Origin of the sequence: Hymenobacter busanensis (assembly GCF_008727865.1) — a bacterium.
GTDB lineage: Bacteria > Bacteroidota > Bacteroidia > Cytophagales > Hymenobacteraceae > Solirubrum > Solirubrum busanense.
In genome coordinates, this window is the sequence record NZ_VTWU01000003.1 from 456,048 (window position 1) to 513,041 (window position 56,994).

Annotated in this window: 49 protein-coding genes, 1 tRNA gene and 1 pseudogene (2 of these 51 running past the window's edge); 29 read left to right on the plus strand and 22 right to left on the minus strand. The window is 63.4% G+C overall.

Features of this window, described 5'->3' with window-relative positions:
- Positions 1-618: the 5' portion of a sensor histidine kinase gene (locus F0P96_RS09905; RefSeq protein WP_151078701.1), read on the minus strand. Its footprint begins 1,362 nt before the window's first position; only the first 618 of its 1,980 coding nucleotides appear in the window; it begins with the start codon at positions 616-618; its stop codon lies off the left edge, out of view.
- Between the two features lie 605 nt (positions 619-1,223).
- On the opposite strand from F0P96_RS09905, the gene F0P96_RS09910 reads away from it, so the two are divergent.
- Entirely contained in the window at positions 1,224-1,682 is a 459-nt protein-coding gene (locus F0P96_RS09910) for a hypothetical protein (RefSeq protein ID WP_151078702.1), read from the plus strand.
- Between the two features lie 402 nt (positions 1,683-2,084).
- Here the strand turns inward: F0P96_RS09910 and F0P96_RS09915 are convergent.
- Positions 2,085-2,159, minus strand: a tRNA-Val gene (locus F0P96_RS09915).
- Positions 2,160-2,366: 207 nt separating this feature from the next.
- Here F0P96_RS09915 and F0P96_RS09920 point away from each other — a divergent pair.
- A complete protein-coding gene (locus tag F0P96_RS09920) occupies positions 2,367-3,044 on the plus strand; it encodes a porin family protein (protein ID WP_160620239.1) in 678 nt (225 codons plus the stop codon).
- 90 nt (positions 3,045-3,134) lie between these two features.
- Entirely contained in the window at positions 3,135-3,632 is a 498-nt protein-coding gene (locus F0P96_RS09925) for a DUF6992 family protein (RefSeq protein ID WP_151078704.1), read from the plus strand.
- Positions 3,633-3,701: 69 nt separating this feature from the next.
- Here the strand turns inward: F0P96_RS09925 and F0P96_RS09930 are convergent, their stop codons facing one another.
- From F0P96_RS09930 to F0P96_RS20950, 12 genes are all read right to left on the minus strand, one after another.
- Positions 3,702-4,274: a type 1 glutamine amidotransferase domain-containing protein gene (locus tag F0P96_RS09930; RefSeq protein WP_151078705.1), complete on the minus strand. Its 573-nt coding sequence runs from the start codon at positions 4,272-4,274 to the stop codon at positions 3,702-3,704.
- A 101-nt stretch (positions 4,275-4,375) separates the two neighbouring features.
- Positions 4,376-4,909: an acyl-CoA thioesterase gene (locus F0P96_RS09935; RefSeq protein ID WP_160620237.1), complete on the minus strand. Its 534-nt coding sequence runs from the start codon at positions 4,907-4,909 to the stop codon at positions 4,376-4,378.
- Positions 4,910-4,964: 55 nt separating this feature from the next.
- Positions 4,965-6,152 carry a DUF3616 domain-containing protein gene (locus F0P96_RS09940; protein ID WP_151078707.1) on the minus strand — a complete coding sequence of 396 codons (1,188 nt, stop codon included), beginning with the start codon at positions 6,150-6,152 and terminating at the stop codon, positions 4,965-4,967.
- A gap of 87 nt (positions 6,153-6,239) precedes the next feature.
- Positions 6,240-7,352: an efflux RND transporter periplasmic adaptor subunit gene (locus tag F0P96_RS09945; RefSeq protein ID WP_151078708.1), complete on the minus strand. Its 1,113-nt coding sequence runs from the start codon at positions 7,350-7,352 to the stop codon at positions 6,240-6,242.
- Positions 7,353-7,464: 112 nt separating this feature from the next.
- On the minus strand, positions 7,465-8,706 hold the full coding sequence (locus tag F0P96_RS09950) for an ABC transporter permease (RefSeq protein ID WP_151078709.1): 1,242 nt from the start codon (positions 8,704-8,706) through the stop codon (positions 7,465-7,467).
- Positions 8,707-8,735: 29 nt separating this feature from the next.
- On the minus strand, positions 8,736-9,980 hold the full coding sequence (locus tag F0P96_RS09955) for an ABC transporter permease (RefSeq protein WP_151078710.1): 1,245 nt from the start codon (positions 9,978-9,980) through the stop codon (positions 8,736-8,738).
- An 85-nt stretch (positions 9,981-10,065) separates the two neighbouring features.
- Positions 10,066-10,572: a hypothetical protein gene (locus F0P96_RS09960; RefSeq protein ID WP_151078711.1), complete on the minus strand. Its 507-nt coding sequence runs from the start codon at positions 10,570-10,572 to the stop codon at positions 10,066-10,068.
- Positions 10,569-11,294 carry an ABC transporter ATP-binding protein gene (locus F0P96_RS09965; protein WP_151078712.1) on the minus strand — a complete coding sequence of 242 codons (726 nt, stop codon included), beginning with the start codon at positions 11,292-11,294 and terminating at the stop codon, positions 10,569-10,571. Before F0P96_RS09965 ends, F0P96_RS09960 begins: the two co-directional genes overlap by 4 nt.
- Positions 11,295-11,418: 124 nt before the next feature.
- A complete protein-coding gene (locus tag F0P96_RS09970; RefSeq protein WP_151078713.1) occupies positions 11,419-11,835 on the minus strand; it encodes a hypothetical protein in 417 nt (138 codons plus the stop codon).
- Between the two features lie 132 nt (positions 11,836-11,967).
- Entirely contained in the window at positions 11,968-15,573 is a 3,606-nt protein-coding gene (locus F0P96_RS09975; RefSeq protein ID WP_151078714.1) for a PAS domain-containing hybrid sensor histidine kinase/response regulator, read from the minus strand.
- Between the two features lie 25 nt (positions 15,574-15,598).
- Positions 15,599-16,972 (minus strand): sigma-54-dependent transcriptional regulator, encoded by a 1,374-nt coding sequence (locus F0P96_RS09980; protein ID WP_151078715.1) that lies wholly within the window; start codon positions 16,970-16,972, stop codon positions 15,599-15,601.
- Complete coding sequence (locus F0P96_RS20950) at positions 16,926-17,252, minus strand: hypothetical protein (RefSeq protein WP_160620235.1); 327 nt, start codon at positions 17,250-17,252, stop codon at positions 16,926-16,928. The genes F0P96_RS09980 and F0P96_RS20950 overlap by 47 nt, the downstream gene beginning before the upstream one ends.
- A 35-nt stretch (positions 17,253-17,287) precedes the next feature.
- Between F0P96_RS20950 and F0P96_RS09985 the strand changes: the two genes are divergently transcribed.
- Positions 17,288-19,471, plus strand: a complete 2,184-nt coding sequence (locus F0P96_RS09985) for a T9SS type A sorting domain-containing protein (RefSeq protein ID WP_160620233.1) — start codon at positions 17,288-17,290, stop codon at positions 19,469-19,471.
- A 69-nt stretch (positions 19,472-19,540) separates the two neighbouring features.
- Here the strand turns inward: F0P96_RS09985 and F0P96_RS09990 are convergent, their stop codons facing one another.
- On the minus strand, positions 19,541-21,265 hold the full coding sequence (locus F0P96_RS09990; protein ID WP_151078717.1) for a T9SS type B sorting domain-containing protein: 1,725 nt from the start codon (positions 21,263-21,265) through the stop codon (positions 19,541-19,543).
- A 192-nt stretch (positions 21,266-21,457) separates the two neighbouring features.
- Between F0P96_RS09990 and F0P96_RS09995 the strand changes: the two genes are divergently transcribed.
- Entirely contained in the window at positions 21,458-22,339 is an 882-nt protein-coding gene (locus F0P96_RS09995; RefSeq protein WP_338074389.1) for a DNA/RNA non-specific endonuclease, read from the plus strand.
- Between the two features lie 190 nt (positions 22,340-22,529).
- Here the strand turns inward: F0P96_RS09995 and F0P96_RS10000 are convergent, their stop codons facing one another.
- Entirely contained in the window at positions 22,530-23,309 is a 780-nt protein-coding gene (locus F0P96_RS10000; RefSeq protein WP_151078718.1) for a porin family protein, read from the minus strand.
- Positions 23,310-23,605: 296 nt separating this feature from the next.
- Positions 23,606-24,175, minus strand: a complete 570-nt coding sequence (locus F0P96_RS10005) for a DUF4468 domain-containing protein (RefSeq protein ID WP_151078719.1) — start codon at positions 24,173-24,175, stop codon at positions 23,606-23,608.
- A gap of 670 nt (positions 24,176-24,845) precedes the next feature.
- Between F0P96_RS10005 and F0P96_RS20955 the strand changes: the two genes are divergently transcribed.
- The 15 genes and pseudogenes from F0P96_RS20955 (at position 24,846) to F0P96_RS10065 (ending at position 39,049) form a co-directional block, all read left to right on the plus strand.
- Entirely contained in the window at positions 24,846-24,983 is a 138-nt protein-coding gene (locus F0P96_RS20955; RefSeq protein WP_160620232.1) for a hypothetical protein, read from the plus strand.
- Positions 24,984-25,100: 117 nt separating this feature from the next.
- The gene (locus tag F0P96_RS10010) at positions 25,101-25,970 is read left to right on the plus strand and encodes a dihydroorotate dehydrogenase (protein WP_151078720.1); all 870 of its coding nucleotides are present in this window, start codon (positions 25,101-25,103) and stop codon (positions 25,968-25,970) included.
- The gene (gene pyrF, locus F0P96_RS10015) at positions 25,958-26,737 is read left to right on the plus strand and encodes an orotidine-5'-phosphate decarboxylase (RefSeq protein ID WP_160620230.1); all 780 of its coding nucleotides are present in this window, start codon (positions 25,958-25,960) and stop codon (positions 26,735-26,737) included. Before F0P96_RS10010 ends, pyrF begins: the two co-directional genes overlap by 13 nt.
- Positions 26,700-27,317 (plus strand): orotate phosphoribosyltransferase, encoded by a 618-nt coding sequence (gene pyrE / locus F0P96_RS10020; RefSeq protein ID WP_151078722.1) that lies wholly within the window; start codon positions 26,700-26,702, stop codon positions 27,315-27,317. The genes pyrF and pyrE overlap by 38 nt, the downstream gene beginning before the upstream one ends.
- Before the next feature lie 497 nt (positions 27,318-27,814).
- Positions 27,815-30,856, plus strand: a complete 3,042-nt coding sequence (locus F0P96_RS10025) for a phosphoribosylformylglycinamidine synthase subunit PurL (RefSeq protein ID WP_151078723.1) — start codon at positions 27,815-27,817, stop codon at positions 30,854-30,856.
- A 12-nt stretch (positions 30,857-30,868) separates the two neighbouring features.
- On the plus strand, positions 30,869-31,804 hold the full coding sequence (locus tag F0P96_RS10030) for a phosphoribosylformylglycinamidine synthase subunit PurQ (RefSeq protein ID WP_201743845.1): 936 nt from the start codon (positions 30,869-30,871) through the stop codon (positions 31,802-31,804).
- Between the two features lie 20 nt (positions 31,805-31,824).
- Complete coding sequence (locus tag F0P96_RS10035) at positions 31,825-32,772, plus strand: phosphoribosylaminoimidazolesuccinocarboxamide synthase (protein ID WP_151078724.1); 948 nt, start codon at positions 31,825-31,827, stop codon at positions 32,770-32,772.
- A 2-nt stretch (positions 32,773-32,774) separates the two neighbouring features.
- Entirely contained in the window at positions 32,775-32,909 is a 135-nt protein-coding gene (locus F0P96_RS21290; protein WP_262714365.1) for a hypothetical protein, read from the plus strand.
- A complete protein-coding gene (locus F0P96_RS10040; RefSeq protein WP_151078725.1) occupies positions 32,909-33,418 on the plus strand; it encodes a GNAT family N-acetyltransferase in 510 nt (169 codons plus the stop codon). Before F0P96_RS21290 ends, F0P96_RS10040 begins: the two co-directional genes overlap by 1 nt.
- Positions 33,405-34,703, plus strand: a complete 1,299-nt coding sequence (purD, locus tag F0P96_RS10045; protein ID WP_201743844.1) for a phosphoribosylamine--glycine ligase — start codon at positions 33,405-33,407, stop codon at positions 34,701-34,703. The genes F0P96_RS10040 and purD overlap by 14 nt, the downstream gene beginning before the upstream one ends.
- On the plus strand, positions 34,703-35,401 hold the full coding sequence (gene purN, locus F0P96_RS10050; protein WP_235917446.1) for a phosphoribosylglycinamide formyltransferase: 699 nt from the start codon (positions 34,703-34,705) through the stop codon (positions 35,399-35,401). Before purD ends, purN begins: the two co-directional genes overlap by 1 nt.
- Positions 35,402-35,481: 80 nt before the next feature.
- Positions 35,482-36,984: an amidophosphoribosyltransferase gene (gene purF, locus F0P96_RS10055; protein WP_151078726.1), complete on the plus strand. Its 1,503-nt coding sequence runs from the start codon at positions 35,482-35,484 to the stop codon at positions 36,982-36,984.
- 162 nt (positions 36,985-37,146) lie between these two features.
- Entirely contained in the window at positions 37,147-38,265 is a 1,119-nt protein-coding gene (locus tag F0P96_RS10060; protein ID WP_151078727.1) for an AIR synthase-related protein, read from the plus strand.
- A gap of 127 nt (positions 38,266-38,392) precedes the next feature.
- A pseudogene (locus tag F0P96_RS21295) lies at positions 38,393-38,548 on the plus strand (WGR domain-containing protein); the annotation flags it as partial.
- Between the two features lie 24 nt (positions 38,549-38,572).
- Entirely contained in the window at positions 38,573-39,049 is a 477-nt protein-coding gene (locus F0P96_RS10065; protein ID WP_338074390.1) for a DUF4240 domain-containing protein, read from the plus strand.
- A gap of 3 nt (positions 39,050-39,052) precedes the next feature.
- On the opposite strand, the gene F0P96_RS10070 is transcribed toward F0P96_RS10065, so the two are convergent.
- The gene (locus F0P96_RS10070) at positions 39,053-40,540 is read right to left on the minus strand and encodes a nicotinate phosphoribosyltransferase (RefSeq protein WP_151078729.1); all 1,488 of its coding nucleotides are present in this window, start codon (positions 40,538-40,540) and stop codon (positions 39,053-39,055) included.
- A gap of 141 nt (positions 40,541-40,681) precedes the next feature.
- On the opposite strand from F0P96_RS10070, the gene F0P96_RS10075 reads away from it, so the two are divergent.
- Positions 40,682-42,016, plus strand: a complete 1,335-nt coding sequence (locus F0P96_RS10075) for a M20/M25/M40 family metallo-hydrolase (protein ID WP_151078730.1) — start codon at positions 40,682-40,684, stop codon at positions 42,014-42,016.
- Between the two features lie 40 nt (positions 42,017-42,056).
- Here F0P96_RS10075 and F0P96_RS10080 read toward each other — a convergent pair whose 3' ends face one another.
- Positions 42,057-42,275: a hypothetical protein gene (locus tag F0P96_RS10080; RefSeq protein ID WP_151078731.1), complete on the minus strand. Its 219-nt coding sequence runs from the start codon at positions 42,273-42,275 to the stop codon at positions 42,057-42,059.
- A gap of 198 nt (positions 42,276-42,473) precedes the next feature.
- On the opposite strand from F0P96_RS10080, the gene F0P96_RS10085 reads away from it, so the two are divergent.
- Together F0P96_RS10085 and F0P96_RS10090 are read left to right on the plus strand one after the other, a co-directional pair.
- Positions 42,474-43,721, plus strand: a complete 1,248-nt coding sequence (locus F0P96_RS10085; RefSeq protein WP_151078732.1) for an efflux RND transporter periplasmic adaptor subunit — start codon at positions 42,474-42,476, stop codon at positions 43,719-43,721.
- Between the two features lie 36 nt (positions 43,722-43,757).
- A complete protein-coding gene (locus F0P96_RS10090; protein WP_151078733.1) occupies positions 43,758-45,272 on the plus strand; it encodes a TolC family protein in 1,515 nt (504 codons plus the stop codon).
- Between the two features lie 19 nt (positions 45,273-45,291).
- Here F0P96_RS10090 and F0P96_RS10095 read toward each other — a convergent pair whose 3' ends face one another.
- The 3 genes from F0P96_RS10095 to F0P96_RS10105 form a co-directional block, all read right to left on the minus strand.
- Positions 45,292-45,951, minus strand: a complete 660-nt coding sequence (locus F0P96_RS10095) for a hypothetical protein (RefSeq protein ID WP_151078734.1) — start codon at positions 45,949-45,951, stop codon at positions 45,292-45,294.
- Positions 45,952-46,056: 105 nt separating this feature from the next.
- A complete protein-coding gene (locus F0P96_RS10100) occupies positions 46,057-49,098 on the minus strand; it encodes a PAS domain-containing protein (protein WP_151078735.1) in 3,042 nt (1,013 codons plus the stop codon).
- A gap of 130 nt (positions 49,099-49,228) precedes the next feature.
- Complete coding sequence (locus F0P96_RS10105) at positions 49,229-49,654, minus strand: BLUF domain-containing protein (protein WP_160620228.1); 426 nt, start codon at positions 49,652-49,654, stop codon at positions 49,229-49,231.
- A 319-nt stretch (positions 49,655-49,973) separates the two neighbouring features.
- On the opposite strand from F0P96_RS10105, the gene F0P96_RS10110 reads away from it, so the two are divergent.
- The 6 genes from F0P96_RS10110 to F0P96_RS10135 all read left to right on the plus strand — a co-directional run.
- Positions 49,974-51,122, plus strand: a complete 1,149-nt coding sequence (locus F0P96_RS10110; protein ID WP_151078737.1) for a hypothetical protein — start codon at positions 49,974-49,976, stop codon at positions 51,120-51,122.
- Between the two features lie 366 nt (positions 51,123-51,488).
- A complete protein-coding gene (locus tag F0P96_RS10115; protein WP_151078943.1) occupies positions 51,489-52,157 on the plus strand; it encodes an ABC transporter ATP-binding protein in 669 nt (222 codons plus the stop codon).
- A gap of 130 nt (positions 52,158-52,287) precedes the next feature.
- Positions 52,288-53,715, plus strand: coding sequence for a serine hydrolase domain-containing protein (locus F0P96_RS10120; protein ID WP_151078738.1), 1,428 nt, complete (start codon positions 52,288-52,290; stop codon positions 53,713-53,715).
- A 40-nt stretch (positions 53,716-53,755) separates the two neighbouring features.
- Positions 53,756-55,009 (plus strand): ABC transporter permease, encoded by a 1,254-nt coding sequence (locus tag F0P96_RS10125; RefSeq protein WP_151078739.1) that lies wholly within the window; start codon positions 53,756-53,758, stop codon positions 55,007-55,009.
- Between the two features lie 48 nt (positions 55,010-55,057).
- Positions 55,058-56,251: an ABC transporter permease gene (locus F0P96_RS10130; RefSeq protein ID WP_151078740.1), complete on the plus strand. Its 1,194-nt coding sequence runs from the start codon at positions 55,058-55,060 to the stop codon at positions 56,249-56,251.
- A 105-nt stretch (positions 56,252-56,356) separates the two neighbouring features.
- A protein-coding gene (locus F0P96_RS10135) for a sigma-54-dependent transcriptional regulator (RefSeq protein WP_151078741.1) crosses the window boundary here: on the plus strand, positions 56,357-56,994 show its 5' end (the start). Its footprint extends 751 nt past the window's final position; 638 of the gene's 1,389 nt are visible here — the first part of the coding sequence; the start codon lies at positions 56,357-56,359; the stop codon falls past the right edge of the window.

A 56,994-nucleotide genomic window follows, 5' to 3' on the forward strand; every position in this document is an offset into this window, starting at 1 on the left:
GCGAATGGGCTGCCCCAGCAGCTCGCGCCCGTTCGCAATACGCTCGTAGTGGGGGTTGACGAAAGTAAACACCAACCCGGGACCCTCGTGCACTGCTACGTGGGCCGGCAGCTGCATGAGCACCTCGTAAAACCGCTGGCGCTGGGTTTCGGCGTCGGCGCGGGCTGCCTGCTCGCGGGCCTGGCTTTCGCGCAGGGCCACTTCCACGGGGGAGCGGGGCTGGTCGGCCGTGTCGGTGAAGCTGACCCAGAGCCCGTCGCCGGAGCGGCGGGCGGCCAGGCGGTAGTAGTTGTCGTAGCCGTCGGCCTGGTAGTTGATGTTGTACTCGCGGGGCTCCCCCGTCACGTAGGCCGCCACGTGGAAATCGAAGGTGCCGTGGGCCTTGCTGTGGGGCCACTGCTCGTTGTGGGTCACGGCGGGCACCTCCGGCATGCCCATCATGCGCTGGGCCGCGGGGTTGAGGTACTCGAAGCGGAAGTCCACAATCGCGCCCGAGCCGGCCGGGTCGTAGATGGGGGTATAAAAGATTACGCCGGTCATCGACACGGCCAGCAAATCGGCGAGCAACCCGTCGGCGGGCAGGGAGCGAAGCGGCTGAGGAACCGGCGTAGCGGGCATAACAGGAGTTTCGGGCCTTCTAAATACGCATTATTGTAGCAGTATTTGAGTGAAACCCAGTCCACGAGCAGCTGCCGAAGAGCAGGAGGCGCGCGGGCTACAACCACAAAAAACAGGGCGGGGCGCGGCCAAAAAAGCGCGCAACCCGCCCTGCGGTAGCAGAACGGGTTGTCGAGCACGAAGCATAATGCTCACAGTGTTTTTGTTATTGCTGCTATGCTGACGACGCGTAGAAAGCATGTTCCTAGAAACCTGCTTATACTTTGATGAGGAACTTTAACTCTCGCTGTAGGCAGCCGCGCTTACTACGCGTACTTATTCCCGTATTTCGCTTGTGTTGGTCGTTGACGAGCAAGACGCCTTCAAACCGAAACGTATGAGCGTCCTTTCACTTTACACTTCAACTACTAAAGCCTAAGCACGTTGGTGCGATGGGTGATGATCTACACGGCCTTGCTTCGGCTTAGCTTTCGGCTGATGTTGCTGAGGCGGTTGTTATAGCAAAACACCTGAGGCAACCTTCGAGTCCTACCAACGTTTGGACCGTTCTTTGCCTGTATCAACGTAGGTAAGCTTCTTGCCTAGTCCAATCCATCGACTTTCCCATGAAAACAGCCATCCAAAAATTCTCCGCCCTTCTCCTATTGATCGGCGCCACACTGAGTGGTAGCACCGTGCTGGCTCAGCAATCTGTACGTACCGCTGTGCAACAAGGCAACGGAGCCTTCGTGCACAAAACGGATAAAGTGTACTGCATCGGCAACACCGCACTGGGCATCCCGGGCTTGGCTCCCTCGGAATGCATCAACATGACCCAGACTAAGTTTGTCATTACTCCCTCGGGTAACTCCATATCTGTGTTAGAAGGCACCCTGCCGGCCAATGTGCCTCGCCCCGCCCAGCGTGTGGTGTTCAACTCCACCTACACAGAAACAGCTGAAGGGCCCACCAAAGGCCGTGTATACGACACGGTCGCCATTACCGAACCCGATGGTCGCGTTACTTATACCGGTACCCTGAAGGGGAACGATAAAGGCAACGGAAAGGGTAAGGGCAAGAAGTAATCCTTATTTGCCCGCAAAAGCGCCTGCTGACATCAGTCAGCAGGCGCTTTTTTCATTGGTCAATATTGTAGTACACCCGCGCTGACACTCACCTACCACTCCTTCTTTCGTTTCCTTTCGATGACCAACCTGCCCCTGGCAGGTCAAAAATCTTTTTCAAGTGACGCGCTAAAAGGAAGAATCTGCCGTCAATCTGTAGTACCAGATGCCCGGCAGCTTTTTGCCGAGAGGTAGTACAACCGGTTCGAAAACTGAGTTTGCCAGCTTCGATGGTATAGAGAACAACGCGCTCTATGTTTAACCGCCCCCTGTATATCGGAACGATAATTAAAATGGTGGGTGTATTAAAGAAACGTCGTGATAAATAAAAAAGCCCTTGCGCATTCCACAAGGGCTTTTTCGTGAAGCGTACTGGACTCGAACCAGTGACCTCCACCGTGTCAGGGTGGCGCTCTGAACCAACTGAGCTAACGCTCCGGCACGCGCCGCCGAGTGGCGGCCGGAAGCCGCAAAGATAGGCGGGGCCGTTGAGATGCCCTAAGCACCCCGTCAGGAAAATTTTGCATCCTGCCGCCTTCGGGCGCAACCCGCGCCGCCCCCGGCAAGTATAGTCGTTTGCGAATGACGCCGACGCCCGCTGCATTGCGCGGCGCACCCGCACCATCCTCAGACCTACCTACCACCATGAAAAAAATTGCACTCCTGTTTTCCCTGTGCGGACTCTTAAGCATTGGCGCACACGCCCAGCACGGCGTAGAAGGCATTCGTAAGTCCACCGACTACCAGACCACGCCCGAGTCGCGCAACAACGGCTTCGGCATCAAAGGCGGCTGGAGCTCCTCCGACTTCCGCGGCGACGACAAAGGCAACTATACCAACGACGCCAACCGCCAGAATTTCCACGCCGGCTTCTACTACCAGTTTGGCCTCTCGCCCAAAGCGTCCATCCAATCGGAGGCGCTGTACAGCCGCCAGGGCTTCAAAGCGGCCTCTACCTACCGCGCCAACACGGCTACCTACGAAACCCAGCTGGATTACCTGCAGGTGCCCGTCATGTTTGTCTACAACTTCGTCGACAACGTGAGCATTCACGTGGGGCCGCAGGTGTCGCTGCTCGTGAACGTGAAGGAGAATAAGAAGGCCGTGAACATTGCCGACAAGAACTACAACTCCTTGGACTACGGCGGGGTATTTGGCGTGGAAGGCCGCGTGGGCCCGGCCCGCGTGGGCGGCCGCTACGTGCTGGGCCTGGCCGACATCTACAACGACGCGAAAAGCGACTCGCCGGCCAACTTCGACAAGCTCGACAACATCAAGAACGGCGTCATTCAGGTGTACGTCGGCATCGGCTTCTCGCAGTAGACCACCCGATTTTGCTGGTAACGAAGAAGCCTGCGCCCCGCGCGGGCTTCTTTTTTGTGCCGAAGTTGCATTGCCGTAACCCGCTTCGCTATGCCTGCCGCCTCCGTGCTCGACGCCCTCAACTACCACCGCGAAACGCTGGCCCAGCAGGGCATGGGCGTGCTGGGCTTGTGGGCGCTGCTGAATTTGGTGGTGAGCGGCTGGCTGGTGGCCCGCGTGCCGCGCCGGCAGGAGCCCTACTATTTCCACCAAATGAACGTGGGCTGGGCCATGGTGAACGTAACGCTGGCCGTGCTGGGCATTTTGCGCGCCCGGCCGCTGCACGTAGCCGGCCTTTCGCTGGCCGACAGCCTGGCTGCGCAGTCGTCGTTCGAGAGCATTCTGCTGGTCAACGTGGGCCTGGATGTGGCCTATGTGGTAACGGGTGCGTGGCTGCGGGCCCGCGCCATACAAGCCGAGCACCCCAACCGGCTGCTGGGCTTCGGCCGCTCGCTGTGGGTGCAAGGCGGTTTTCTGTTCGTGTTCGATGCTGCGCTGTATTTCGTCTACCACCGCTATGCGGCCGAGCTGCTGGCCTTGGTGCCGTAATGCCGGCACGCAGAAACGCCCCGCCAGCCGAAGCCAGCGGGGCGTTTGCTACTTAGGGTTGGGCGGCTGCTACGAACGCGGCGCGTGCTTGCCTTCCAGAATTTCCTCGGTAATCTTCTTGTTGAAGGCCGGAATATCCTCGGGTTTGCGGCTGGTGATAAGCCCTTTGTCGACCACCACTTCCTGGTCGATCCAGTGGGCGCCGGCATTTTTCAGGTCGGTTTGCAGGCTGGGCCAGCTGGTCATTTGCTTGCCGCGCACGAGCCCGGTTTCGATGAGCGTCCAGGGGCCGTGGCAGATGGCGGCCACCACCTTGCCCGAGCGCATGAAGTCGCCCACGAAGCTCACGACTTTGGGCTCGATGCGCAGCTTGTCGGGGTTGATCTGGCCACCGGGCAATACCACGGCGTCGTAGTCGGCCGCCTGCACTTCGTCGATGGTTTTGTCGACGTCGACTTTGTCGCCCCAGTCGGTTTTGGCCCAGCCCTTAATCGAGCCGCTTTTCAGCGACACCACGTGGGTTTCGGCGCCTTGGTCTTCGAGGTATTTCTTGGGCTCTTCCAGCTCCGATTGCTCGAAGCCGTCGGTGGCCACAATGGCTATTTTCTTGCCTTTGAGTTTGTCGCTGCCAAAAATGCTCATGGTGTGGGTGGTTGTGGTGAAACGGGATAAAACAAACAGCCGGAACCACCCACGGCGGGGTTGGCTCCGGCTGTTTGCTAACGCAAAGCGCGGTGGCGGGGTTATTCTTCGGGCTGGCCGGCGCGCTTGCGCTGGGCTTTGAAATGCTGCCGCAGCGTGCGTATCCGTTCGTCGAAGCCGTCGGGCTCGTACTCAATTTCGTTCACATCGAGCCCTTCCAGCATGTCCATCAGGGCGTCGGAGTGGTCGGCGCGGCGGCCGGTGGTCAGGTCCAAAAACGCCATTTCCGACCACAGCAGGGCTTTCAACCGCAGCCCGTCGTGGTCGAGCATCTGCATTTCCACCACCAAGGAAGTGTTGTCGAAGTGAATGAGCTGGGTACGGATGAGCACCTCATCGGCGTGGTTGGCCGGTTTCAGGTAGCTGATCTGGTGCTTGGTGATGACCCAAGCGGCGCGCTGCTCCCGGGCCAGCTGGCCCAGGTTGAGGGCGTAGTGCTTGGTGGTGTGGTCTTCGCGGGCGTTGAGGAAGTAGTCGAGGTAGCGGGCGTTATTGAGGTGGCCCAGTTGGTCGCAATCCTGGAAATAGATGCGGTGGCGCGACTCGGGCGTCTTGACCAAAGGTGTGTCGGACATAAAGAAAGCAGCTGAAAAGTGCGGCAAAGTACGCGGTTCGCCTTTCCGCATTGCGCTACTGCCCGCCCGCAGCCGACGGCCGGGCGCGGCGCGTGGTAGCGGCCGGCCGGGCACTGCGCTTGGCGGCGGGGGCAGCCGGTTCGGCGGTGAGCGGGTAGCAGTCGGCCAGCACATCGTGGGCGCCCACGTGGCGCGGCTTGGCCGGGCTGTCGAAGGTGATGAGGATGTGCTGCGCGTCGAGCAGGGCCATGCCTTCGGCGCGGTCCTGGCCGGCGGTGGGGCCAAAGCCGTGCGGCACGTCGAACAGGCGCCGGAGCTGTTGGTGGCTCACCAGACTGTCGGTGGTGTGCTGCAAGGCGCCGGGCCAGCAATACACGGCAATGGTGCCGTCGAGGTCCATGGTGGGGCCGGCCAGCAGGTAGAGGTCGTTGCCCACGCAGCGCAGCTCGCGCAGGCCCATGCCGCCGAGGTCGAGGAAATGCTTGCGGTAGTAGGTGTGCTCGGCGCCGGGTATTTTGCCCAGCTTCAGCCGCCCGCGGCGCTTGCCGGCTTTGACGCGCAGCTCCAGCACCACGGCCCAGCCGCGCACCACCGGCCCGCGCAGGCCCACAAACAGCCGCCCGCCTTCGGCCGCAGCCAGGCCTTCGATGTCGAAGCCGTTTTCCTTGCTCGGTACTTTCAGAAACGGCCCCAGGTGCGGGTCGTGGGCCAGGGCCCGCGCCAGGGCGCGGCGGCCCAGGCGGGCGGCGCGGCGCAGGCGGCCTTCTTTGCCGGGGCGGGGCGCTTTTTTGTGCAGCTCGTAGTCCTCGGTGTCGGCGTTCTGCACCAGCGGAATGCGCGCCAGCAGGAAACGGTTGGCGTCGGCCTGCACCTTGGTCAGCTCCTTGATGCCCTCAGCCACGCCCGAATTGTCGTCGGGCTGCTTGCGGCAGAGGCTGTGCGAACCGATGACCCACAAATACCCGTCGCATTCGGCCAGGCCTTCGATGTCGGCCTCGGCGGCTTCGTCGGGGTCGGGCATGTCGAGGAAGTCGCCGAGGCGGAACGTGGTGTGCTGCCCAAAGCGGTGGCCGGTGGCGGCCAGGCGCAGGCGCTCCACGTTGGCGGTTTCGTCGCCGGCCAGCCACAGGTTGTCGCCCGTGCGCAGCGCCGACGACAGCCCGTCGCGCAGCTCTTTGCCTTTGCGGAGTGTAGCCAGTTTGGCGTCGAAGTGCAGGGTGTAGGGCGCGGGGCGAGGGGACATAGCAGTAGGCCGTTGAGCGGGGAACGGTATGCATACGCAAGCCCGGCCGGCAATGGCGCGAAATGCGCATCGCCCCCCGCCGTCCGCTTAGCCTTTCTTGGCTTTGTCGTCGGTCGGCCCGAGCACTTTCAGCTTGTCGTCTTTGCCAATGCCCGACACGATTTCTACGTTGATACCGTCGCTGATGCCGGTTTTCACCAGCTTCTTCTGAAACTGCTGCGGCGCAGTTTCCACTTCCACAAACACGCTGTCTTTGTTCAGCTTGCCGAACTGCAGCAGGCTTTCTTTGATGGCCAGCACCTGCAGTTTTTTGTCGAGCACAATGTCGCCGTTGGCCGAGTAGCCGGCCCGCAGAAACGCGCCGGGCTGGGGCGTCACCTTGGCCCGCACCTGAAACTTGATGGCGCCTTCCTCGGTCACGCCTTTCGGGGCAATGTATTCGAGCGTGGCCGGAAACGTCTTGCCTTCGATGGCGCCCACGGTCAGCGAAATGGGCATGCCTTCGCGCACTTTGCCGGCTTCGCTCTCGTCGATTTTGCCCTCAAACACGAGGCTGTTCATGTCGGCCACGGTGGCCATGGTCGTGCCCTCGTTGAAGTTGTTGCGCTCCACCACCGACGAACCGACTTTGATGGGCACATCGAGCAGCATGCCGGTGATGGTGGAGCGCACCACGTTGGTGGCGCCGCCGGTGTTGCGCGACGAGCCGCGCTGGGCAATCTGCAGGTCGTTTTCGGCGGCCGTGAGGGCCTGCTGCTTGGCGCGCACGTCGGCCACGAGGCGGTTGAATTCCTGCTGGGCAATGACTTTCTGCTCGAACAACGGCCGCTGCTGCTCCAGCTCCTGCCGGCTGGTTTCCAGCGCCACCCGCGCCTGCTGAATCTGGTTTTGGGCGCTGTTCACGCTGCCGGCATTGGCCACCGTGCGGATGCGCGCAATCAGCTGGCCTTCCTGCACGGTCTGGCCGGCCTCCACGTACAGCTCCTCCACAATGCCCGACACCTGTGGCTTGATCAGGATTTCGCGGCGCGGCACAATGCTGCCCGTGGCCACGGTTTTCTTGGTGATGTCGGCCACGAAGGGTTTTTCGATTTTGTAGGTGACGGGGTCGGCGTGGGCTTGCAGGTAGAAATAGCGGCCCAGCCAGCCAAAGCCACCCAACAGCAGCGCCAGCAGCAAGAAGAAGAAAATGCGTTTCATAGGTCGGTTGCGGGTTGTCGGTTGCGAGTTGCGGGTTGCCGGTTGTCAGGAGCGGTTTTGGGTGGGCAGTCAGCATGAACGGACATCTGGCCACTCGCACCCGGCAACGGAATCATTCGTCGCGCAGGGCCACCACGGGCTGCACGCGGGCGGCAATGGTGGCCGGCACCAGCCCGGCCAGCGCCCCGCACACCACCAGCATGACCACGGCCGTGAGGGCCACCTGCACGTCCACCTGCGGGTTGTAGAAAAAGTTGATGTCCTGGCCCTCAATGAGCTTGCTGATGCCAGCCATGAGTGCCGTGCCGAAGAGCAGCCCCAGCAGCCCCGCCGCGGCCGTAATGACGATGCTTTCCTGCACGATCATGCTCACGATGCTGCCCGGTGTGGCGCCCATGGCTTTCCGAATGCCGATTTCCTTGGTGCGTTCCTTCACCACGATGAGCATGATGTTGCTCACCCCGATAATGCCCGCCACGATGGTGCCCAGGCTCACCCACCAGCTAAAGCCTGCAATGCCCAGGAACAGGCCCTGCACCCGGGCGTATTCTTCCTCCACGTTGGCCGAGCCGAAAGCCCGCACGTCGGTGGGCGAGACTTTGTGCTGCTGGGCCAGCACCGCTTTTACTTTTGTTTCGACCACCTTGGCCGGCGTGCCGGTTTTGGGCAGAAAGGCGAAGTAGTCGATTTTGTTGACTTGATTAAAGGCAATCTGCAGGGTGGTGAGCGGGATGAAAATCGTCTGGGCATCTTCCTGCGCTTCTTCCTGCTTGCCGGTACCCCGGAACACGCCAATCACGCGGAAAAACGTGCCTTTGATGCGGATGTACTGCCCGATGGGCTCGTCCTTGCCAAACAGCACCTCGGCCACGCGCGCGCCAATGACGGCCACCTTGCGCCGCTCGCGCAGGTCGGGTTCGTTCACGAAGCGCCCCGCCGTGAGGGCTACTGGGCGCACCTGCGGGTAGCCGGGGTACTCGCCGTTCACCGAAAACGACGAGCTTTTGGGGCCTCGCTGCACCGTGAAGGTGCCGTGCAGCGAGGTGCGCGGCAGCACCAGCGCGGCCTCGGGCACCTCGCGCTGCAGGGCCGCCACGTCGTCGTTGGTAAACTGCACGTTGCGCCCCGGCTTCATGCCCAGGTACGGCTCACTAGTGCGCTGCGACCACACAAAAATGGCGTTTTTGGCCACGTCGAATTCCTTTTCGACGCCGTTGCGGAAGCCCTTGCCCGCGCCCAGCAGCACCACCAGCATGAAAATGCCCCAGAACACGCCAAACGCGGTCAGCCCGGTGCGCAGCTTGTGCCGCCGCACCGTGCTCCAGATTTCGCTCCATTTGTCGAGGTCGAACATGGCTGTGGGGGAAAGAAGTGTGCGGAGCGTTATTCGGCCCGCAGGGCATCAATGGGCTTGATATTGGCCGCTTTCATGGCCGGCACGAAGCCGGCGAAGGCGCCGGCTACCACCAGCAGCAGGGTGGCGCCCAAGGCCACGCTCACGTTCACCTCGGGGCGGGTGAAGTACGGCAGCTCGGCCCCCGATTTTTCGATGGCGTAGCGCATGCCGTCGAGCAGGGCCACGCCGGCCAGCAAACCCAGGTAGCCGGAGAGGCCAGTAATGACGATGCTTTCCTGCACAATCATGCCCACGATGCTCCAGGGCGTGGCCCCAATGGCCTTGCGCACGCCGATTTCGCGGGTGCGCTCCTGCACGATGATGAGCATGATGTTGCTCACGCCCACCACGCCCGCAATGAGGGTAAGCACACCGATGACGGACACGAACAGCTTGATGCCGTTGAACAGCCCCTGGAAGCGCGCCACTTCTTCCTCGTTGTTGTTCAGCTCCAGCGCCTGCTTGTCGGCTGGGTCGAACTGGTGGCGGCTGGCCAGCAGGCGGCGCACCTGGTCTTCCAACTGCTTCACCGGCAGGCCCGAGCGGGTGCTCAGGCCCATCAGTTGCACCTGGTTGTATTGATTGAAGGTGCTCTGGAAGGTGCTGAACGGCACGTAGGCGCGCTCCTCGTTGCGGCCCTGGTTGTCGTTGGTCCAGAACGTGCCCACAATCTGGAAAAACACGCCCTTCACCTGCACATACTGGCCGACGGGGTTTTCGTCGTCCTTAAACAGCACCTTGCGCACCCGCTCGCCAATGACCATCACCTTGCGCCGTTCGGCAATGTCTAAAGGGCTTAGCAGGCGGCCTTTTTTCACTTGCTCGCCATTCAGCGGGAAAAACTCGGCATTGGCCCCGAACACCTGAAACGAGCCGTTTTTGGTGCCCCGCACAATGGTGTATTCGCCCGATAGGCGGTTGCGCGTGGCCAACATTTCCACCCCGTCGATGCGCTGCCGGATGGCCTCTAGGTCGTCGTTGGTGAACTTGATTTCGCGGCCTGGCTTGAGACCCTGCCACGGCAGCGCGGTTTTGCCGCCGTAGATGAACAGGCTGTTTTGGGCGCCCGCGCCAAACTCTTTCCAAATGCCGTTTTCCATGCCCTTGCCCGCGCCCAGCAAGAGCACCAGCATGAAGATGCCCCAGAACACGCCAAACGCCGTGAGGCCGGTGCGCAGCTTGTTGCGGCTCATCGTGCCCAGGATTTCCTGCCACTTATCGAGGTCGAACATGGACCGCAGATTCTAACGGATTAAACGGATTTCACAGATGCGACCGGCGCGGGCTGCCCGTCGTCACCGGGGGCCTCGGCAGCGGTTAGCGGCAGCTTTGGCGCACGCGCTCTAGGCGGGCCACCACGTCGCGCACCACGCGCTCATCGGTGGTGAACAGGGGCAGCTCGAAGCTGGTGGAACCGCTCTTGCGCACGCGCTTGATCTTGACTTCGTAGGGCGCGTCGTCTTTGTCTTTGTTACGCTCGTAGGTGAGCGACTCCACTTCGCGCCATTCAAAATCCAGGATCAGCTCAAACTTGCCGTTGGCCACTTTGGCGGCCCAGCCGGCTTCGCCACCCTTGTTGTAGCTCACCGAAATGGGGGCCGAGGTTTGGGTGTCGGAGTCGTTGTCGCGGATGGTTTGGGTGGCGTGGCAGCCCTGCAGGTCCAGGCGGATTTCCTGCTTGGGTTTGGCCGGGTCGCGCATCAGCTTGTTGATGTGCTGCTCCAGGGCCTGCGCCTCGGTAAGCGGCTTGGCTTTGGCGGTGGTTTGGGCGCTGGCTGTGCCCACGCAAAAAGCGGCCACGGCGGCCAGGATCAACGATTTCATAACGGTAGGGAAGAAGGGTTGGGGTGCAGAGAAATGACCGGCGTTTCGTCGGCGTGGTCGCTCACGATGAGCCCGTCGCTGATGCGGATGATGCGCTGGGTTTGGGCAGCTATGTCGTGCTCGTGGGTGACGATGATGACCGTCATGCCCTCGGCATTCACCTGCTTGAAGATGTCCATCACCTCCTGCGTGGTGGTGGTGTCGAGGGCGCCGGTGGGCTCGTCGGCCAGAATGAGCTTGGGCTGGTGAATGAGGGCGCGGGCCAGGGCCACGCGCTGGCGCTGCCCGCCCGACAGCTCGCCCGGCAGGTGGTCGGCGCGGTCGGCGAGGCCCACGCGGTCGAGGTATTCGAGGGCAAGGCGGTTTCGCTCGCGGCGGCTCACTTGCTGGTAGTAAAGCGGCAGGGCCACATTTTCGAGGGCCGATTTGAAGTTCAGCAGGTTAAACGACTGAAAGACGAACCCTAGAAACTGGTTGCGGTACTGCGCGGCTTTGCGCTGCGAAAGGCCCTTGTCGATGCGCGTGCCGGCCAGCCAGTACTCGCCCGCGTCGTAGTCGTCGAGGATGCCCAGGATGTTGAGCAGCGTGCTTTTGCCCGAGCCCGATGAGCCCATGATGCTTACCAACTCGCCGGCTTGCACCTCTACGTCGATGCCCTTCAGCACTTGCAGCCGATTGTGGCCCATGACGTAGCTTTTCTCGATTCCGCGCAGTTGAATCATGGCCCGTCCGCAGTTGCTTTAAGGTACAGAAAAATGCTGGTGCCGGCCCCCGCGCGGTAGCGGCGGGCCTACACCAGCATCAGATGCGGGGCGGGGCGAAAGGGTTGCCCGGGCGGGGCGGTTATTATTTCTGCTGCTGTTCGCGCAGTTTCTGCTGAATTTGGGGTTTGCGCTGCTGGTAGAGCTTGTACTGCGCGGCCGTCATGGCCTGCTTGAGTTGCGCCTCGGAGCTGGCGTTGATTTGCTTGAGGGCCGTCATCAGGCCGGTTTTGTTGTCGCCAAATTTCTTCTGGGCGGCGTTTACCTGCTCCACGGTACCGGTCAGAATCTGGCGCACACGCAGCACCTGGTCGTCGCGCAGCTGCAACTCCTCGGCCATTACCGAGGCTAAGTCGCGGGCGTTTTCGCGGCGGATTTCTTCGGGTTTGCGGGTTTCAACGGGTGTGCTGGCGGCCTCGTTTTTGGCGCGCTTGTGCCGGGCGCAGCCCACCGACAGCGTGGCGAAAACCAGCAGCATCAGCAGGCAAGTACGAAATGACATACGGGCGAAGGGGTAAGGGTGTGCGCCTGCATACGCGAAAAGCGCGGCAATAGTCAACGCGGGATACATACGCGTCGGGCCGATTTGCCTTTTGACAACCGCCCCTGCCTCTTATCGGTGCGGTTCAGGCGGTTACTTCGCCACGTACTCCCGGTTGAACATGTCCACCACGCTTTGCAGGTGCTGCGCCAGTTGCCGCGCCACCGCAGCCGTTTCCGCGGGGCGCGCCGGCGGATTCGCAACGCTGCTTTCGAGGCGCTGCAACAACGGCCGCAGCGACTTTAGCCCCAGGCCTTCGCAGGAGCTTTTGAGGTAGTGAGCCGCCGTGCTCAGGGCCTGCCAATCGTGCCGGGCTGCGTGCTGCTCCAGCTCGGCCAGCACCGGCGGGGTGGTGCGCACAAACAACCCCGCCAGATGCCGGGCAAAATCGGGCTCGAAACTGGCCATGCGCTGCCGCAGCTTCAGCATATCCACGCCGGGCTGTGCCGGTGGCTCCTCCGCCCGTTGCAGCGGACTGGTGGAAACTTGCGGCAGGCCGGACGTTTTGTGAAAGGCGTTCTGTAGCACGTAAAACAGCTGTTCTTCGCGAAAAGGCTTTACCAGGTAATCCGTCATGCCTGCGGCGCGGCAGCGGCGTTCCTCTTCGGGCAGGGCGTGGGCCGTGAGGGCCACCACCGGCGTGGCGGCCCGCTGCGGGTCGGGGTTCTGGCGCAAGAGGTGAGTGGCCGCCACGCCGTCCATGCCCGGCATCTGAATGTCCATCAGCACCGCGTCGTACACGTATTGGCCGAAGAGCACGAGGGCCGCGGGGCCGTTGGCGGCGGTATCTACGTGCAAGCCCCAATCGAGCAGCAGCGTGCGCACCAGCAGCTGGTTCACGGCGTTGTCTTCCACCAGCAGCACGCGGTGGCCGCGCAGCAGTTGGAACTCAGGCGGGGCCGCCGGGGCCAGCTGCTCGGCGGCGGAGGCAGCCAACGGCAGGGGCAGTTCGGCGAAAAAGGTGCTGCCGTGGCCCGGTCGGCTTTCGGCCCACACGCGGCCGCCCAGCAACTCGGCTAGCCCGCGGCTGATGCTCAGGCCCAGGCCCGAGCCGCCGTATTCGCGGGCCGTGCTGGCCGAGGCTTGCGTGAAGGGCTCGAAAATGCTTTCGAGCTGGTGCTGGGGAATGCCAATGCCGGTATCGGCCACGGCTACCTGAAAACGGGCTGGCTCGGCACCTTCCACGGCGCTCAGGCGCAACAGCACGTGGCCGCGCTCGGTAAACTTGATGGCGTTGCTAAGCAGATTGAGCACGATTTGCCGCAGCCGGTGCGGGTCGCCGAGCACCACGGGCGGCTGTGGCGTTTGGGGTAGCTCCAGGAGCAGATCCAGCCCTTTTTCGGTGGCGCGGGGGGCCAGGCTCTGCAAGCTGTCGTGCAGCAGGGTATAGAGGCTGAAGGGAATGCACTCGAGCTGCAGCTTGCCCGAGCCGAGCTGGGTGGTGGCCAGCACGTCGTTGATGACCACCAGCAGGTGCTCGGCCGACTGCCGGATGTGGCCCAGGTATTGGTTCTGCGTAGCCGATAAGTCGGTTTTGTAGAGCAGACCGGCCATGCCCAGAATGCCGTTGAGCGGCGTGCGGATTTCGTGACTCATGTTGGTCAGGAATTCCTGCTTCACGCGGGCATTTTCCTCGGCCACGTCTTTGGCCAAGCGCAATTCCTGTTGCGCCTGCTTCAGTGCCGTGATGTTGCTGTCGACGCCGAGCACCAGCACCGTGCCGTCGGCCTGCACGAAGGGCCGCTTGATGCTATAGAAGCATACCTCGGTGCCGTCGGGCCGATGGAAGGTTTCTTCCAGGGTCAACTCCTGGCGGTGCGCAATGACGTGCTGGTCTTGGGCCAGGTAGCGCGCGGCAGCATCTTCGCCCACGTGCAACCGGGCGGGCGGCGTGTCCACCAGCTCGTCAACCGACAAGCCGTAGAGGTCGGCCGTGGCTTGGTTGGCCAGCACGTAGCGCCCGGCCAGATCTTTCAGGTAAATCAGGTGCGGCGTGGTGTCGATAACCTGGCGAAAAAGGCGGTTCTGCTCGGCCAGCTGGTCGAACACGTCGCGCTGCATGGCTTCGGCCAGCTTGCGGTGGGTAACGTTTTCGGCCGAACCTACTACCTGCACGACCTGCCCCTGCGCGTCGCGCGCAAACACCGAGTCGATGCGGCTGACCCAGCGCACCGAGCCGTTGCGGTGGCGCAGGCGGTATTCCAGGGTGCACACCTCGTCGTCGTCGGCCTGCAGCAGCTTCTGGTGGTAGGCCTCGATGAGTGCCTGGTCTTCGGGCAGGCTCAGCAACTCGGTCATGCGGTTGCCCATCAGGCGCAGTTCCTGCTCGGTGTAGCCCAGCATGGCGTTGATGTGGCGGTTGCAGTACAGGTTGCGCTTTTCGCGCAGGTCGTAGAGGTAGATGGTGTTGGGCACGGTGTTGGCCACCCGTTCCATAAACCGCTGGCTCCGGGCCAGCGCTTCTTCGGCGGCGTGGCGGGCCGAAATGTCTTCGGCGGCGCCCAATATCTGCTGCACGCGGCCCGTATCGTCGCGCACAAACACCGTGGTTTTCACCGACAGCCAGCGCCAGGTGCCGTCGCGGTGGCGCAGGCGCAGGTCCACATCCGCCACGTCGCCCTCGCGCAGGTTGGGGTAGGCCAGCAGGCTTTCACGCGCCATGTCGATGTCGTCGGGGTGCAGCAGGCACAGCAGCTCGTCGGAGGCAAAGCGCTGAATTTCGTCGGCCGAATAGCCCAGCAAAGGATATACCTGCTCGTTGCAGTACACGCAGCGCTGGGGCTGCAGGTCAAACAAAAAGACCAAGGTGGGCAGCGTGTCGTTGATGCGGGCCAGAAAATGCTGACTACGCCGCAGCTCCGCTTCGGCCCGCCGCCGCACGCTGATATCGGTGAGGTAAAGGTTGGCCCCTTGGCCGCCGGGCAGCGGCACCACCGTCCAGATGTAGAAGTGGGTATGAATGGGGTATTCGGCGGTGCGTTTGCTGCCCGCGGCCAGCGCTTCGGCCACCATGCGCCGCACCAGGCTGTGCTCTTCGCTCTGGGTAGCCGTGAGCACCTCCAGCATGGGGGTGGCGGCGGCATTGGCATACAGTGCGTTGCCCGCAGAATCGAAGCAGATGATGGGGTTGGGGCTGTGTTCGGAAAGCAGCGACAACCGCCGGATGCTCTCCTGCGCGTGGTGCTGCTGGGTTACGTTTTCGTAGTTCCACAGGTGCAGCACCACCTGCTCATCGCGCCGTAGCGGCAGGTAGTCGATTTGCACGACCGAGCCGTTGGTGAGGTAGAACACCCCGTCTTCGCGGCGGCGGCCGGCCGCAATGGTGGCGTCGGCCCAAGCGGCAAACGCTGCGTAGTCGACGAAGGTGTACCGGGCCGAATGCAGCACGTCGGCCGTCAGTTGCCCGAGCAACGCTGCCGGTGGATCGGGGAGCGCCAGCAGGTCGCAGAAGCGTTGGTTGACCAGCGCAATTCGGCCTTCGGGGGTTTCGGCCAGCACCGCCGTGGGCAGCGTGTGCAGCAGCGCGCCCATTTGCTGGGCCGCATCGGCGTGGTACTGCTGCAGTTGTAACCGAAGCTCGGCGGCCTCGGCTTGCGCGGCCGCCAAGGCAAGGCTGGTGTGCTGGTGCTGCTGCTGGCTTTGCCAGCGACGTGCTTTAACGGACTGAAAACGAGTATGCCGGGCGTAAATATCATTCATACAATGGCACTCCTGCCGGTGCGGGCTAACGTACCCGCACCTCGTGATTTTGAATCATACGGTAAATGGTGGACTTCCCGATTTGCAGCTGCTGGGCTACCAGCAAAATATTTCCTTTGTGGGCATCGAGGTAGCGTTGCACAATAGCCGCAATCTGCTCCCGCAGGGTCTGGCTGCCTCCCGATTCGCTGGCGTTGCCCAGGCCGTTGCGCAACGACAAATCCTGGGGGCGCACCACGTCGCCGTCGGCCAGCACGGCGGCCAGCTCCACCACGGCCTTCAGCTCGCGCACGTTGCCGGGAAAGGCGTATTGCAGGAGTTTCTTGCGGGCATCGGCCGAAAACTGCCGCATGGGCAGGTTGTTCTCCAGGCAGGATTTGCGCAGGAAGTTGTCGGCCAGCAGCAGCACATCCTCGCCCCGCTCGCGCAACGGCGGAAGCTTGATGGGTAGGCCCAACAGGCGGTAGTAGAGGTCTTCGCGAAACAGGTTTTCCTTCACGCGCTCGGCCAGGTCGTGGTGGGTGGCCACCATCAGCCGGGCATCAAAAGCAATGGTTTTGTTGCTGCCCACGCGCGTCACTTCGCGCTCTTGCAGCACCCGCAGCAGCTTGGCCTGCAGGTTAAGGTCGAGCTCGGCAATTTCGTCTAGAAACAGGGTGCCGCCGTGGGCTTCTTCGAACCGACCAATGCGCCGACTAACCGCACCGGTAAAAGCGCCTTTCTCGTGCCCGAATAGCTCACTCTCGATCAGCTCGCGCGGAATGGCCGCTACGTTCACGGCCACAAACGGCTGGTTGCGGCGCTCGGAGCGGAAATGAATGGCCCGCGCCACCAGCTCCTTGCCCGTACCGGTTTCGCCGCTTAACGAGACGGTAATGGCCGTGCGGGCGGCCTTGTCGATGAGCGCCGATAGGGCCTGCATGGGCGCGCTTTCACCCAGAATGGGTTGCGCTGGCGCATTTTTCTGCCCGATTTGCTGGCGCAGCTGCTCAACTTCGAGGCGCAGCGCTACCTGCTGGCGCACGTTGTGCACGCTGTGCCAGAGGCGGTCGGCGGTGTCCTCGTCCTTCACCAAGTAATCGTAGGCGCCTTGGCGCAACAGCCCCACCGCCGTGCTCACGTCTTCCTGTGCCGATACCACCAGGATAGGAACATCGGGCAGCGGTACCCGAAGGCGCTTAAACACGTCGTCGCCCTGGCCATCGGGCAACGAATAATCGAGGGTAATCAGATCGGGACGTTCCTGGGTTTGCGTCAGATGATCGAGGCAGGCTTTGGCCGAGCCGAATGAACGAATGGTGTAGTCGGGGTTTTGGTTGAGGCGGTAAGCGAGTAATTCACGGTACCAGTCGTTATCCTCCAGGATAAAAATGGTAAGCGGCGGCAAAAAGGCAGGCATAGAGCAGGGAAAAAATGCCAGCTACCCGGGATATACCGAACAGTGCAGGCTTGGGAATGTACCATTCCCCGGGCAGGAGTTTGTTGAGTGTGGCGCGCACGGAAGGGGTGTGGGTGCGAGTATACCCCACAAAAACGGCTTCACAAATTCCCTTTTTGGGGCTGATAATCTCAAAATGGGAAAAATATAGACGGTTATTAATGTTAATAAAACGTTTATTGTCAGTAGTTTGTATATCATCTTGCAGATGGGTAGAGAAATTGTAAAGACGGAATGGCACACGCTGCCTGCCAGCAGCACACACCTTTCTGCTATATGATTCAACATCTCTACTCACGCATTTCCCGGCTTGGCTACTTGTTGGCGGGCCTGTTGGTTCTTGGTAGCGCTGGCTCAAGCCAAGCGCAGGTTGCTGCTCCATCGTACTATTCTGCGTTTGCTAATCCGGCCAGCCCGGCGCAGTACCAGGCCCACCTCAACGGCATTGTTTGTTTAGTGGGCTGCGGCATCCTGAATCCGTCGAACGTGGCCGATCTGGACCTGACCAACTACACCACCATCCAGAGCACCCTGGCAGTGGGTGACCGGGCCCGGTTGCGCATGGCCCTCAATGGCACGGCTCCACTAAACTACCGCGCTGGCGTGGTATTGGGCAGCAGCAACACCCTCGATGCCGCGGCTTTGGGTGCTATCATCATTCGCACCTACGCGGGCGGCGTGCAGCAGCAGCAACTGCTGGCCAACGCCACGGGCGTATCGGCCACCACCATGGCCGATGGCCGCACCCGGGTGGAGTTTACCGCTGCCAAGGCCTTCGACCAAGTGGAAGTGGACGTGCTCATTACGGCCGGGGTGCTGCGCACGCTGCAGGTGTACTATGCCTTTGGCATCGATGCCGGGGTGGTGACTTCCGCCACCGGTTTTCTCTCGCGCCTGACGGCTCCCTCGGCTTCGGATTACCAAACCACCTCGGGCGGCGGGCTGCTGTGCGCGGGTACCGGCGTTACCAGCCCGCAAAATGCCGTCAGTGGCGACCTAAATGACTTTGCTGTGCTCAGCACTGCCGCTGGGGTGGGGTGCAAATCGTCGTTGCAGGTGCGCCTGGAAGGCAAGTCGCCGGCCGGTTACCAGGCCGGTTTCGTTATCGGCAACGGCAGCCTGCTCGACCTCGACGTGCTGAAGGCCCTGAAGGTGACAACGTACCTGAACGGCAAGGAGCAGGAAACGGCTTCGGCCGCCGATTTGCTCCAGGTGACGCTGCTGCCCAACAACCGCTACCAGGTGAGCTTCGCCACCAAGGAAGCTTTCGACCGGGTAGAGCTGCAGCAAAGCAGCCTGTTAAACGTGCTCAGCAACCTGAACGTGTACTATGGCTTCGGCATCGAGCCGCGCGCCTTCCGCGACGAGGAGCCGGTGCTGTCGGACTTCTCGACGCCCCAGGCCGGGACCGACTACACCGTCAGCGGCTCGAGCCTGCTGTGCGTGGGCTGCAGCCTGACCAACCCCGAGCGGGCCGCCGACAACATCTTCAGCCCGACCGACTTCGCTCAAATGAACTTCCCTGTGACGGCCTTGGGCACCCAGCGCATCAAGCTGCGCCTGAACGGCAACGGGGCCGCCGGCAACCGGGCTGGCATGGTGCTGCGCACCAACACGGGCTTGCTAAGCGCCAGCCTGCTTTCCAACGTGACCCTGCGCACCTACGGCGCCGACGGCGCGTTGCAGGAATCGGCCTCGGGCTCCCAACTCCTGAGCACGGGCGTGCTGGGCGGCGGCTTGCAGGAAATCAGTTTCCCCACCACCCAGGACTTTGAGTGGGTGGAGGTAGAGGTGCGAGGCGGCGTGGGCCTGTTCAGCAACGCTCAGATTTTCTACGCCTTCGCCGACGACCCCACCCAAGGCTTCCCTTCCGAAGTAAAAACCCCTGCGCCGCTGCCGGTAGTGCTGAAATCCTTCACGGCCAAGGTGCTGAGCGAAGCAGTGCAGCTGAACTGGGAAACCGCTTCGGAAAAAGCCAGCAGCTATTTTGAAGTAGAGCGGGCCACCTCGCCGAAGGAAGGCTTTACAGCGGTAGGCCGCGTGAAGGCGGCTGGCAACACCAGCAGCTCCGAACGATACACCCTGCGCGACGCCGACGTCGTTCGGCAGCCCGCCGGCCTGCTGTACTACCGCCTCAAGCAAGTAGACCTCGACGGCACCACTACCTACACCGCCCCCGTAACCGTGCTGTGGCAGCCCACGCGCCTGGCCGAACTGGTGGTTTACCCCAATCCTGCCACCGATGCCGCTACCGTGCAGGTTTCGGCCGAAAACCAAGGCGTGGGTACCACGCTGGTGCTCTACGGCAGCCGGGGCGAGTTGCTGCGCCGCCAGCCGGTGCACAACGCTACCGAAACCCTGTCGTTGGCGGGCCTGAAAGCGGGGCTTTACCACATCGTCCTTTTCGATGCCGCTGGCCGTAAGCTGGGCGCCCAAGCCCTGGCCGTGCAGGGTCGATAGACGATTCCACTAACCACAAGGCCCCGCCCGGATTCCGGGCGGGGCCTTGTGGTTTATAGGTGTTGCCGGCTACGGTCGCACGCGCAGCAGGCGCACAACTTGGTGGCCGTTGGCGAAGCGGGCGGAGTAGAGGCCGGCGGGCAGGCGGGCATCCGGTTGCCAGGTCAGGGTGGCGTCGGGGCCGGCGCCGGCGGGCACGGCCACGCGGTCGACCACGCGGCCGAGCGGGTCGAGGATGAGCACGGGCGCGGCCAGGGCCGGGCGGGCCAGCGTGAAGCGCACGTGGTCGGTGAACGGGGTGGGGTAGGCCGTGTGCACCACTTGCCGGCGCGGCGTTTGAGCCGCGAGTGGGGCAGGCGGCACGATTTTGATAACGACTATGCGGGTTTGGACGCCCTTGATAGGGCAGAACGCGTCTTCAACCCGAAAGGGCATTTGCACTACGTAACCAATCAGGAAGGGCGAAGGCCCTATCATAAATTCTACCTGCGGGGTAGTCGAGCCGTTATTGGTAAGCGAATATGTGCCGACGCTGCCGTAGTCAAGCAGCGAATCCAGGTTGGGTCGGTACACCGTCAGCTGCTGGCCGGGGTTGGGGTCGGTAAATGTGAGGAGCACACGGTTGCGGACACCCGCGGGAACCTCAATGTATGTGGAGTCGCGCGAGTTTACGATTCTCAGGTTGCCTACCGGCGTTGGAGCAGTTAACACCGGCACGTTAGGAACAGCGTTCTGACCACAGTTGACAACATGCATGAGCATATCGCGGCGCACCGAGCCGACTTTGTAGTAGATGCCGTTGATCTTGCGGTATTCCGTCACTTTGCCGACTACGGCGTACTTATTCTTGCCCTCATTTTCGTCAGATACCGCGTCGTATACCACCGGGGTAAAGGTGAAGCTGCCAGTTGTGCTGCTGAAGTCGAAATAAGCAACCGCGGTTTTGATGGGGCACCTTCCGGTAAGCCGGTAAGAAGAAAGAGGAAAGGCAGGGCTATAGCTTGGCACGCCGCCTTGAACTCTGGCGATACAAGAACTACCGGCTGAATCAGGTAATGAGATAAATCCTGCGTGGGAACTTGGTTGGTAGACGTTGGACACGCCGCAGCCTTTGAGCGGGTTGCTGAGCGAGTAGACGAGCGAGTCGCCGTCGGCCTCGAGAGCCGAGAAGGTGATGGTGGTCTGCTGCTGGTAGCACACGAACGGAATCGGCACGTCTTGCGGCCGGTAGCGGGGCGAGTTGTTCTCGATGTTCTGGAACTGGCCGCCGGGCAACGCCAAGCGGTTGTTCAGCGTGGCCTCCAAGCGCAAGGTGGTGTTGCCGTCGATGTTGGCAATGCTGGGGCGGGCGATAGGCTCTATGCTGAGCATCCACTCGGCCGCAGGGGGCAAGCTGATGGTAGTGCGGTAATAGGCCACCTCGTAGTTGGTGCGCGAACCCGTGGGCTGTGAGCCGGTGGAGCTGCAAGGTGCCGAAGCGGCTTGGGAAGGGCAGTAGGGGTTACCGAACGAGGAGTTGCCTACCCGCGTCATGGCGAAGGGTCCACCGGTGAGGGTAGCGCCCGAGCACCCCTGGCGCACCACCAGCGGGTACGACGTGTCGAGCACTGCCCCGTCGCAGTCGCGGAAGATCTGCAGGTTGACTTCGTAGCGGGTGTTGGCCGGGGCAGCCGGGTCGGGGCCGAGCGAGCGGTAGGTGAGCTGTCCCCCCTGGTAGTGGGTGGCATGGACGGCGCGGCTGCCGAACGCCGCAAAACAGATCAGTAGTAAACAAAAACGTACCAGTGTATTCATAGCAGAATGCGTAATAGGGGCGAGGAATTGTATTTGTGTGATAATAATACTGGTAACCAAGTAAAAAGACAGCGAAACAATCCCGAAAAAATGATAACATTGACGTAACATATCCGCAACATCCCTCTAACACGCCTGCCACACCTTTGCCCCGCCAATACCCTTCCCCACAACCAAACCCTCCACCGGTTTATGATGAAGCACACCATTGCGCGTATCAGCAGCTTCGCGCTGCTGACCTTGCTTGCAGTATCCTGCGCCAAACAGGACGACATCAAACCACAAAGCCCCACGGCGGTAGCGCAGAACAACGACGCCACGCGTGACAGCAACCTGGCCATGGGCAACCCCAGCGGGGCCGTAGCCAGCACCTCGTATCCGACCAACTACCTCATGACCAAGTCGCAATACACCCTGTCGTATCACCGCGACCGGGGTATTCCGAACTGGGTTTCGTGGCACCTGAGCTCGGCTTGGCTGGGCTCGACGCCGCGCCAAGACAACTTCGCAGCCGACGCTACCCTGCCCACGGGCTGGTACCGCCCCACCAGTTCCAGCTACACCGGCTCGGGCTTCGACCGCGGCCACAACTGCCCCTCCGCCGACCGCACCGGCTCGGTAGCCGATAACTCGGCCACGTTCCTGATGACCAACATGATGCCGCAGGCCGCCAACAACAACCAGCGCGGCTGGGCCCAGCTGGAGGATTACTGCCGCACCCTGGCCAGCCAGGGCAACGAACTGTACATCATCTGCGGCAGCTACGGCACCGGCGGCACCGGCGTAAACGGCTACAAAACCACCATCGACGCCGGCCGCGTAACGGTGCCGGCCCGCTGCTGGAAAGTAGTCGTTATCCTGCCCGAAGGCAGTAGCGACGCCAGCCGCGTAACCACCAGCACGCGCGTTATTGCCATCAACACCCCCAACGACAACTCCATCATCAACTGGGGTGCTTGCCGCACCACCGTCGATGCCATTGAGGCGGCTACGGGCTACAACATCCTCTCGAACGTGTCGAGCACGGTACAGGCCACCATCGAAGCCCGCGTCGACAACGGCCCCACGAGCTGATTTCCCACTAAGCCGCAACGGCTGAATAGCAAGCGAGAGTCCGGCGGGGCGCCTCAGTTTGTGATTCAGAACAGCACAAAAAAAGGCTGCCTGTAAGCACGGGCAGCCTTTTTATTTGGGTTTATGTGAGCGGTATGGGGCGGTAGAACGAAAAAGACTCGGCAAGCACTATATAGTCGGCAACTACTTCTTAAAACGTAAAGTTCACCGAGGCTTTGATGGCCCGGTTCTGGGCATCGAAGCGGTTGTTTTTGTCGAGGGAGCTAAGACCGTAATCGTAGCCGGCGCTGAGGCCCAGGCCGTTGGCAAACTGGTAGCCCGCGCCACCCGTCACGCTGAAATCCACGTCGCGAAACTGCTTGCGCACGTCGAAATCGTGGGAATAAGCCGAGAAGCCCAGGGCGCCGGCTTGCACGCGTACTTTGTTGCTCACCAGGTAGGACGCCTGCGGGCCGGCGTAGAGGTAGAGGCCCGGCGTGAGGTAGGCTTTGGCCAGCACCGGTAGCTCCACATAAGCCATACGGGCCGTAGCCGTGACCTTGGCGTTCAGAAAATCGAATTGCTCCAGCGGCACGCGGCCAACCAGAGCCATGCCCTTCTCGGAGTATTGCAGGCCCGGCTCAATCACAAAGCGCGCCCCCACGGGCAGGCTCACGTAGGCCCCGGCGTGAAACCCCGTGCGCTGCTCTTTGGTGATGGCGCCGTTGGTTAGCTCGGCCAGATCAACCACGCTCTGCACCGCGTCGCCCGACCAGTCGGCCACGTTCACCCCAGCCCGAATGCCGAAGCGTACGCCATCGGCTTTGTTGGCGGCATCGGGCGAAACACTATAGGCAGAGCGGACCGGCGCCGGCCGGGAGCGGGGCGCGCCCACGATGTGGGGCTGGATTTGAGCGAAAGAGGCGGTAGAAGCACCCAGCAACAGGGCGGCCGAAAAGGCAACAAGGCGGTATGCGCGGTTCGTTTTCATGACCACGGAAAAGCAAGAAGGAAGAGGAATGGACAGGGCCGCCGCTACGTCTCGAGCCTTGAGCAGGCGGGCTGTCGAAGCCGAAATACAAAACCGTGCCAACGCGTGAAATGGGGCTGCCCGCCTGCATCGTTCCGGTGAGGGGTTGGGTTGCTCGGCTTCTTCTACAGCCGCGGCGTGGCTGCTGAAAAACAGGGGTTTTTCATCGGTTGCACGAGCCTCTTGCAGCCCGGTATAAAAAACAAGCGCCGCACCCTAGTTAGGATGCGGCGCTTGCCGGATGGGGTAAAAGACCTCTATTGTTCGCTGGCCGCAATGCCCACGTTGCCATCTTCGATGGAAGGCATGCTGTTCATGTAGGAGCGGAAGCTCAGGGCCACGTCGTTGGCGCGGGCGTTGGCCTGGGCCGTGATGCGCCGGTCGTTTTTGGTGCGCTCAATCGCCTTATCGGCGCGCAGCTGGGTTAGGTACTCATCGAGCGGCACCAGCACGGTAGGCGTCTTCTTGTCGGGCATCACCCGAAACGAGCCCACGCTGTAGGTGTAGCCCTGGTCGGTCGATTGGAAGATAAATTCGAACTGCGCCGTTACTTCCTGTTCCTTGCCGTTGGCGGCCAGCGGCTTGAGCAACACGGTGCCGTTCAGGCGTACGGTACCGGCCACGGGGTCCGACTGCAAGCCGGTTTGCGGACCGAAGGTGAACTTGCTCTGGGCCCAATCGAGCACACGGGCCTGCAGCACTTGCTGGCTTATGTTTTCGGTGGTTACCCGTTCGCTGTATTCCACAGGAGTGGCGGCTTCCTGCGCGGCGGCTGGGCGGGCCAGCAGGCCGGCCAAAATCATCAAGGCAAAGAAGAAGTGTTTCATGGAGCAGGGGGCAAACAAAGTGGAGACTTTGGCGTCCGGCAAAGTTCCAATCGGGCAATTGGCCGGGCGTTACGCGTGCATTGTGAAAACATGAACTTTGGTAGTCGCCGATGTTGCCGTCTGCAACGTGGAGCTACATTACGAATATATGCGAGTTGTACTTTAATAACAATACGGTGTGGCAATATTCTGCGTAATATCAAGCACTTTTAGGTAAATAATCCAATACAGACACAATGTAAGAATCGACTCTCATGGTCGTAGGTTGAGTGCGGTTTAAACGAATGTATCTGTTAATCAAGGTTATAATATGCATTTGCGGCTAGGGCAAAGAATTATGGTAATGCCACAAGAGCCGGCAGGGCTTAACATTCTTGTAACACGAAAAATATGGCGGGCAGTGCTTGTGCTTCTCGCCAAGTTGGATACTTTTGCGACGTGCTTCTGAATAATCAACATCGGATGAAGCGCAGAATGGCTCATCCGCCGGTTCTGCAACGGGGTCGAAACCCGTTTCCCTTCGTTGATTCCGTTTCGTTTTGCTGCTTTTGCCTCGTTCGCCGCCCGGTTGTTGCCGGAGCGGTTTTTTTGTGTCCGATTGAGTCGGAGGCGAGGAGAAACAGCAGTCGGCGCTGACTCATTGCGCACATACCCCACCTCGTCCAACACAATGGTACAAACCGCCACAACCGCCAAGGTTCAGAACCGCAACCTGACTGATTCGCCTGAGCGCATGGCTGCCATCAACGTGTGGGATGCCCTGCTGCGTCAAGGCATGTTCCTGACCAACCACGCCAACGCCATCTAGCCCAGTCTTTTCCGAAAGGCCCGGTGCCCGCCGGGTCTTTTGTTTTTTTAATTCTCCCAGATTGAGCCGAACGCAGCCCCACGGCCCAACCGCCCGAACCAGATAGAACCTTTCCCTATGCAACTCGGACCTTCTTTGACGCTGCAAAATCCCGTTTGCCTCGCCGCCGCCCCCTGGCACTTGCCCGACGGCCTCGGCTACGAGCGACTCGGCGCCATTTTCACCAAAACCGTCATCATGGAGCCGCGCTCCGGCAGCCGCGGCGACGGCGTAATTCGCGTGGCCGACGCCTCGCTGCTTAACACCACCGACCGCCGCACCGACGGTGCCGAACAGCTGGTGCAGGAACAATTGCCGCGCCTGCGCCGCTACGCCGTGCCCGTGCTGGTGAGCATCACGGCGCCCGGCATTCCTGGATTTCGAAAAATCGCCCGCTTCCTGGCTCGCGAAGCCGGCGGGCAGATTGCCGGAGTTGAAGTATACATCAGCAGCGCCACCACGCAAAAAGGCTTCGAGGTGACGCCGCGCTTCGTGCGCGAAGCCACCGAAGCCGTGCGCACCGAACTCGGCGCCGATGCTGCCGTGGTGGTGAAGCTGCCACCCTGGCCCGACCACATTCGGGCCTTGGCTGTGGGCGCGCAGGAAGGCGGCGCCTCGGCGCTGGCCGCCTGCAATACCTTGAAAGCCCTGCATATTCCGGCCCACGGCGAACCGCTGCTCGGTGGCCTCTCGGGCGAGGCCTTGCGGCCGATGGCCCTGCGCTGCGTGTACGAGCTGGCCCACGACGAAAAGCTGACGTTGCCCGTTATTGGGACCGGCGGCATTTTCACGGCCCAGCACGTGAGCGACTACCTGCGCTGCGGCGCGGCCGCCGTGCAGGTAGCCACCGGCGAGTGGCTGGAGCCCGGCCTCACCGCCCGCCTCGCCGCCGAATGGGAGGAAACGGCTTCGTTCACCACCAATCCCGTCGGCACATGGAACAACTGATACGCCGCGCCCAAGCCGCCGGCTCGCTGCTCTGCGTGGGCCTCGACCCCGTGGGCACCTCGGAAACCGAAGTAGCCGCCCGCCTGCACGGCGTGGTGCAGCAAACCGCCGAGTTTGCCGCCGCCTTTAAACCCAACTTGGCCTTCTTCCTCTGCCGCCCCGATGGCGTAGCCCTGCTGCAGCGCCTGCGCGAGTGGATTCCGGCGGAGGTGCCCATGATTCTCGACGGCAAGTTCGGCGACATTGCCAACACCGCCGACCGCTACGCCGCCTTCGCCTACGACCTCATTGGGGCCGACGGCGTGACGGTAAACCCGTACATGGGCGACGACGCCATCGTGCCCTTCGCCCGGCCCAACAAAGCCGTGTTCGTGCTGGCCAAAACCTCGAACCAGCCTGCGCACTCCTGGCAGGACGAAGAGCTGGTGCGCGGCGGCACCGTCAGCGACTTTTCGGCCGACGTGGTGCAGACGCTCAGCCACGACTACCCCGGCCTCGGCCTGGTAGTGGGCGCCACCCATGCCGAAGCCCTGGCGCATCTGCGCCGGCGTTGTCCGGAGCTGTGGTTTCTGGTGCCCGGCGTGGGTGCGCAGGGCGGCGACCTGGCCGCCACCGTGCACGCCGGCTGCCGCCCGTCCGACGGCCTCGGCCTGCTCATCAACACTTCCCGCAGCATCTGGCAGGCCGCCGACCCCGGCGCCGCCGCTCGCGACCTAACCCAACAAATCAATGCCCTACGCACCAAGCGCGTTTCAGACGCAGTTTGAGCAACAGCTGCGCGGCGAAGACGCCCTGCTCAGCGGCCACTTCCGCTTGTCCTCCGGCCTGCACTCCGATACCTACGTGCAGTGCGCCCGGTTTCTGCGCCGCCCCGAGCTGGCCGCCCCGGCCCTGGCCGAACTGGCCCGGCTGATTCAGGAGGCCGGCCTGCAGCCCGATGTGGTAGTGGGCCCGGCCATGGGTGGCGTGGTGGTGAGCTACGAGCTGGCCCGGCAGCTGGGCACGCCTTCGCTCTTCACCGAACGCGACGCCGATACCAAAATGGTGCTGCGCCGCGGCTTCACGCTGGACCCAGGCCAGAAGATCATCATTGCCGAAGACGTGGTGACGACCGGCAAATCGACGCTGGAAGTGGCGGCGGTGCTGCGGCAGATGGGCGTGGAAGTGCTGGGCGTAGCTTGCCTCATCGACCGCACCGGTGGCCGGCACGAACTCGACTTCCCGCTGTTTGCGTTGCTGCCGGTTCAGGCCGCCACGTACCAGCCCGAAACTTGTCCGCTCTGCGCCAAGGGCCTGCCCGCCGTGAAGCCCGGAAGTCGGCCCGACGCGGTGCCGGCGCTTGCGTAGGGGCGGCGGTTGTCGTTCCTTTGTATCTCCTTCGCGACCCTGTGCAACGAAGTACTCTCCATTCCACCCCCGCGCTGATTCGGCTTCGCCCCCAGGCCAAGTTCGACAGCATGTGGCGCCTCGATATGCTGCTGAGCGTAGCCGAGGGGCACCGGTTGGACGCACAGCGCGCCGAAATCGAAGAGGGCCTGGCCGAACGGCAACAACGCCTCCGGGCCTGGGTGCAACCGCTCCACAGCCGCGCCATAACCGACTTAGCGGAGCCCCGAACCCTGTTGGATGCGGGAGCACCCCAAGCCGCCACTGCTTCTGCCGACACGTCTTCTGCCCGGAGTTCAGCTCCGCACAACACTGTAAGCCGCCTTGCGGTCCGTTCGACGGGCCCGGGGCGGCTTACCGCATTCTTGGGCTTTACCGCTACGTCGGATCATGCTGGTGCGGCCAGTGCCGATTGGGCGGCATCGTCCTCACTTCTTTCGCCTCCCGCCTTCTGAGCTTTGAACGAAACAGCCTCCCATACCATCCAACTGATTCCGCGCCCCGGCCAGCACGACGGCGAAGGCGCCCGCGTGGCCGAAGCCGCCCGGCGTCACCTGCACCTGCTCACCGGCCACGTGCAAACCAGCGCCGTGTACACCGTGCGCTACCCACTGACCGCGGCGCAGCTCGAAAGCTTCGCCGCCCAGTGCCTGCAGGACCCGCTGCTGAACGATGCAGCCCTGGACCAGTGGGCCGTGGGCCCGGAGTTCAAGAGCTTCATCCTGGTAGCCAAGGGCCCGGGCGTGACCGACGACGAAGGCACCTCGGCCCAGAATGCGCTCCAGGACTTCCTCGGCCTGGAGCTGGACATTCGCACCCAGCATATCTTCAGCAAGCGCCTGTACCTGCTGGAAAACGAGCTGCCGGAAACGGATCTGCGCCGCCTGGCCGAAGAGCTGCTGGGCAACAAGCTCATCAACCGCTTCGTGGTGGGCCATACCGCCCAGGGCATCCGCGACTTTACCCCGCAGCCCGGTGGCGGCGCCGACTCGACTACGCACACCATCCGGCTGGAAAACCTGACGGATGCCGAGCTGCTGCAGCTCTCGAAGGAGAACGTGTACGCGCTGAACCTGGAGGAAATGCGCGCCATCCGGGACTACTACTACGCCCCCGCGACGCAGATCAGCCGCGCCGAGGCCGGCCTGACGCCCGACCCCACGGACTGCGAGCTGGAAATCCTGGCCCAGACCTGGTCGGAGCACTGCAAGCACAAGGAATTTGCGGCCGTCATCCGCTACCGCAACGCCGTGACCGGCGAGGAAAAGGAAGTCGACGGGCTGTTCAAAACCTATATCAAAGGCGCCACCTCGGAGGTCGACCGGCTGTTGCGCGCCAACGGCAACGACTGGCTGATCAAAGTGTTTTCGGACAACGCCGGCGCGGTGCGCATTAACAAGGATTCGTTGTTTGTCTGGAAGGTCGAAACCCACAACTCGCCCTCGGCCATCGACCCCTACGGCGGAGCTATTACCGGTATCCTCGGCAACAACCGCGACCCGCTGGCCACCGGCATCGGCGGCGCCCGTCTGCTGTTCAACACCAACGTGCTCTGCTTTGGCCCGCCGAACTGGTCGGGGCCGCTGCTGACGGGCCAATTGCACCCGCGCCGGGTGTTCGAGGGCGTGCGCAAGGGCATCGAGGACGGCGGCAACAAGTCGGGCGTGCCGACGGTGAACGGGGCCATCGTATTCGATGAGCGCTACCGCGGCAAGCCGCTCGTGTACTGCGGCACCGGCGCCGTGCTGCCCATGCAGCTGGCGGGCCAAGACGCCTGGGAAAAGAAGATTGACGCCGGTGACCGGATTATCATGGCCGGCGGCCGGGTGGGCAAGGACGGCATCCACGGCGCTACCTTCAGCAGTATCGAGCTGGACGAGGCCGCGCCGGCCACGGCCGTGCAGATCGGCTCCCCGATTACCCAGAAGCTGGCCATGGACTTTCTGCTGCTGGCCACCCGCCGCGGCCTGATCAAGTGCAGCACCGACAACGGTGCGGGCGGCTTGTCTTCCTCGGTGGGCGAGCTGGCCGGCATCAGCGGCGGCGCCACGGTGGAGCTGGAAAAAGTGCCGCTGAAGTACCCCGGCCTGCGCCCCTGGGAAATTTTCCTCTCCGAGTCGCAAGAGCGGTTTACGCTGGTGGTGGAGCCGAGCAAACTCGCGGAGCTGAACGCCCTGGCCGCCGAAATGGAAGTGGAGTTGTCGGACATCGGGCAGTTCACGGACAACGGCCGCCTCGACGTGACCTTCGACGGGCAGCCGGTGGCTTCCCTGTCGCTGGAGTTCCTGCATGAGGGCGTGCCGCGCAAGGTGCTCGACGCCGAGTGGCACTTGCCGACCCTGCACGAACCCAAGCTGCCCGCTTCGCTCGACGCGACGGGGCTGCTGCTGAAGCTGCTCGGGGCGCTGAACATCTGCTCCCGCGAGGCGGTGATTCGGCAGTACGACCACGAGGTGAAGGGCCGCACTGTCGTCAAGCCGTTGATGGGCCGCACCGGGCAGGCCCCGCAGGACGCGGCCGTGGTGCAGTTCAACTTCGAGTCGTGGGAAGGCGTGGCGGTGAGCAACGGCATCCTGCCGCGCTACGGCGACATCGACCCCTACCAGATGTCGGCTGGCGCCTTCGATGAGGCCGTGCGCCAGATCATTTCGGTGGGCGGCAAGCTGCCCAACCTGACGCCCGGCGACGGGATTTTCTGGTCGGTGAACGACAATTTCTGCGTGCCCGACTCGGTGTACGACCCCGTGACGAACCCCGACGGCAAGCAGAAGCTGGCGGCCCTGGTGCAGCTCTGCGAGGCCCTGCGCGACATGTGCGTGGCCTACCACATTCCGCTGACCTCGGGCAAGGACTCGATGAAAAACGACTTCAAGGCCGACGGGCAGAAGATTTCGGTGCCGCCCACGGTGCTCTACTCGATGACCGCCCTGATGCCCGACGTGCGCCGCGCCGTCACCTCGGACTTCAAAGCCGCCGGCGACGTGGTGTACCTGCTCGGCGACACCTACGACGAGCTGGGCGGCTCGGAGCTCTACCACCTCTTCGGTGAGCTGGGCCAGAACGTGCCCCTCGTGCGGCCCGAAGAAGCCAAGGAACTGTACCAGAAAGTAGGGGAAGCCCACGAGCAGAACCTGATTTTGTCCTGCCACGACCTCTCCGACGGCGGCCTGGCCGTAGCCGTGGCCGAAAGCCTGTTCGGCGACGACTCGCTGGGCGCTGAGCTGACCCTGGAAGGCGAGCTGCCGGCCCTGACGGAGCTGTTTTCGGAAAGCCACTCGCGCTTCGTGGCCACCGTGGCCCCGGAGGACGTGGTGGCCTTCGAAGCCCTGATGGCCAGCCGCGCTACCCGTTTGGGCATCGTGACGGACGGCGGCCGTTTGGTGATTCGTCACCAGGATAAAACGGTGGTGGACGCCGCTACGGCTGATTTGCGCGAAGCCTGGACCAACGGCCCGGTCAACCGCGTTATGGCCGGCGAAGAACTAACCCTGCAAGCTTAGGAGGTGGAGACGATGAGCAATCAAGCAGAAAACCTGACGACGCAGATGGCCGACAGCACCGCTGCCGAACAACGGAACAACGAACAACGCGTCCATGCTTTGGTCCTGACGGGCTTCGGCATCAACTGCGAGGAAGAGCTGGCTGCCGCTTACCGGCTGGCGGGCGGCGCGGCCACCATCGTGCACTTTAATGAAGTGCTCGGCGGGCAGACCAGCATCCACGACTACGACGTGCTCAACTTCCCCGGCGGCTTCTCCTTCGGTGACGATTTGGGCTCGGGTGTGGTCATGGCCAACAAGGTGCGCTTCCGCAAGCTGCCTTCGGGCCGTACGCTGCTGGAGGAAATCGGTGCCTTCATCAAGGCTGGTGGCTACGTGGTGGGCATCTGCAACGGCTTCCAGATGCTGGTGAAAATGGGCCTCTTGCCCGATTTTGCCGGTCAGCAGGAGCGCGAAGTGACGCTGACCCACAACGCCTCGGGCCGCTACGAGGACCGGTGGGTGCGCCTGGCGGTGAACCCCAACAACCGCTCCCCCTTCCTCAAGGGCCTGACCTCCCTGGAAGTGCCCGTGCGCCACGGCGAAGGCCGCCTGGTTATCCGCGACGAGGCCATCCGCAGCCGCATCCTGGCCGAGGGCCTGAACTGCCTGACCTACTGCGACAGCACCGGCTGCGAAACCGAGCTCTACCCGCTGAACCCCAACGGCGCTGAGCTGAACTGCGCCGGCCTCACCGACACCACCGGCCACGTCTTCGGCCTGATGCCGCACCCCGAGGCCTTCCTGTCGCTCTACAACCACCCCGACTGGGCCCGGCGCAAGCGCCTCGACCCGAACGCGTCGGAGGAAGGCGACGGGCTGAAGCTGTTCCGCAACATCGTGGAGCACATCAGCCAGAGCCGCGCCGCGCAGCCCGCCGTGGCTGCCCCGAACGAAGTTTCTCTCTAGCCGCCCCGACGCTTAGCGCCATGAACACGCTCCCGTATTTCAACACGCCCCAGCTGGAACTGCTGCACCGCGGCAAAGTCCGCGACTCGTACCGCGTGCCCTCGGGCGAGCGGCTTATCGTCGTGACGGACCGCCTCTCGGCCTTCGACTCGGTGCTGGAAACCGCTATTCCCTACAAAGGGGCCGTGCTCAACGGCCTGGCCGATTTCTGGTTCGATAAGACCCAGGGCATCGTGCCCAACCACGTCATCCGCGTGGTCGATCCGAACGCCATGCTGGTGAAAGAGGCCGAGCCGATTCGGGTGGAAATGGTGGTGCGCGGCTACCTCACCGGCTCCATGCTGCGCGGCTACCTCAGCGGCCAGCGTACCTTCTCGGGCGTATCGGTGCCCGACGGGCTGACCAAGCATCAGCGCTTCCCCGAGCCCCTCGTGACGCCGACCACCAAGGAGGAATCCGACCGCGAAATCACCCCGGAAAACCTCGTTTCGGAAGGCTGGGTAGCGGCCGAGCTGTACGAGCAGATGCGCGTCGTGGCGCTGCGGCTGTTCAACTTCGCCTCGGCGTGGATGGCCGAGCGCGGCATCATCCTGGTCGATACCAAGTACGAGTTCGGCCTGCTCAACGGAGAGCTGATTCTCATCGACGAAATCCACACGCCCGACTCCTCGCGCTTCTGGGACGCGGCCGACTACGCCTCGAACCCCGAAGAGGCTACCCAGATGGACAAGGAGTACATCCGCCAGTGGCTGATTGCCCACAAAGTCGACGGCAACTACCCCACGGCCCTCACGCCGGAAGTAACCGCCGAAGCTGCCCGCCGCTACCTCGACATCTACCAGCGCATCACCGGGCAGCCCCTGGCCGGCGCCGCCGACGAGGGCGTGAACGTGCCCGCCCGCCTGGTGCAGAACCTGGTGAAGGCCGGCTACATGCAGGACGAGCCGGTGGAGCAGCTGAACGGATGAACATGGAAGCGGTAGGCCAGCAGTACGCGCTCAACGACGGCGAAATCCGCGCCGTCGAGCTGAGCCTGCGCTACGGTGAGCCCGCCGCCTATAATCTAGCTGTAGAAACCCAGTCCCTGCCCATACTTGAAGCCTGATGCCACGTTCCCTCTACCTCGTTGCCTCGCACCCCGATGCCCCACAGGCCCAGCCGCTCATCGACGCCTTATCGGCTGACCTGGGCACGCGCTTCGGCAGCGACGGCCGCGACTCGTTTCGGGACTGGCAAGCAGACGATTCCAGGCACGTGTTCCTGCTGGTGTGCAACGACGACGAAGCCGTGGGCTGCGGCGCGGTGCGGCCTATTTCGGACAGCATCGGCGAAGTGAAGCGCATGTACGCCAAGTACCCCGGCCAAGGCATTGGGCGGGCGGTGCTGGCTGGGCTGGAAGCGGCCGCGTGGCAGGCCGGTTACACCGAGCTGTGGTTGGAAACCCGCGTGGCCAACGTGGAAGCGTGCCGCTTCTACCTGAAACGCGGTTACCAACGCATTGCCAACTACGGCCGCTACGCCGGGCGTGACAACTCGGCTTGCTTTGGCCGCTACCTAGGCCCGGTGCCAGCCTCTTCTCAACCTGAATTACTTCCGTCCCTTGGCAACTCCTAAAACCACCATTGTGCTGCTCGGCAGCGGCGCCCGCGAACATGCCCTGGCCTGGAAACTACGCCAAGACGGTGCGCAAGTGCGCGTGTTGCCCGGAAATGCCGGCATCCCCGGCTCGGTGCCCGCCGTCAGCGCCACCGATTTTCCGGCCATTCAGCAGTTCTGCCAGGAGCACGATGCAAAGCTCATCGTAGTCGGCCCCGAGGCGCCGCTGGCCGCCGGTGTGGCCGACTACTTCGAGGGCTCCGACATCCGCGTGTTTGGCCCGCGCAAGGCCGCTGCCGTGCTGGAAAGCTCCAAGGTGTGGTCGAAAGACTTCATGCGCCGCCACGGCGTGGCCACCGGCCGGGCCTGGACGTTCCGCTCCGATCAGCTCGACCAAGCCCGCACCGCCGCCGCCGAGCTGCAGGGCCACGCCGTGCTGAAATTCGACGGGCTAGCTGCCGGCAAGGGCGTGTGGGTATGCGCTTCGGAAGCCGAGTTTGACGCCGCCCTGACGGAAATGCAGGCCCTGGCCCCGGCTGGCCACGACTGGTACTCCTTCCTGGTCGAAGAAAAGCTCACCGGTCCCGAAATCAGCATCATCGGCCTGACCGACGGCAACGTGATGCGCCTGTTTGCACCCTCGCAGGACCACAAGCAGCTGCTGGCCGGCGACCAGGGCCCCAACACCGGCGGCATGGGCGCCTATTGCCCCGTGCCCTTTGCCGACGACAACGTGCTGGCCCTGATCCGCGAGGCCATCATCGAGCCGACGCTGAACGGGCTGCGCACCGAAGGCCTGCCGTTCATGGGCTTCCTCTACTTCGGCATCATGCTCACGCCCAGCGGGCCGAAGCTCTTGGAATACAACGTGCGCCTCGGCGACCCGGAGGCGCAGGTGCTGCTGGCCAGCCTGGGCAGCAGCTTGGTGGACTTGATTACCGCCGCGCTGGATGGCCGCTTGGCGGAGGTGGGCGTGCGCCAGAAGCCTGGGGCGTTTGTGGGAGTGGTGTTGGCTTCGGGCGGGTACCCGGCGGCGGAGTTTCCGACCGGGTTTGTTATCGAAGGAATCGACACCGTATCCCCGGGCACCTTGGTGTTTCAGGGGGGCACGCGGCCGGGGCCCGCCGGGTTATTGGTGACCGGCGGGGGCCGCGTGCTGACGGTAGTAGCCAGCGGCCCCGACCTGGAGCTGGCCGTGGAGCGCGCCTACGCGGAAGTCAAAAAAATAACGTTTCAGGGGGCCTATTACCGCACCGACATCGGCCAGCGCCCCGCGCCGGAACTCATCGGCCAAGCCTATTAATGATGACGAACCCGCGCGAATCGTTCAACAAGAAGGACACTACGACTTCAAGTCGTAGTGCCACTTCGCCCGCGCCGTCGGGAAAAGCCCGCCTCGCCATCCTGCTTTCGGGCCGCGGTTCCAACATGCTGGCCCTGGCCCGCGCGGTGCGCGAAGGCGGGCTGCAAGGATTGGCCGAGGTAGCGGTGGTGTTCAGCAACATTCCCGAAGCCGCCGGCCTGCAAGCCGCCGCCGAGCTGGGCTACGCCACCGCCAGCATCGACTCTCGCGGCCGGAAGCGCGCCGAATTCGACGCCGAAGTAGTGGCGAAGCTGCGGGAGTTTCAGCCCGATTACGTGGTGCTGGCCGGCTACATGCGCATTCTGTCGCCCACGTTCATTCGCACGTTTGCCGGCCGCATCCTCAATATTCACCCCGCCGACACGCACCAGCACCAGGGCCTGCACGCCTACGAGTGGGCCTGGGAAAATCGCCTGCCCGAAACGAAAATCACCGTCCACCTCGTTGACGAAGGACTTGACACCGGCCCCGTGCTGGCCCAGGCGCCCGTTGACCTGCGCGGTGCCCAATCCTTGGAAGAAGTAGAGCAACGCGGGCTGGCCGTGGAACACCAGTTCTACGCCGATACCCTCGCCCGCCTCATCCGCGGCGAGCTGCACCCCGAAACCCCGGCCCCCGCTGCTGCCACCCAACCCTAGCGGCCTCCTTTCCCCTTTCTCAAGCCCCCACCCAGTACCCGTCGGCCTAACAACCGGCAACTGACAACTGACAACTCGATATGTGCGGAATCGTTGGTTTTTTCGGCCCGGATGATGTCGTCGGCGACATTGTCGTCGGCCTCACGGCCTTGCAGCACCGCGGGCAGGACGCCGCCGGTATTGCCACCTTCGACGGCAACTTTCACCTGCACAAAGGCAACGGGCTGATCAACGACGTGTTCAAGCCCAAGCACCTCAAGAAGCTCACCGGCAACATCGGCATCGGCCACGTGCGCTACACCACCCAGGGCTCCAACGACGCCGAGCTGGCCCAGCCCTTCACCACCAGCTACCCCTTCGGGCTGGCCATGGTGCACAACGGCAACGTCATCAACTTCCGCTCGGCCGCCAAGCGCCTGCACGAGAAGTACCACGTGCTGCCCAAGACCAGCAACGACCTAGAGCTGATCATGTACACCTTCGCCTCGGAGCTGCGCCTGAAAAACCTCGATGCGCTGTCGGTGGTCGATATTTTCGACGCCGTCGAAACGACCCAAGAGCTGGTGAAAGGCGCCTACGCCACCATCACCACCATTGCCGGCCACGGCCTGTTGGCCTTCAACGACCCGCTGGGCATCCGTCCGCTCGTCATGGGCCGTCGCAACACCCCCGACGGGCCGGTTTTCGCCTTCGCCTCCGAAAGCACCTGCTTCGATTACCTGGATTTTGAGCTGATCGAGGACATTGGCCCCGGCCAGGCGGTGTTCATCGACAAGGAATTCAACGTGCACTTCAAGAACCAGCCGGCCAAAACCAAGGCGTTCTGCGTGTTCGAGCACATCTATTTCGCCCGCGAAGATTCCGTGATTCACGGCCGCTTGGTGGCCCGCGAACGGGTGCGCCTGGGCAAGATGCTGGCCCGCAAGGTTATCGAGTCGGGCATCCAACCCGACATGGTTATCGACGTGCCGTCGTCGGGCTACTTCGCGGCTTCCGGTTTGGCCGAGGCCATTGGCGTGCCCTACCGCCGCGTGCTGGTGAAAAACAACCACATGGGCCGCTCCTTTATCGTGAGCAGCCAGGCCGGGCGCGAAGACGTGGTAAAGAAAAAGCTCAACCCCATCCGCGAGTTTGTGGAAGGCAAGAAGATTGCCGTGGTCGACGACAGCATCGTGCGCGGCACCACCTCGCGGCGCATCGTGCGCATTCTGCGCGAAGCCGGCGCCACCGAGGTGTACTTCATTTCCTCGGCGCCGCCCATCATTTCGCCCTGCATCTACGGTATCGACATGGCCATGAGCACCGAGCTGATTGCGGCCAACTACACCGAGGAGGAAATCTGCCGCTACATCGAGGCCGACAAGGTGATTTACCAATCCCTGGAAGATTTGCAAACGCTCTTCGGCGAGGACAAAGGCCACGGTGGTAGCTGCTTCGCCTGCTTCTCGGGCCAGTACCCCACCGGCGACGTGACCAAGTACCTGCGCCACATTCAGGAGGAGCGCACCAGCCACCGCCAGAAAGAGGAACGCCCGACGGGAACGTCGGTCAGCGCCAAAGCGCCGGCGCCCACGGAACACTAGGCCGAGCCCAAGTACATGCCAGCCTCGCGTCTGTCATCCTGAGCGGCGCGAAGCAGAGCGAAGGACCGCATCACGCAAGCCGGCATTAGCAAGCGAGCCGCTAAACGTGATGAGGTCCTTCGGCTTACGCCTCAGGATGACAGACGAATTTTTCCCTCGCTCATGAGCCAGACTACCGCCGCCTCCGACCTCAAAGCCACCGCCGGCTACTCCATCGAAGAGGGCAACGCCGCCTCGCGCAACGCCTACCACTGGGCCAAGAAAACCTTCAGCACCCGCGCCGGCAAGCCGGGCGAACCGGCCCAGGACCTGGAAGGCGGCTTCTCCAACGAAATCCGCTTCGGGGCCGAGCGCCTGGGCATCGGCTCCGACGGCATTGGCACCAAAATCGAAGTAGCCGAGCGCGTGGACCGCTACGACACCCTGGGCCACGACCTGATTGCCATGGTGGCCGACGATTTGGTGGTGGCCGGCTTCATCCCAACGAACCTGTCGAACATCATCGACGTGAACACGCTGAACTACGAGGTGGTGGACGAGCTGATGCGCGGCCTGCACGACGCGGCGCAGTTCAGCTCGATTGCCGTGACGGGCGGGGAAATTGCCGAGCTGGGCAACCGCATCGGCGGCTACCCCGGCGCCCGCATGAACTTCAACTGGTGCTCCACCGCCGTGGGCGTGCTGCACCCAAGCCTGGCGCGGCCGCTGAGCGGAGCCAACGTGCGCGCCGGCCAGGCGGTGGTGGCCCTCCACTCGCCGTCGTTCCGCTCCAACGGCTACTCCCTGGCCCGCCGCACCCTCACCAAAGCCTTCGGCGAAGAATGGCACAAAGCCCCTTACACCGGCGCCGACGCCGCCGAAATGGGCTCGACCTGGGGCGAGGTAATGCTGGCGCCCTCGCTCATTTTCGCGCCGGGCGTCACTGCCATCCTCGATGCCGGCCTGCCGCTGCACGCGGCTGCGCACATTACCGGCGGCGGCGTGGCCGACAACTTCAAGCGCGTGTTGAAATCGGGCGTAGGGGCCGAGCTGGATAACCTGTTCGCGCCGCTGCCCGCCATGAGCCAGCTGGCCGAACTGGGCGGCATCAGCCCCACCGATGCTTACCTGTACTGGAACATGGGTAACGGCATGCTGCTCGTTACCGACGCCGACCAGGCCGTAGCCGTAGCCGCCGAGCTGACCGCCAAGGGCTACGCCGCCCAGGTGGCCGGCCGCATCATCGCCGAGCCGACGATTACGCTGCGTGTGGCCGCCGGGGAGCTGCACTACGACATCTAGACTCCAGCATCCGCCGGATTGGAAAGCGCCGCTGACCGTGCAGTCAGTGGCGCTTTCTATTTTTGGTCTTGACCTCACTCAACCTGCCGTGAAACGTTGCTTCATCAACTAGGAAGGCGAATCCAACAAGTTCTGGAACCTGGAAACCACCGGCTCGGCCTATGCCGTCACGTTCGGAAAAGTGGGCACCAACGGCCGGGTGAATCGGAAAGAGCTGTTAGACGCAGCTACCTGCGAAGCGGAAGTCGCCAAGCTGATCCAAGAGAAGCTGAAAAAAGGATACTGCGAAATCGGGTCTGATGAGCCGGTGCCGGCTAAGCAGACGGCCGTCTACCGGCCGATGGATGAGGACCTGTTCTGGGAGCTGATTGCCGCCTTCAACTGGAAGCGCACCGGCGACGACGAAGCCGTGATGCGCCCCGTTGAAAAGCGTCTGGCAGCCATGCCAGTAGAGGATATTTTCGCTTTCGAAGAGATACTGGCCGAAAAGCTCTACCAACTGGATGGGGAGAAATACGCCGCTGCCTGCTACCATGGTGAAACCCGGAACATATCCGGCGACCTGTTTTTGTATGATCGGTGCGGCGTAGTCGTCAACGGTCGCGAACTGTACGAGCAGGTGGTGCAACACCCCGAACTGTGGCCGGTAGGGGGCGAGTTCGAGAGCTTGTTGTTCCTGCCGCAACAAGCGTACAAGCGGAAAACACGCGGCGGCGAATATCCTTATGTGACAAAGGTTTCCTACGAGACCTGCAGCAATGCGGCGGCTTGGCCAAATGGGTAGTGGTTATGCCGGCCGTTGCGGCCGCTTCTCCAGAATCAGCTGGGTGCGGAATTCGTGCAGGCCGCGTTCCAGACCTACCGGGTAAGTGTGCGGGTTCAGGAAGCGCCGGATGCTCGGGTCGAGGGCAGTGACTTCCTGGCGGGCTTTCTGGCGACTTTCGTTCAGGGAAGGCAGCTCCAGCACGCGTTTCCCTTGCCGGAACACCGGCTCCAGCAACTCCCGGTACTGCGCCGACTGCACCGGGCGGCGGCGCGTAGGGTCCAGCGGGTCCACTATCGTCAGTTGCTCGGGCAGGGGCTCGGCGGTGTTGTAGAGCATGTCGGCCACGGGCTTGCCGTTCTCGCCGAAGAAGCGCCGCACCTGCAAAATGCCCGGAATGCTGGTTTTGGCCAGTTGCTCCGAGAGTTTGATGGTGAAGTCCCAGCCCGAGTTGTCGGCTTTCTTCATGGCGGCCAACTTGTACACGCCGCCCAGCGCCGGCTGGTCGTAGGCCGTCACGAGCTTGGTGCCGATGCCCCAGGTGTCGATGCGGGCGCCTTCGAGCTTGAGCGCGGTGACGAGCTGCTCGTCCAGGTCGTTGCTGGCCACGATGCGGACTTTGGGGAAGCCGGCCTCGTCGAGCAGCTTGCGGGCCTGCACGCTCAGGTAAGTCAGGTCGCCCGAATCGAGGCGGATGCCGCCCAACTCGGAACCCCGCTCGCGCAGCCGTTGAGCCACTTTGATGGCGTTGCGCACGCCTTCGAGCGTGTCGTAGGTATCCACCAGAAAAACCGAGTCGTCGGGAAACGCATCGGCGTACTTCTCGAAGGCTTCTTCCTCGCCGTCGAAGGCCATAACCCAGCTGTGGGCGTGGGTGCCGCGCACCGGAATGCCGAATTGCTGCCCGGCCAGCACGTTCGAGGTGCCGTCGGCGCCGCCGAGGTAGGCGGCGCGGGTGGCCGAGAGGCCGCCGTCGAAGCCCTGGGCGCGGCGCAGGCCGAACTCCAGAATCTGGTCAGTGGGGCCCACGGCTTCGCGGATGCGGGCGGCTTTGGTGGCAATCAGCGTCTGGAAATTCACCAGCGTGAGCAGGGCCGTTTCCACCAACTGCGCCTGCAGCAGCGGCCCCTGCACCCGAATCAGCGGCTCGTTGCCAAACACCACCGTGCCCTCGGCTACGGCGTCCACGTCGCAGGTGAAGCGCAAGTCGCGCAGGTAGTCGAGGAAGCCTTGTTCGAACAGCTGGCCGCCCCGGCTGCCGCGCAGGCTGCCGAGGTACGTGAGGTCGTCGGCCGAGAAGCGCAGGTTTTCCAGCCAGTCGACAGCGTAGGCTAGGCCGGCCGCCACGGCGTAGCCGCCTTGAAACGGCGCTTTGCGAAAGTAGAGGTGAAACACAGCCTCGCGGTCCTGCATGCCCTGCCGCCAGTAGCCGTAGGCCATCGTGAGCTGGTAGAGGTCGGTGAGCAGGGTAAGGGAAGGACGGTAGAGGGCGGAAAGGGGCTGTTCGGTCATGGCGAAAAGCAGCAGTGGACGCGGGAAGGTACGGGAGCCGGCAGAATTCGGCCGGATGCAGCGCCCGCGCCGTCCGCGTTAGCCACGCCGCTCAACGCTACCCTGTGCAACGTTCCCGCCCGCTTCCGCTACTTTGCGCCCATGAAACGAATTATCCTCGGACTACTCCTGGCCGGGGCCGCGCCGGCCGCCCACGGCCAGCAGGCGGCCAAGCCCGTCAAAACCAAGATTTCGGCCCAGACCATTGAGCGCGTTGAGAAGACGCTGGCCGACGACAAGCTGCGTGGCCGCGCCCTGAACACCGGTTCGGCCGAGGCGGCGCAGTTTCTGGCCGGTGAGTTCAAACGCATCGGTTTGCAGCCGCTGACGGGCCTCACATCGTTTGAGCAAACCTTTCCGGCCTTTGAAGTGCGCAACGCCGGCTTGCAGGCAACATTGAACGGGGCCCCCGTGGCCGCCGACAACGTGGTACTGATTTCGGGCCAGGAGCAGGTGAGCTGGGCTAGCGGGCAGAGCGGCGCGCCGCGCGTGGTGGCCATCGGCCCGCAGGCAGATTACCGGAAGGAAGTTGTGCCCTTGCTCTATTCCAAGGAGAACGTGCTGATTCTGCTCGACCCGGCGCATGCCCAGCGCTTCAAAGCCCTGGCCAACCGTTTCGGGCGCGGCAGCCAGTTTCACCCCGAAAAGCCCACGCCCAACGCCATTGCCGTGGTGCTGGCCCCGACGACGCCTACGGCAGACGCTACCTACCAACTAACGGGCAGCACCAGCATCAAGCAGCTGGAAATCAAGAATATCGTGGGCGTGCTGCCTGGCCGCGACAAGACCAAGGCGGCCGAGCAGGTCGTTTTCTCCGCCCACTACGACCACATCGGTATTCTGCCCGCCGTGGCCGGCGACTCCATTGCCAACGGCGCCGACGACGACGCCTCCGGCACCACAGCCGTGGTGGCCCTGGCCGAGCACTTCAAGAAAACCAAGCAGAACGCCCGCACGCTCATTTTCGTGGCCTTCACGGCCGAGGAAATAGGCGGCTTTGGCTCCCAGTACTTCTCCAAGCAGCTCGACCCGGCTAAGGTCACGGCCATGTTCAACATCGAGATGATCGGCAAGGTGTCGAAGTTCGGCCCCGGCGCAGCGTTCATCACCGGCTTCGACAAGTCCGACTTCGGCCCGATTCTGCAGCGCAACCTGCAGGGCAGCACCTTCAAGTTCGAGCCCGACCCGTACCCCGAGCAGCAGCTGTTCTACCGCTCCGACAACGCCACGCTGGCTCGCCTGGGGGTGCCCGCCCACAGCATCAGCACCGACCAGATTCCCACCGACAAGCTCTACCACTCGGTCGATGACGAAGTGGAAAGCCTGGATCTGAAAAACATGACAGCCGTTATCGAGGCCATTGCCGTCAGCGCCCGCGGCATCGTCGCCGGCACCGATACGCCCACCCGCATCAAGGACGCCGGGGAGCGGAAATAAGTATCCGGTCTTTGCGTATCAGCCACGGTGGCCCGCTGGGTTACCGTGGCTGATTGCGTTTGGCGACTGCGGCCAGCTGCTGGTCGATATCGGCGGCGCCCTCAACGCACCATTGCAACAGTGCCGGCAGGTCTTGGCCGGTAGTCTCCACTACGTTTCCGTGGGCATTACGGAGTTGCACCTTGTACACGTTGTTGGAAACCTCTTCGTACCACAGTTTCCAGCCCGTAGGGAGTGTCCAGTTTTCTGTTGTTTTCATCGGGCCAGTGGTAGGAAATGCACGTGTGAACATACGCAGCGGCTCCCATTCATTACCGAACAGACTGTCCAGAACCGGACAGCTTTTACCTGTGCACTAATGCATAATTTAATCATAAACGATTAATTGCTAAATGATTACATGTTTGGCATTGCGCTTGGCTATACCCCATAGCACAAGTACCAATACCGAACGAAAATGGACAGAGCTATTTCCCCCGCCATTCAGGCCCAGCGCCGCCGCCGCCGCTGGCTGACCGTTGCGGCCGTGCTGCTGGTAGCCGTGGCAGGGTTGTGGGCGTTTCGCGGGGCGCTGCGCCCGAGCATTGCGGCCGAGCAGCTGCTGACGGCCCGCGTGGAGCCCGGCGACGTGGAAGCCTCCCTCACCGCCACCGGCCTCATCATTCCGGCCCGCGAGGCGGTCATCACCAGCCCGGTGCAGTCCACCATTCGGCGGGTGAACCTGGCGGTAGGCGCGAAGGTGCAGCCGGGGCAGGCCATTTTGGAGCTCGACAAGGAGCAAACCAACACGGCCCTGGCCAAGCTGCAGGACGAGCAGCTGCAGAACCGCAACAAATCGACGCAGCTGCAGCTCACGCTAGCCCACAGCCTCACCGATCTGGTGTCGCAGGAGAAGGTGCAGCGCGAGAAAGTGCGCAGCCTGCAATCGGCCCTGCGCGACGAGCAGTACCTGCTGAAAGTGGGCAGCGGCACCCAGGAAAGCGTGCGGCAGGCCGAGCTGACGCTCAAGATTGCCGAGCTGGAGCTGCAGCGCCTCGCCGACCAGATTCGGAACCAACGGCAGGCCAACGTGGCCGACGAGCAGGAGCTGCGCTACACCATGCAGATTCAGGACCGCACCATCGGCGAGCTGGCCCAAAAGCTGCGCCAGTCGAGCATTTCGGCCGAGCAGGCCGGCGTGCTCACCTGGGTCAACGAAGACATCGGCTCGACGGTGAACCAAGGCCAGGTAATTGCCCGCGTGGCCGACCTAAGCTCGTTCCGGGTGCGCGGCACCATTGCCGACGCCTACGCCGACTCCCTGCACCTGGGCGACGCCGTAGTGGTGCGCCTGAACGGGACGGATTTGCGCGGCGCGGTGAGCAGCATCAGCCCGGCCGTGGAGAAAGGGGTGGTGACGTTTTACGTGGCCCTCGACGACAACCACCACCCGGTATTGCGCCCCAACCTGCGCGCCGACGTGTTTGTGGTGACGCGCAGCCACCGCCGCGTGCTGCGGGTGAAAAACGGCCCCTTCTTCCAGGGCGGCCACGAGCAGCCGGTGTTTGTGGTGCAGGGTGGCAAAGCCGTGCGCCGTACCGCCCGCTTCGGCGACTCCAACTTCGACTACGTGCAGGTGCTGAGCGGTCTGCAGGCCGGCGACGAGCTGTTGCTCATCGACACGAAGAGCTACGAGGAAGCCCCCGAGCTGACCATCAAGCGCTAACCCGTGCCCTCCCTTACGCCCGTTCCTTTCTGCGCTATGAAACGCCTCTCAACCCTGCTCTACTCCCTGCTGCTGGTCTTTTTGCTGGTGGTGGGCGCAGTGCTGGCGCTGCTGCTCACCACGCTGGCGGCCGCCGCTCAGCCCCATCAACCGACGGCCGCCTCGCTCACCCTGCCCCAGGTGATTGAGCTGACGCTGGCCCAGTCGTCGGTGGCCAAGCAAGTGCAAACCAACCGCGAAACCAGCCTGTGGCAGTACCGCTCGTTTCGGGCCGACTACAAGCCGCAGCTGGCGCTGGAAGGCACGCTGCCCAACTACAGCCGCACCATCACGCCCGTCACGCAGCAAGATGGCAGCACGGCCTTCCGCTACGTGCGCATCAACAACAGCTACCTCGGCACCACCGTCAGCCAGAACATCGGCCTGACGGGCGGCAAAGTCACCATCGGTTCGTACCTGCAGCGCTTCGACAACTTCGAGGGCAACCGGCAGCGGCTCTACAACAGCAACCCCATTTCCCTGGGCCTGACGCAGCCCATCGGCGGCTTCAACGCCCTGGTGTGGGCCAAGCGCATCGAGCCGCTGCGCTTCGAAGAGTCGCAGCGGCAGTACGTGGAGGAGCGCGAAACCATTGCGCGCCGCGTGACGGAGCTGTATTTCGACGTGCTGCAGCAGCAGGTGAATGCCGCCGTGGCCCGCCAAAACCGCGAAGCCAGCCAGGACCTGCTGCGCATGGGCCGCGAAAAAGACAAGCTGGGCCGCATTTCGGAAAACGACCTGCTGCTGCTCGAGCAAAACCTGCTGAACGCCCAGCAAGCCGAAGTGCAGGCCACCGTGGACGCCCAGAACGCCGCCCTGCAGCTGAAAGGCTACACCGGCTTGACCGTGGACGCCGCCCACGCCCTAGCCGTGCCCGCGGCTGCCGCCACCCTGGCCGTGAACCCCGACGACGCCCTAGCCCATGCTCGGCAGTACCGGCGCGAGCCGCTGAGCTTCCGGCGGCGCCTGCTGGAGGCCGAGCGGGGCGTGGCCCAGGCCAAGGGCAGCACCGGCCTGCAAGCCAGCCTCACGGCCTCCTTCGGCCTCACCAGCAGCGCCGACGACCTGATGAACAGCTACGTGAACCCCAACAACCAGCAGCAGGTGCGCCTCGGCTTTGCCATGCCCATCGTGGACTGGGGCAAGACGCGCGCCGTAGTGAAAACCGCCCAGCTCAGCCGCCAGCAGGTGCAGTACACCGTGGAGCAGGAGCAGCTGACCTTCGAGCAGCAGGTGCTGAGCCAGGCCGCCCAGGTAGCGGCTTTGGGCCAGCAGCTGGCCCTGGCCGCCCGCGCCGATTCGCTGGCCCAGCGCCGCTACACCATCACCCGCGCCACCTACCAGGTGGGCCGCATCAGCCTCACCGACCTCAACATTGCCCAGCAGGATAAGGACCGCGCCACACGCGCCTACATTGCCGCCCTGCGCGCCTGCTGGGTGGCCTATTACCAGCTCCGCACCCTCACGCTGTACGATTTCGAGCGCGGGCAGCCGCTGCTGGCGGCGCAGTAGGCCGTTTGAATACACAGCTTCAGAAACGATACCCGACCTGAAGGCTGCGGGCCGACGTGACCTGGGCTTCGGTGAGAAAGGTCCATTGCCGGTTGGGGTCTTTGGGTGCGCCAGGGTTGGCATTTACATCCAGGCCCAGCGCACATTCCAGCAAGAAGCGTGGGCCTAGTCGAAACTGATAGCCCAACCGGCACGATACCGGCGTGTGGATTTCGGTAAAGGAATCGGCCACGCCTGGAAAACTTGCATAATCCCGCCAGAAGTTTTCGTAGGCTACCCCTATGCCCAAACCTGCATAGAGGCCCGTAAGAGCCTGCTTGCCAGGCAAAGCATAGTAGCGAATCTGTGCTTCGGCCACCAGGCTGGTGTATTCCCGTTTACCTTCTGTTAACACGGTTACGGTCTGAGTCGCGGGGTCGTAGGAGCCAATCTGGATTGGCGTAGCGTAGTATCGGCCTCCCAGACTAAAAGCACTGCTGATGCGGCCCTTAATGACTTGCTCGTATGTAATGGCAAGGTGGGGGCCTCCAAACTGAACAATCCGGCCACCGGCCTTCAGCGCACGTATCCGCGGCTTAGTGACATGTAGAGTGTCGTTTGGTGTGGCGGCTTGCGCCTCGCCCATGCCGGTGCAAAGAAACGCGCAAAACGTGAGGCTCGCAGGTAGAAGGACGTGCATGTAGTACAACAGATAAGTTACCGATGATGCAGCTTCTCAACGGGCACAGCTTCTCCCTATTGCCAAGGGCAATAAAACAACTGCACACGTCCTGTTGCCGCTACGCTATTCGAACCAGTATACCGTGAAGCGGGTGCCCTGGCCCACGGTGCTTTCCACGGCGAGGTGGCCGCCGTTGCTGCTCACAATGCGCTGCACCAGGTGCAGGCCCAGGCCCGTGCCGGCAATGTGCGGGTGCTGCCGCTCAAACAGACGGAACCCGGCTTTCAGGCCCTTGGGCAGGCGCATGCCCAGGCCGTTGTCCACCACCACCAGCACGGGGTGGCCTGCGTCGGAGAGGGCGCTGGTGAGCTGAATGCGCGCCGGCTGGCCGGCACGGGTGTACTTGAGCGCGTTGCTGATGAGGTTGTGCAGCACGCTACGCAGGTTGGCGCGGTTGTACACCAGGGTAGGCGCCGCCGCAAAGTCGAGGCTGATGCGGGCGTCGGCGGCCGCTACCTGCGCCTGCAGGCCCAACAGCACCTCGTCGGCTACGCTTTGCAGGGCCACGGGCGCCGTGCCGCCGGCGTGGCGCTGGGCCTGCACGGTGGTGGTGAGGTCGAACAAGGTGGTGTCGAGCTGTTGCAGGGCTTGGTCGACCATGTGCAGCAGCTGCTCCTGCTCGGGGTCGGCGAAGGTGGCCGAGCGGCGCAGCTCGCCAAAGAGGCCGGTGAGGTTGTGCAGGGGCTGGCGCAAATCGTGCGAGGCGGTGTACACGAAGTTGTCCAGCTGGCGGTTGGTGCTGGCCAGCTCGTCGTATTGCCCTTGCAGCACTTGCTGCAGGCGGGTTTGGTCGTCCACGTCGGTGCAGGAGCCAAACCAGCGCGGGCCGCGGCTGTCGGAGAGCTGGCGGGCCCGAATGAGGTGCCAGCGGTACTGCCCGTCGTGGCGGCGCAGGCGGAACGTGCCGTCGTAACTGTCGCCGGTGCGCACGCAGTGCACCCAGCGGCGGGAGGCTGCGGGCTGCTCCGAAGGTTCGAGCAGGGCAATCCAGCCGGTGGGGCCCAGCTCGGCCACCGAGAGGCCGGTGTAGTCGGCCGCCCGCTGGTTGTAGTAGTCGATGAAACCGGCCGCGTTGGCCGTCCAGATCATCTGCGGAATGCTCTCGGCCAGAAACCGCAGCTCGGCTTCGCCCCGGCGCAGGGTTTCAGCCAGCTCGCGCTGGTCGTGCACGTCGGTCACGGCGCCGTGCCAGCGCACGGGGAGGCCGGCCACGTCGAACTCGGGCACGCCGCGGCTCAGCAGCCAGCGGTGCTGCCCGTCGTAGCGGCGCAGGCGGTACTCGTAGCTCCAGCTCACGCCAGCGGCGCGGGCCGCGGCCGACTGGGCCAGCACGCGCAGCCGGTCGTCGGGGTGAATGAGCACGGGCCACATGGCGCCCACATCGGCGGTGGGGGGCTGGCCGGTGAAGTAGTACCACTGCGGGCTCACGTACTCCACGTGGCCTTCGGCGTCGGTGGTGTAGGTAATTTGCGGGGCGGTTTCGGTGAGCACGCGCAGGCGGGCGTCCTGGCGGCGGGTTTCCACGGCCAGCCGGTCGGCGCGCTGGCGGGTTTCTTCCTGCAGCGTTACGTCCACGGCAAACACCAACAGGCCCCGCACGTGGTCATCGGCGTTGCGCAAGGGCTGCAGGGTGAAATCGAAATAGCGCAGACTGGGTTCTTCGGCCGTGGGGTTGGGCACGACCAGGTGGTAGGCCTTGGCCACAAACAGGCGCCCGGTCGCAAACACCTGCCGCATCACGTCCAGCAAATCGGCGGCAATGGGCGCCAGGGCGTCGGCTACCGACTCGCCCAGCGGCGTGTGGCCGCCCAGCAGGGCCTGCATGGGCTCGTTCACAAACTCGTAGCGCAGCTCGGGGCCCAGCAAGGTGGCTATGCCGGCCGGCACTTCCTTCAAAATCTCGTGCAGCTGGCGGTCGGTGGCGCGTAGCTGCTCGTCGAAGAGCCGGGCCGTGTGCACGTCGGTGGCCGAGCCGTACCACTGCCGGATGTCGCCGGAGTCTTCGCGAATGGGCACCACGCGCACCAAATGCCAGCGGTAGAGGCCGTCGTGGCGGCGGAAGCGCAGTTCCCGTTCCCAGGCATCGGTGGCGGTGGCCAGGGCCGCCTGCATATCGGCCTGGTCGTCGGGGTGCACGGCCTGGAGGTAACCGGTGCCCAGCGCCCGGGCCTTGGTGTGGCCGGTGTAAGCGTGCCACTGCGGCGAGAGGTAGGTAATCTGCCGCTGGGCGTCGGCAATGAAGGTGATGAGCGGCAGGGCCTCGGTCATCACGCGCACCTGCTGGTCGCGGTGGCGGATGGTGTTGTCGAGGGCCTTCACCTGGCGCCGGATCTGCATCCGCTCGGTCACGTCGGCGGCGTACATGAGCACGCCCACGGGCGGGCCGTTGCCGTCGCGCAGCGGGCCGTAGTAGAGGTCGAAATAGCGGGTGTCCTCCGGCGAATCGGTGGTCTGAAACGGCGCCGGAAAATCGGTAACGGCGAAGGGCTGGCCGGTGCGGTACACTTCGTCGATGCGGTGCAGCAGCCCGGACGTGACCAGCTCGGGCAGGGCCTCGGCCACGGGCACGCCCAGGTGGGGCCGCCCGGCCAGCAGCTCGGTCATGGCCGGGCTGGCGTAGGCCTGCACGTGGTTGGGGCCGATGAGGGCCGACAGGTAGCCCGGCAACTGATCGAGCAGAAACTGCAGCTGCGCCAGGCGCGGAGCCAGCGGCGACACCAGGGTAGAGGCCGCGGCTTCGGCCAGCACCGGATGGGCCGTGCACAGCGCCCAGGCCCCGGCCGGGGCCAGCCGGCACTGCAGCTGCCACCACGGCAGGTGGGTTGGTTCGGCGTTCGGCGGAAGCGGGAAGAACACGGGCTTGCTGCCGTCGGGGGTGGGCTGGCCCGCAAAAGCGTCTAGCGCGGCCGTGCACCAGCCGGCGCCCAACGCGCCCAGCGCCTCCAGCCCTTCAATGGGCTGGTCAAGCAGCTCGGCTTCGGTGAGGCCGCTCAGCGTCAGCAGGGCTTCCGACACGGCCAAAATACGTCCGTCGGGTGCCAGCGCAAGGGCCGGGAGGGGCTGCGCAGCAAACAGGAAGGCGAAATCGGACGAGTTGGGAAGCATGAGCCTGGCAACAGATACTGGAACGACTACCGACGCAACCGCGTGCCACCACGCGGTTTTCGGCCCACAACGCTTAAGGAAGGGCAAATGGTTCGGGGGAAATCCTCGCGCGCCCGGCCGCGAGGCGGAGCTACGCGTGGGGTTGTATCACGGCCTGTTTCACCAGGTCGAGCAGCAGGGCATCGGGGGCGCTGAGGGTGGCGGGAGTGCGCGGCAGGCGTGCGGGGTCGAGGTAGCCGGCCAGGGCCTCGAAGCCAGCGGGTTCGAGGCGGTGAAACGCCATCGACCAATCCTGAAAGCTGCGGGCGGCAATGGGCTTGTCGGAGAGTTTGGTGACGTTGGAGTGGCGCGCGTCCTGGGCAATGCGCTGGTAGAGCGGCTCCAGCACCTGCGGGTCGCCTTCGATGAGCTGGGCAATGTTGCCGTGGCTGTAGAACAAAATGCCGGTGACGTGGTGGCGGGCGTTGTCGCGGCGGCACTGCGCGAGCAGCGCATCCAGCTCGGCGTCGGTGAGCGGGCGCACGGCCCGGCTCATGTAAATAATGTGGTGGAGCATAGCAGGCATCGGCGGCAACCGCGCAAGTACTTGGTAAAACGGGCCCGGAAAGCCGGCCTGATACGCCAAAGATAAGGCAACCCCTGCACTAGGGACGTCGGTGGCAGCCGTCAGGCCACTGCGCTGCACGGCGCTCCTCCGACGCGTTGGTGCACAAATAAGGCGGCGAAAGATTTGAAGAAAAAGTTAAAAATAATATTATTAATGTAATATATTTGGGTGTTGATGTTCTTGATGTCCGCGCCACGGCTGCGCGGGCCCGCTGCCGTGGCAGCCCGTGGTTGGTACAAGCTATTTGGTCTCCCATTCCCCCGCAACAATGCGCAAGACAACCCTTATTGCCCTGGCCACCACTTTCCTGTGTGGGGTCAGCTGCCAAAAAAACGACGTGGTACCCACCAACTCGCCCGGCGCCGGCCTTTCGCAAGATGTTGCCGTGGCTTGCGTCGACGACGTCATCGACTTCAACAGCATTACGCCGGGCACGTTGCTCAACCAGGCAACCAGCACGGGCGGCGTATCGACTACCGTGAGCAGCTTCAACCCGCACTATCCCACCAAAACCCGGGCCGCCTCCGTGTTCCGCAGCAGCCTCCCCGTGTCGTCGACCGAGGACCTGGACCTGCGCAGCCCCGGCGCCCCGTACGCCGTTGGGGAGCCGCAGCCAAACCCCGGCTTTGAAAATACCGTGGCGCTGGGCAACATTGTGGTGCTGCAGAACTTCCGGGAATACTCCGACCCGCTGCCCGACGCCACGCCCAACAACGTGAACGAGCCCAACGACGACGACTTCACGGAGTTTGAGCAGGGCGGCACCATCGGCTTCGATTTCGGCAGTGCAGCGCCCATTACGGCTACTTCGCTCACGGTCATCGACGTGGAGTTTGCCTACAATTTTGAGGGCGAAACCGGCAACGTGAAGCTCTACGCCAGCAAAGGTGGCGCCCAGATCGGGCCAGCCTATCCGTTCCATGATGCCGGCCCCAACGGCGTGGAAGTCGTGTCGCTGGGCAACACGCCGGGCGTTGGCTACATAGAGGTAACCATCGTCGGCTCGATGGGCATCGACAACCTGCGCTTCTGCCGGCCCGCGCCGCCCACCAGCCACTGCACCTACACCCAGGGCTACTGGAAAAACCACCCCAATGCCTGGCCGGTGCAAAGCCTCACGCTGGGTGGTATTTCCTATAGCAAAGCCCAGTTGATTACCATCTTTCAGACCCCCGTGCGCGGCAACGGCCTGCTTGCGCTGGCGCACCAGCTGATTGCCGCCAAGCTGAACGTGGCCAACGGCAGTAGCCCGGCCGCGGTGGCCGCCGACATAGCCGCAGCCGATGCCATGTTTGTGGGCAAAGACCTGCGGGCAAATCCGCAGCCGAGCGTGCCCACTTCCCAAACCAGTGCATTGGTCGGCCGGCTCGATAATTACAACAACGGCGTAACCGGCCCAGGGCACTGCGACGATTAAGTTGCCCCGGCGTATGCCGCAAACCGCAGCCTGAAGCACTTCAGGCTGCGGTTTTTTTGTGCCTAGGCCCAGCGTGTTCGAATCCGGCGGCCGGGACCATTCATTTCCGAACACCGTGTCCATTTGCGGACGATATTTTTCGGCGCTGATATTTGATGTATGAGTGTATTGTGTTGAAAAACAAATATTTATGTATTTGGCACGCGGATTGGCTTCTTCTGGTAGCCCCCCATAGCCCGCCGCACGAAAGCGGACAATGTGGGGAGCCGCCTTTCCCAAGTGCCTCTCAACGACAACTCATCTATGGAACCCACGCTGACCGCTCCCCACGCCACCGCCGACCTCATTTCGCGGAACAACACGCCCATGATTCGGCTCATCGACATCGAGAAGGTGTACCAGACCGATACCATTGAGACGGTGGCGCTGAACCGCGTGAACCTGACCATCAACCGCGGCGAGTTTGTGTCGGTGATGGGCCCCTCGGGCTGCGGCAAATCGACGCTGCTGAGCTTGATGGGCCTGCTCGACGAGCCCTCGGGCGGCACCATCGAAATCGACGGACGGGCCGTGACCAGCTACTCCGACAAGGAGCTGGCCCGCGTGCGCAACCAGAAAATAGGGTTCATCTTCCAGAGCTTCCACCTCATCAACGACCTCTCGGTGCTCGACAACGTGGAGCTGCCGCTGCTGTACCGGGCCGGTACCTCGGGCAAGGAGCGCCGCCAGCTGGCCCTGGCCGCGCTGGAAAAAGTAGGCCTGAGCGCCCGCACCAAGCACTTTCCGTCGCAACTCTCGGGCGGGCAGCGCCAGCGCGTGGCCATTGCCCGCGCCCTGGCCGGCACGCCCGAAATCATTCTGGCCGACGAACCCACCGGCAACCTCGACTCGGTGATGGGCGAGGAAATCATGGACCTGCTGCTGGGCCTGCACCGCCACGAGGGCACCACCATTGTGATGGTGACCCACGACGAAAACATGGCCCACAAGACCGAGCGCCTCATCCGCTTCTTCGACGGCAGCCAAGTGAGCTAAGCGGTAGCCCGTTACCGGTTGCAAGCTGCGCGTTTGGGCAGCGGCAAAACCGATAACCCGAAACCAGCGACGAACACCTGGCACTTGGCAGCCGACACCCGACATCCCGCACCCCGCATACCCTACCGCTATGAAAACGAACTTCTCTTTTGTCCGCACGTGGTCGGCCGCAGCACTGCTGCTGGCCGCCGCTTGCAGCCGCTCCACCGCCCCACAGGTGCAGCCAGCTGCTACCGCCGGCACGCCGGCCCAGGCTGTAGAAGCCGTACTGGCGCAGCTTCATGAGCACGAGCAGTTCGACGGGGCGGTGCTGGTGGCGGAACAGGGCCGCGTGACCCTACAGCAAGCCGCCGGCTGGGCCAACCAGGCCCGCCGCGAAGCCTTGCGCCCCGATGCCCAGTTCGACGTGTCGGCCCTGAGCCAGACGTTTACGGCCGCCGCCGTGCTGGCCCTGCGCGACCAGCAGGAGCTGCACCTCGACGACGAACTGAGCCGCTACGTGCCCAACCTGCCGTACCCCGGCGTGACGCTGCGCCACCTGCTCACCCACACCTCGGGCATTCCCGAAGTCGACGTGCGCGAATCGGGCAACGATGTGGCGGCCGAGCTGTATTACCTGCACCCGGAAGCCGCGTTTGCGCCTGGCCGCCGGTGGGAATACACCACCACCAACTACGCCCTGCTACAGAAAGTAGTGGAGCGCGTGAGCGGGCTGGCCTTTGCCGATTACCTGCAACGCTCGTTTTTCGGCCCGCTGAACATGCGCGACACCCGGGCAACAGCCCAGGCCCAAGTTGCGCCGGAGCGCCGCGCCGTGGGCTACGCCCGCCCCACGTACCTGCGCCCGGCCACCCCGGCTGCTGCCGTGGTGCCGGGGCTGCACATCTACTCCACGCTCACCGACCTGCACACCTGGATGCGGGGCCTGCGCAACGGGCAGTTTCTCACCGCAGCCTCGGTCGCCGAGCTGTTTGCGCCCACGCGCCTCGCCGACGGCTCGTGGGCCAGCACCACGCTCCGCGGCCGGGCGGCCGGTTTTGGCATGGGCTGGTTCACGAGCCTGCCCGCCAGCGGCCAATCAATGGTGTGGCATTCGGGCGGCCAGGATGGTTATTTCGCTTACCTCGGGTTCGATGCTGCAGCCGACCGCGTGGTTATTCTGCTCAACAACACCGCCGACGCGGCCGGCACGCTGGCCACTGCCACGGTGGTCGAGCAGGTGCTGGGTGGCCGGCCGGCGCTGCTGCCCAAACGCTCGGTGGCCCGCGCCGTGGGCCGGTTGGTAGCGGCGCAGGGCATCGAAGCCGCCGTGCTGCACTACGCCTCGGTGCACACCGACACGGCCCGCTACTACGCCAGCGAGTTTGAGTTCGAGCAGCTCAGCCAAGAGCTGCAGGCGCGGCAGCGGCCCGCCGAGGCGCTGGCTGTGCTGACGGCCTACGCGGCCACCGCACCCGCTGCCGACGGCCTGCGCGAACCGCTGCTGCGCCTGCACACCCGCTTGGTGGTGGCGCGCACCGCTGCGTGGGCCCAGGCCCCTGCCGTGGTAGCCCTCTGATTTTTCTTCTCTTTCCCGACCCCTCTCAAAAGCCGTTGTCATGCTGCTTAGCTATCTGAAACTCGCTTGGAAGGTGCTGTTGCGCCGCAAGTTCTTCACCTTCATCAGCCTTTTCGGCATCTCCTTCACCCTGATGGTGCTGCTGGTGGTGGTGGCCTTCTTCGACCACGCATTCGGGGCCCACTACCCCGAGACGCGCATCGACCGGATGGTGTTTGCCCAGTTTCTGCACGTGAAGTTCAAAGACGGCGGCAACATGAACACGCCGCCCAGCTACCACCTGCTCGACAAGTACGTGCGCCCCCTGCGCACCCCGGAGAGAGTAGCCATTGCCTCGAACTTTCACGCCACGCCCAGCTACGTGGGCAACCGCAAGCTCGACCTGGACCTGCGCTACACCGACGCCAACTTCTGGCAGATTCTGGATTTCCACTTCCTCGAAGGCAAAGCCATTCAGGAAGCCGACGTGAAAGCCGCCGCCCGCGTGGCCGTTATCAACCAGGCCACCGCCCGCCAGTACTTCGGCACCGACCACGGCGTGGTGGGCCGCACCATTGCGGTAAACCAGCTGGGCTACCGCGTGACGGGCGTGGTGGAGGATGTGCCCGCCATGCGCCTGGCCTCCTACGCCGACGTGTGGGTGCCCATTACCACCAGTCCCGACGACTTGCAGAAAACCGACCTCAACGGCGACTACCTGGGCATTATCCTGGCCAAATCGGCGGAGGACGTGCCGGCTGTGCAGGCCGAGTTTGAGCAGGCCATGAAGCGCGTGCCGCTGACCGACCCCAAGACCATGGACCACCTGGACCTGCACGCCGACAAGCTCTTCACCGCCTTTGCCCGCCAGCTCACCAGCCCGCTCACCGAGTACAAGTCGGACGGCATGGAGTACCTGGTGCCCATTCTGGGCGGGCTGGCCTTGCTTTTTATGCTGCTGCCGGCTTTGAATCTGGTGAACATCAACGTGAGCCGCATCATGGAGCGCAGCTCCGAAATAGGCGTGCGCAAGGCCTTTGGGGCCACGGGCGGCAAGCTGGTGGGGCAGTTTCTGGTCGAAAACATCTTCCTCACGCTCCTGGGTGGCGTGGTGGGGCTGGTGCTGGCCTACATCGCGCTGCAGGTCATCAGCGGGGCGCAGCTGCTGGCCTACGCCCACTTCGAGCTAAACGGGCGGATTTTCGCCTGGGCCCTGCTCGTCACGGTATTCTTCGGGGTGCTGAGCGGGGTGTACCCGGCCTTCAAAATGTCGCGCCTGCACCCGGCCCAGGCCCTTAAAGGCAGCGGCAAATAACCTGACCCAGCGCAACTCTTCCCGGCCCTTCCCGGCCCCCCACAAGCCATGATTCGTCACCTCTTCACGCTGATTTGGAACCGCAAGCGGTCCAATGCCTTGCTCATCGCCGAAATCCTGCTCTCGTTTTTCGTGCTCTTCGCCGTGAGCGTGCTGCTGGTTACCAGCTACTACAACTACCGCCAGCCTGCCGGCTTCGAGTACCAGAACGTGTGGGAGCTGAACGTGAACCCCGGCCAGGACACCACCGACCACCGCCCCACGCTGCGCCTGATGATGCAGCGCCTACAGGCCACTCCCGGCGTGGTAGCGGTTACGGGCACTAGCTCGAACACGCCTTTCGCGTTCAGCTCCATGAACACCAACCAGTACTACTACCAGAAAAAGCAGGGCCCCTCGACCGACCGCTACGAAGCCGACGACGAGATGGTGAAGGTGCTACGCCAGCACGTGGTAGCCGGCCGGTGGTTCGACCGCCGCGACGATGCCGCCACCAACCCGCCCGTCATCATCAACCAACGCTTCGCCGAAAAGCTGTTCGGCAACGAGTCGCCGGTGGGCAAGGTGATGACCAACGACAAAGGCACCGAGAAGTGGCAGGTGGTGGGCGTGGTCGACTACTACCGCCGCGCCAGTGACTTCGACGGCAACGCCCCGGCCATTTTTGTGCGGCGCGTGGCCCAGGATGTCGACAAGCTGGATCCGAACGAGAATCCGGTGCTGCTGGTGCGCGTGCAGCCCGGCAGCGGCGCCGTGCTGGAGCAGCGCTTGGTAAAGGAAATCAGCGCCGTAACCAAGGGCTGGACCGCCAAGGTGAATACGCTGGAAGAAAACCGTCACGACAAGATGAAAATCGTGCTGACGCCGCTCGTGGCCCTGGGCTTGGTGTCGTTGTTCCTGATTCTGAACGTGGCGCTGGGGCTGTTTGGGGTACTGTGGTACAACATCAACCAGCGCAAGGCCGAAATTGGCCTGCGCCGCGCCCTGGGGGCTACCGGCTCGGGCATCGGGTCGCAGTTTCTGGGCGAAATGCTGGTGGTGACCACGCTGGGCGTGCTGGCGGGCGTGCTGCTCACCGCGCAGTTTCCGCTGCTGGGGGCCTTTGGCGTCGAAACCCCGATTTACGTCATATCCATTGGCTTGTCCGCGGTGCTCATTTACGTCCTCACGGCCGTCTGCGCCTTCCAGCCCAGCCGCATTGCCGCCGGCATTCAGCCCGCCGTGTCGCTGCGCGAAGAATAACCGAACGCGAAACGCCCCGCCGGCCATAGGCGGGGCGTTTCGTTGCCCGCCGCGCTTCTCTTTCCCGCCGCAAATTCCGTCCTTCGTTCCTCTCTCTTCCCAGCCATGATTCTTATCGTCGACGACGACATTGCCGTGCGCACCTCCTTGGGTTTGCTGCTCAAGCAGGCCGGCTATGCCACCAAGGCCGTGGGCACGCCCGAAGACGCCCTGCGCGTGGTGCAGGAGGCCGCGCCGGAGCTGGTGCTCATGGACATGAACTACTCGCTGGAAACCACCGGGCAGGACGGCCTGCAGCTGCTGGGCCAGGTGAAAGACGTGGCGCCGCAGGTGCCCGTCATTCTCATCACCGGCTGGGGCTCCATCACGCTGGCCGTGGAAGGCATGAAGGCCGGCGCCGCCGAGTTTGTGACCAAGCCCTGGAACAACGACTCGCTGCTGCAAACCATCCGCACCGTCATCAGCTTGGCCGAAAGCACCGCGGTCCACGCCGACGACGAGCTGAACCCCACGCGCCGCCAGCTCGACCGGCAGTACAATTTCCAGCGCATTGTGGGGCAGGATGCGCAGCTCCTGAATGTGCTGCGCAGCGTGGGCCAGGTAGCGGCCACCGACGCCTCGGTGCTCATTGAGGGCGAATCGGGCACGGGCAAGGAGCTGATTGCCGAAGCCGTGCACCTGAACTCGCACCGCCGCAAGGCCCCGTTCGTGAAGGTGAATTTGGGCGGCATTTCTGCGTCGCT

What these genes read in the sequence shown, in the direction of transcription:
- F0P96_RS09910 (WP_151078702.1), top strand. Translation starts at nt 1,224, where the DNA reads ATGAAAACAGCCATCCAAAAATTCTCCGCCCTTCTCCTATTGATCGGC.
- F0P96_RS09920 (WP_160620239.1), top strand. Translation starts at nt 2,367, where the DNA reads ATGAAAAAAATTGCACTCCTGTTTTCCCTGTGCGGACTCTTAAGCATT.
- F0P96_RS09925 (WP_151078704.1), top strand. Translation starts at nt 3,135, where the DNA reads ATGCCTGCCGCCTCCGTGCTCGACGCCCTCAACTACCACCGCGAAACG.
- F0P96_RS09930 (WP_151078705.1), bottom strand. Translation starts at nt 4,274, where the DNA reads ATGAGCATTTTTGGCAGCGACAAACTCAAAGGCAAGAAAATAGCCATT.
- F0P96_RS09935 (WP_160620237.1), bottom strand. Translation starts at nt 4,909, where the DNA reads ATGTCCGACACACCTTTGGTCAAGACGCCCGAGTCGCGCCACCGCATC.
- F0P96_RS09940 (WP_151078707.1), bottom strand. Translation starts at nt 6,152, where the DNA reads ATGTCCCCTCGCCCCGCGCCCTACACCCTGCACTTCGACGCCAAACTG.
- F0P96_RS09945 (WP_151078708.1), bottom strand. Translation starts at nt 7,352, where the DNA reads ATGAAACGCATTTTCTTCTTCTTGCTGCTGGCGCTGCTGTTGGGTGGC.
- F0P96_RS09950 (WP_151078709.1), bottom strand. Translation starts at nt 8,706, where the DNA reads ATGTTCGACCTCGACAAATGGAGCGAAATCTGGAGCACGGTGCGGCGG.
- F0P96_RS09955 (WP_151078710.1), bottom strand. Translation starts at nt 9,980, where the DNA reads ATGTTCGACCTCGATAAGTGGCAGGAAATCCTGGGCACGATGAGCCGC.
- F0P96_RS09960 (WP_151078711.1), bottom strand. Translation starts at nt 10,572, where the DNA reads ATGAAATCGTTGATCCTGGCCGCCGTGGCCGCTTTTTGCGTGGGCACA.
- F0P96_RS09965 (WP_151078712.1), bottom strand. Translation starts at nt 11,294, where the DNA reads ATGATTCAACTGCGCGGAATCGAGAAAAGCTACGTCATGGGCCACAAT.
- F0P96_RS09970 (WP_151078713.1), bottom strand. Translation starts at nt 11,835, where the DNA reads ATGTCATTTCGTACTTGCCTGCTGATGCTGCTGGTTTTCGCCACGCTG.
- F0P96_RS09975 (WP_151078714.1), bottom strand. Translation starts at nt 15,573, where the DNA reads ATGAATGATATTTACGCCCGGCATACTCGTTTTCAGTCCGTTAAAGCA.
- F0P96_RS09980 (WP_151078715.1), bottom strand. Translation starts at nt 16,972, where the DNA reads ATGCCTGCCTTTTTGCCGCCGCTTACCATTTTTATCCTGGAGGATAAC.
- F0P96_RS09985 (WP_160620233.1), top strand. Translation starts at nt 17,288, where the DNA reads ATGATTCAACATCTCTACTCACGCATTTCCCGGCTTGGCTACTTGTTG.
- F0P96_RS09990 (WP_151078717.1), bottom strand. Translation starts at nt 21,265, where the DNA reads ATGAATACACTGGTACGTTTTTGTTTACTACTGATCTGTTTTGCGGCG.
- F0P96_RS09995 (WP_338074389.1), top strand. Translation starts at nt 21,458, where the DNA reads ATGATGAAGCACACCATTGCGCGTATCAGCAGCTTCGCGCTGCTGACC.
- F0P96_RS10000 (WP_151078718.1), bottom strand. Translation starts at nt 23,309, where the DNA reads ATGAAAACGAACCGCGCATACCGCCTTGTTGCCTTTTCGGCCGCCCTG.
- F0P96_RS10005 (WP_151078719.1), bottom strand. Translation starts at nt 24,175, where the DNA reads ATGAAACACTTCTTCTTTGCCTTGATGATTTTGGCCGGCCTGCTGGCC.
- F0P96_RS20955 (WP_160620232.1), top strand. Translation starts at nt 24,846, where the DNA reads ATGGTACAAACCGCCACAACCGCCAAGGTTCAGAACCGCAACCTGACT.
- F0P96_RS10010 (WP_151078720.1), top strand. Translation starts at nt 25,101, where the DNA reads ATGCAACTCGGACCTTCTTTGACGCTGCAAAATCCCGTTTGCCTCGCC.
- pyrF (WP_160620230.1), top strand. Translation starts at nt 25,958, where the DNA reads ATGGAACAACTGATACGCCGCGCCCAAGCCGCCGGCTCGCTGCTCTGC.
- pyrE (WP_151078722.1), top strand. Translation starts at nt 26,700, where the DNA reads ATGCCCTACGCACCAAGCGCGTTTCAGACGCAGTTTGAGCAACAGCTG.
- F0P96_RS10030 (WP_201743845.1), top strand. Translation starts at nt 30,869, where the DNA reads ATGAGCAATCAAGCAGAAAACCTGACGACGCAGATGGCCGACAGCACC.
- F0P96_RS10035 (WP_151078724.1), top strand. Translation starts at nt 31,825, where the DNA reads ATGAACACGCTCCCGTATTTCAACACGCCCCAGCTGGAACTGCTGCAC.
- F0P96_RS21290 (WP_262714365.1), top strand. Translation starts at nt 32,775, where the DNA reads ATGGAAGCGGTAGGCCAGCAGTACGCGCTCAACGACGGCGAAATCCGC.
- F0P96_RS10040 (WP_151078725.1), top strand. Translation starts at nt 32,909, where the DNA reads ATGCCACGTTCCCTCTACCTCGTTGCCTCGCACCCCGATGCCCCACAG.
- purN (WP_235917446.1), top strand. Translation starts at nt 34,703, where the DNA reads ATGATGACGAACCCGCGCGAATCGTTCAACAAGAAGGACACTACGACT.
- purF (WP_151078726.1), top strand. Translation starts at nt 35,482, where the DNA reads ATGTGCGGAATCGTTGGTTTTTTCGGCCCGGATGATGTCGTCGGCGAC.
- F0P96_RS10060 (WP_151078727.1), top strand. Translation starts at nt 37,147, where the DNA reads ATGAGCCAGACTACCGCCGCCTCCGACCTCAAAGCCACCGCCGGCTAC.
- F0P96_RS10070 (WP_151078729.1), bottom strand. Translation starts at nt 40,540, where the DNA reads ATGACCGAACAGCCCCTTTCCGCCCTCTACCGTCCTTCCCTTACCCTG.
- F0P96_RS10075 (WP_151078730.1), top strand. Translation starts at nt 40,682, where the DNA reads ATGAAACGAATTATCCTCGGACTACTCCTGGCCGGGGCCGCGCCGGCC.
- F0P96_RS10080 (WP_151078731.1), bottom strand. Translation starts at nt 42,275, where the DNA reads ATGAAAACAACAGAAAACTGGACACTCCCTACGGGCTGGAAACTGTGG.
- F0P96_RS10085 (WP_151078732.1), top strand. Translation starts at nt 42,474, where the DNA reads ATGGACAGAGCTATTTCCCCCGCCATTCAGGCCCAGCGCCGCCGCCGC.
- F0P96_RS10090 (WP_151078733.1), top strand. Translation starts at nt 43,758, where the DNA reads ATGAAACGCCTCTCAACCCTGCTCTACTCCCTGCTGCTGGTCTTTTTG.
- F0P96_RS10095 (WP_151078734.1), bottom strand. Translation starts at nt 45,951, where the DNA reads ATGCACGTCCTTCTACCTGCGAGCCTCACGTTTTGCGCGTTTCTTTGC.
- F0P96_RS10100 (WP_151078735.1), bottom strand. Translation starts at nt 49,098, where the DNA reads ATGCTTCCCAACTCGTCCGATTTCGCCTTCCTGTTTGCTGCGCAGCCC.
- F0P96_RS10105 (WP_160620228.1), bottom strand. Translation starts at nt 49,654, where the DNA reads ATGCTCCACCACATTATTTACATGAGCCGGGCCGTGCGCCCGCTCACC.
- F0P96_RS10110 (WP_151078737.1), top strand. Translation starts at nt 49,974, where the DNA reads ATGCGCAAGACAACCCTTATTGCCCTGGCCACCACTTTCCTGTGTGGG.
- F0P96_RS10115 (WP_151078943.1), top strand. Translation starts at nt 51,489, where the DNA reads ATGATTCGGCTCATCGACATCGAGAAGGTGTACCAGACCGATACCATT.
- F0P96_RS10120 (WP_151078738.1), top strand. Translation starts at nt 52,288, where the DNA reads ATGAAAACGAACTTCTCTTTTGTCCGCACGTGGTCGGCCGCAGCACTG.
- F0P96_RS10125 (WP_151078739.1), top strand. Translation starts at nt 53,756, where the DNA reads ATGCTGCTTAGCTATCTGAAACTCGCTTGGAAGGTGCTGTTGCGCCGC.
- F0P96_RS10130 (WP_151078740.1), top strand. Translation starts at nt 55,058, where the DNA reads ATGATTCGTCACCTCTTCACGCTGATTTGGAACCGCAAGCGGTCCAAT.